General features: G+C 57.2%; 49 protein-coding genes and 1 pseudogene. 11 read left to right on the forward strand and 39 right to left on the reverse strand.

The window, feature by feature from the left end; all coding sequences use genetic code 11:
- The first annotated feature begins 260 nt into the window (after window positions 1-260).
- Window positions 261-1,706 carry an integrase core domain-containing protein gene (locus ACIOWL_RS15400; protein WP_400386944.1) on the forward strand — a complete coding sequence of 482 codons (1,446 nt, stop codon included), beginning with the start codon at window positions 261-263 and terminating at the stop codon, window positions 1,704-1,706.
- A gap of 334 nt (window positions 1,707-2,040) precedes the next feature.
- Here the strand turns inward: ACIOWL_RS15400 and ACIOWL_RS15405 are convergent, their stop codons facing one another.
- The 8 genes from ACIOWL_RS15405 to coaA form a co-directional block, all read right to left on the reverse strand.
- Window positions 2,041-3,825, reverse strand: coding sequence for a hypothetical protein (locus tag ACIOWL_RS15405; RefSeq protein ID WP_400386947.1), 1,785 nt, complete (start codon window positions 3,823-3,825; stop codon window positions 2,041-2,043).
- Window positions 3,826-4,204: 379 nt separating this feature from the next.
- On the reverse strand, window positions 4,205-5,281 hold the full coding sequence (gene tsaD, locus ACIOWL_RS15410; RefSeq protein WP_400386950.1) for a tRNA (adenosine(37)-N6)-threonylcarbamoyltransferase complex transferase subunit TsaD: 1,077 nt from the start codon (window positions 5,279-5,281) through the stop codon (window positions 4,205-4,207).
- Window positions 5,278-5,769, reverse strand: a complete 492-nt coding sequence (gene rimI / locus ACIOWL_RS15415; RefSeq protein ID WP_400386953.1) for a ribosomal protein S18-alanine N-acetyltransferase — start codon at window positions 5,767-5,769, stop codon at window positions 5,278-5,280. Before rimI ends, tsaD begins: the two co-directional genes overlap by 4 nt.
- Complete coding sequence (gene tsaB, locus ACIOWL_RS15420) at window positions 5,766-6,458, reverse strand: tRNA (adenosine(37)-N6)-threonylcarbamoyltransferase complex dimerization subunit type 1 TsaB (RefSeq protein WP_400386956.1); 693 nt, start codon at window positions 6,456-6,458, stop codon at window positions 5,766-5,768. Before tsaB ends, rimI begins: the two co-directional genes overlap by 4 nt.
- The gene (gene tsaE, locus ACIOWL_RS15425) at window positions 6,451-7,026 is read right to left on the reverse strand and encodes a tRNA (adenosine(37)-N6)-threonylcarbamoyltransferase complex ATPase subunit type 1 TsaE (RefSeq protein WP_400386959.1); all 576 of its coding nucleotides are present in this window, start codon (window positions 7,024-7,026) and stop codon (window positions 6,451-6,453) included. Before tsaE ends, tsaB begins: the two co-directional genes overlap by 8 nt.
- Entirely contained in the window at window positions 7,019-8,278 is a 1,260-nt protein-coding gene (gene alr / locus ACIOWL_RS15430) for an alanine racemase (RefSeq protein ID WP_400386961.1), read from the reverse strand. The genes tsaE and alr overlap by 8 nt, the downstream gene beginning before the upstream one ends.
- Window positions 8,279-8,372: 94 nt before the next feature.
- A complete protein-coding gene (gene mscL, locus ACIOWL_RS15435) occupies window positions 8,373-8,771 on the reverse strand; it encodes a large conductance mechanosensitive channel protein MscL (protein ID WP_400386963.1) in 399 nt (132 codons plus the stop codon).
- Between the two features lie 95 nt (window positions 8,772-8,866).
- Complete coding sequence (gene coaA / locus ACIOWL_RS15440) at window positions 8,867-9,826, reverse strand: type I pantothenate kinase (protein WP_400386966.1); 960 nt, start codon at window positions 9,824-9,826, stop codon at window positions 8,867-8,869.
- A 168-nt stretch (window positions 9,827-9,994) separates the two neighbouring features.
- Between coaA and glmS the strand changes: the two genes are divergently transcribed.
- Window positions 9,995-11,866 carry a glutamine--fructose-6-phosphate transaminase (isomerizing) gene (glmS, locus tag ACIOWL_RS15445; RefSeq protein ID WP_400386969.1) on the forward strand — a complete coding sequence of 624 codons (1,872 nt, stop codon included), beginning with the start codon at window positions 9,995-9,997 and terminating at the stop codon, window positions 11,864-11,866.
- A gap of 86 nt (window positions 11,867-11,952) precedes the next feature.
- Here glmS and ACIOWL_RS15450 read toward each other — a convergent pair whose 3' ends face one another.
- Window positions 11,953-13,839, reverse strand: coding sequence for a DUF262 domain-containing protein (locus ACIOWL_RS15450; RefSeq protein WP_400386971.1), 1,887 nt, complete (start codon window positions 13,837-13,839; stop codon window positions 11,953-11,955).
- A 304-nt stretch (window positions 13,840-14,143) separates the two neighbouring features.
- Here ACIOWL_RS15450 and ACIOWL_RS15455 point away from each other — a divergent pair, with 304 nt between their 5' ends.
- From ACIOWL_RS15455 to ACIOWL_RS15465, 3 genes are all read left to right on the forward strand, one after another.
- Entirely contained in the window at window positions 14,144-14,497 is a 354-nt protein-coding gene (locus ACIOWL_RS15455; RefSeq protein ID WP_400386972.1) for a holo-ACP synthase, read from the forward strand.
- Between the two features lie 65 nt (window positions 14,498-14,562).
- Window positions 14,563-16,089: an NAD(P)H-hydrate dehydratase gene (locus tag ACIOWL_RS15460; RefSeq protein WP_400386975.1), complete on the forward strand. Its 1,527-nt coding sequence runs from the start codon at window positions 14,563-14,565 to the stop codon at window positions 16,087-16,089.
- Window positions 16,090-16,199: 110 nt separating this feature from the next.
- A complete protein-coding gene (locus ACIOWL_RS15465) occupies window positions 16,200-17,231 on the forward strand; it encodes an RNase H family protein (protein ID WP_400386978.1) in 1,032 nt (343 codons plus the stop codon).
- 88 nt (window positions 17,232-17,319) lie between these two features.
- Here the strand turns inward: ACIOWL_RS15465 and ACIOWL_RS15470 are convergent, their stop codons facing one another.
- Window positions 17,320-18,261: an ABC transporter substrate-binding protein gene (locus ACIOWL_RS15470; RefSeq protein ID WP_400386981.1), complete on the reverse strand. Its 942-nt coding sequence runs from the start codon at window positions 18,259-18,261 to the stop codon at window positions 17,320-17,322.
- Between the two features lie 101 nt (window positions 18,262-18,362).
- Between ACIOWL_RS15470 and ACIOWL_RS15475 the strand changes: the two genes are divergently transcribed.
- Genes ACIOWL_RS15475 through ACIOWL_RS15485 form a run of 3 tightly spaced genes read left to right on the forward strand, consistent with a single transcriptional unit; the run spans window position 18,363 to window position 21,086 of the window.
- Window positions 18,363-19,373 carry a FecCD family ABC transporter permease gene (locus tag ACIOWL_RS15475; protein ID WP_400386984.1) on the forward strand — a complete coding sequence of 337 codons (1,011 nt, stop codon included), beginning with the start codon at window positions 18,363-18,365 and terminating at the stop codon, window positions 19,371-19,373.
- Complete coding sequence (locus ACIOWL_RS15480) at window positions 19,370-20,362, forward strand: FecCD family ABC transporter permease (protein ID WP_400386987.1); 993 nt, start codon at window positions 19,370-19,372, stop codon at window positions 20,360-20,362. The genes ACIOWL_RS15475 and ACIOWL_RS15480 overlap by 4 nt, the downstream gene beginning before the upstream one ends.
- Window positions 20,355-21,086, forward strand: a complete 732-nt coding sequence (locus ACIOWL_RS15485) for a siderophore-interacting protein (protein WP_400386990.1) — start codon at window positions 20,355-20,357, stop codon at window positions 21,084-21,086. The genes ACIOWL_RS15480 and ACIOWL_RS15485 overlap by 8 nt, the downstream gene beginning before the upstream one ends.
- Window positions 21,087-21,167: 81 nt before the next feature.
- Here the strand turns inward: ACIOWL_RS15485 and ACIOWL_RS15490 are convergent, their stop codons facing one another.
- From ACIOWL_RS15490 to truA, 5 genes are all read right to left on the reverse strand, one after another.
- Window positions 21,168-22,556, reverse strand: coding sequence for a UDP-glucose dehydrogenase family protein (locus ACIOWL_RS15490; RefSeq protein WP_400386992.1), 1,389 nt, complete (start codon window positions 22,554-22,556; stop codon window positions 21,168-21,170).
- 164 nt (window positions 22,557-22,720) lie between these two features.
- Window positions 22,721-24,070, reverse strand: coding sequence for a phosphoglucosamine mutase (gene glmM / locus ACIOWL_RS15495; RefSeq protein WP_400386994.1), 1,350 nt, complete (start codon window positions 24,068-24,070; stop codon window positions 22,721-22,723).
- A 174-nt stretch (window positions 24,071-24,244) separates the two neighbouring features.
- Window positions 24,245-24,745: a 30S ribosomal protein S9 gene (rpsI, locus tag ACIOWL_RS15500; protein ID WP_400386997.1), complete on the reverse strand. Its 501-nt coding sequence runs from the start codon at window positions 24,743-24,745 to the stop codon at window positions 24,245-24,247.
- Window positions 24,746-24,783: 38 nt separating this feature from the next.
- Complete coding sequence (gene rplM / locus ACIOWL_RS15505) at window positions 24,784-25,227, reverse strand: 50S ribosomal protein L13 (RefSeq protein WP_400387000.1); 444 nt, start codon at window positions 25,225-25,227, stop codon at window positions 24,784-24,786.
- Between the two features lie 298 nt (window positions 25,228-25,525).
- Complete coding sequence (gene truA, locus ACIOWL_RS15510; protein ID WP_400387002.1) at window positions 25,526-26,488, reverse strand: tRNA pseudouridine(38-40) synthase TruA; 963 nt, start codon at window positions 26,486-26,488, stop codon at window positions 25,526-25,528.
- Between the two features lie 186 nt (window positions 26,489-26,674).
- Between truA and ACIOWL_RS15515 the strand changes: the two genes are divergently transcribed.
- Window positions 26,675-27,094, forward strand: coding sequence for a hypothetical protein (locus tag ACIOWL_RS15515; RefSeq protein ID WP_400387005.1), 420 nt, complete (start codon window positions 26,675-26,677; stop codon window positions 27,092-27,094).
- Window positions 27,095-27,280: 186 nt separating this feature from the next.
- Here ACIOWL_RS15515 and rplQ read toward each other — a convergent pair.
- The 23 genes and pseudogenes from rplQ to ACIOWL_RS15630 form a co-directional block, all read right to left on the reverse strand.
- A pseudogene (gene rplQ / locus ACIOWL_RS15520) lies at window positions 27,281-27,736 on the reverse strand (50S ribosomal protein L17); the annotation flags it as partial.
- 83 nt (window positions 27,737-27,819) lie between these two features.
- The gene (locus ACIOWL_RS15525; RefSeq protein ID WP_400387007.1) at window positions 27,820-28,818 is read right to left on the reverse strand and encodes a DNA-directed RNA polymerase subunit alpha; all 999 of its coding nucleotides are present in this window, start codon (window positions 28,816-28,818) and stop codon (window positions 27,820-27,822) included.
- A 167-nt stretch (window positions 28,819-28,985) separates the two neighbouring features.
- Entirely contained in the window at window positions 28,986-29,387 is a 402-nt protein-coding gene (gene rpsK, locus ACIOWL_RS15530) for a 30S ribosomal protein S11 (protein WP_022874114.1), read from the reverse strand.
- Between the two features lie 43 nt (window positions 29,388-29,430).
- Complete coding sequence (rpsM, locus tag ACIOWL_RS15535; RefSeq protein WP_047119657.1) at window positions 29,431-29,805, reverse strand: 30S ribosomal protein S13; 375 nt, start codon at window positions 29,803-29,805, stop codon at window positions 29,431-29,433.
- 150 nt (window positions 29,806-29,955) lie between these two features.
- Window positions 29,956-30,069 carry a 50S ribosomal protein L36 gene (gene rpmJ, locus ACIOWL_RS15540; RefSeq protein ID WP_071894985.1) on the reverse strand — a complete coding sequence of 38 codons (114 nt, stop codon included), beginning with the start codon at window positions 30,067-30,069 and terminating at the stop codon, window positions 29,956-29,958.
- A 125-nt stretch (window positions 30,070-30,194) separates the two neighbouring features.
- Window positions 30,195-30,416 carry a translation initiation factor IF-1 gene (gene infA, locus ACIOWL_RS15545; protein ID WP_047119658.1) on the reverse strand — a complete coding sequence of 74 codons (222 nt, stop codon included), beginning with the start codon at window positions 30,414-30,416 and terminating at the stop codon, window positions 30,195-30,197.
- Between the two features lie 223 nt (window positions 30,417-30,639).
- The gene (gene map, locus ACIOWL_RS15550) at window positions 30,640-31,473 is read right to left on the reverse strand and encodes a type I methionyl aminopeptidase (RefSeq protein WP_400387011.1); all 834 of its coding nucleotides are present in this window, start codon (window positions 31,471-31,473) and stop codon (window positions 30,640-30,642) included.
- A 149-nt stretch (window positions 31,474-31,622) separates the two neighbouring features.
- Window positions 31,623-32,195: an adenylate kinase gene (locus ACIOWL_RS15555; protein WP_400387014.1), complete on the reverse strand. Its 573-nt coding sequence runs from the start codon at window positions 32,193-32,195 to the stop codon at window positions 31,623-31,625.
- The gene (secY, locus tag ACIOWL_RS15560) at window positions 32,192-33,496 is read right to left on the reverse strand and encodes a preprotein translocase subunit SecY (RefSeq protein WP_400387017.1); all 1,305 of its coding nucleotides are present in this window, start codon (window positions 33,494-33,496) and stop codon (window positions 32,192-32,194) included. Before secY ends, ACIOWL_RS15555 begins: the two co-directional genes overlap by 4 nt.
- Before the next feature lie 252 nt (window positions 33,497-33,748).
- Window positions 33,749-34,204 (reverse strand): 50S ribosomal protein L15, encoded by a 456-nt coding sequence (gene rplO, locus ACIOWL_RS15565; RefSeq protein WP_400387020.1) that lies wholly within the window; start codon window positions 34,202-34,204, stop codon window positions 33,749-33,751.
- Between the two features lie 2 nt (window positions 34,205-34,206).
- The gene (gene rpmD, locus ACIOWL_RS15570; protein WP_047119663.1) at window positions 34,207-34,413 is read right to left on the reverse strand and encodes a 50S ribosomal protein L30; all 207 of its coding nucleotides are present in this window, start codon (window positions 34,411-34,413) and stop codon (window positions 34,207-34,209) included.
- Between the two features lie 4 nt (window positions 34,414-34,417).
- The gene (gene rpsE, locus ACIOWL_RS15575; protein WP_400387023.1) at window positions 34,418-35,095 is read right to left on the reverse strand and encodes a 30S ribosomal protein S5; all 678 of its coding nucleotides are present in this window, start codon (window positions 35,093-35,095) and stop codon (window positions 34,418-34,420) included.
- A 29-nt stretch (window positions 35,096-35,124) separates the two neighbouring features.
- Window positions 35,125-35,496 carry a 50S ribosomal protein L18 gene (gene rplR, locus ACIOWL_RS15580; RefSeq protein WP_400387025.1) on the reverse strand — a complete coding sequence of 124 codons (372 nt, stop codon included), beginning with the start codon at window positions 35,494-35,496 and terminating at the stop codon, window positions 35,125-35,127.
- Between the two features lie 2 nt (window positions 35,497-35,498).
- Window positions 35,499-36,035 (reverse strand): 50S ribosomal protein L6, encoded by a 537-nt coding sequence (gene rplF / locus ACIOWL_RS15585; RefSeq protein WP_400387027.1) that lies wholly within the window; start codon window positions 36,033-36,035, stop codon window positions 35,499-35,501.
- 21 nt (window positions 36,036-36,056) lie between these two features.
- Window positions 36,057-36,455: a 30S ribosomal protein S8 gene (rpsH, locus tag ACIOWL_RS15590; protein ID WP_047119667.1), complete on the reverse strand. Its 399-nt coding sequence runs from the start codon at window positions 36,453-36,455 to the stop codon at window positions 36,057-36,059.
- A 57-nt stretch (window positions 36,456-36,512) separates the two neighbouring features.
- Window positions 36,513-37,082 (reverse strand): 50S ribosomal protein L5, encoded by a 570-nt coding sequence (gene rplE / locus ACIOWL_RS15595; protein ID WP_400387030.1) that lies wholly within the window; start codon window positions 37,080-37,082, stop codon window positions 36,513-36,515.
- Window positions 37,082-37,426 (reverse strand): 50S ribosomal protein L24, encoded by a 345-nt coding sequence (gene rplX / locus ACIOWL_RS15600; protein ID WP_400387033.1) that lies wholly within the window; start codon window positions 37,424-37,426, stop codon window positions 37,082-37,084. The genes rplE and rplX overlap by 1 nt, the downstream gene beginning before the upstream one ends.
- 2 nt (window positions 37,427-37,428) lie before the next feature.
- A complete protein-coding gene (gene rplN / locus ACIOWL_RS15605) occupies window positions 37,429-37,800 on the reverse strand; it encodes a 50S ribosomal protein L14 (RefSeq protein ID WP_400387036.1) in 372 nt (123 codons plus the stop codon).
- Window positions 37,801-38,349: 549 nt separating this feature from the next.
- On the reverse strand, window positions 38,350-39,282 hold the full coding sequence (locus ACIOWL_RS15610) for a 3-keto-5-aminohexanoate cleavage protein (RefSeq protein ID WP_400387038.1): 933 nt from the start codon (window positions 39,280-39,282) through the stop codon (window positions 38,350-38,352).
- Between the two features lie 15 nt (window positions 39,283-39,297).
- Complete coding sequence (locus ACIOWL_RS15615) at window positions 39,298-40,077, reverse strand: SDR family oxidoreductase (RefSeq protein ID WP_400387041.1); 780 nt, start codon at window positions 40,075-40,077, stop codon at window positions 39,298-39,300.
- Between the two features lie 26 nt (window positions 40,078-40,103).
- Window positions 40,104-41,399, reverse strand: coding sequence for an MFS transporter (locus tag ACIOWL_RS15620; protein WP_400387043.1), 1,296 nt, complete (start codon window positions 41,397-41,399; stop codon window positions 40,104-40,106).
- A gap of 116 nt (window positions 41,400-41,515) precedes the next feature.
- Window positions 41,516-42,556 carry a LacI family DNA-binding transcriptional regulator gene (locus ACIOWL_RS15625; RefSeq protein ID WP_400387045.1) on the reverse strand — a complete coding sequence of 347 codons (1,041 nt, stop codon included), beginning with the start codon at window positions 42,554-42,556 and terminating at the stop codon, window positions 41,516-41,518.
- A 283-nt stretch (window positions 42,557-42,839) separates the two neighbouring features.
- Window positions 42,840-43,109, reverse strand: coding sequence for an endonuclease/exonuclease/phosphatase family protein (locus ACIOWL_RS15630; RefSeq protein WP_400387048.1), 270 nt, complete (start codon window positions 43,107-43,109; stop codon window positions 42,840-42,842).
- 112 nt (window positions 43,110-43,221) lie between these two features.
- Here ACIOWL_RS15630 and ACIOWL_RS15635 point away from each other — a divergent pair, with 112 nt between their 5' ends.
- Together ACIOWL_RS15635 and ACIOWL_RS15640 are read left to right on the forward strand one after the other, a co-directional pair.
- Window positions 43,222-43,422, forward strand: coding sequence for a hypothetical protein (locus ACIOWL_RS15635; RefSeq protein WP_400387051.1), 201 nt, complete (start codon window positions 43,222-43,224; stop codon window positions 43,420-43,422).
- 329 nt (window positions 43,423-43,751) lie between these two features.
- The gene (locus ACIOWL_RS15640; RefSeq protein ID WP_400387054.1) at window positions 43,752-45,131 is read left to right on the forward strand and encodes a PD-(D/E)XK nuclease family protein; all 1,380 of its coding nucleotides are present in this window, start codon (window positions 43,752-43,754) and stop codon (window positions 45,129-45,131) included.
- A 114-nt stretch (window positions 45,132-45,245) separates the two neighbouring features.
- Here the strand turns inward: ACIOWL_RS15640 and ACIOWL_RS15645 are convergent, their stop codons facing one another.
- Window positions 45,246-46,202: an endonuclease/exonuclease/phosphatase family protein gene (locus ACIOWL_RS15645; RefSeq protein WP_400387057.1), complete on the reverse strand. Its 957-nt coding sequence runs from the start codon at window positions 46,200-46,202 to the stop codon at window positions 45,246-45,248.
- Between the last annotated feature and the right edge of the window lie 1,255 nt (window positions 46,203-47,457).

Here is a 47,457-nt window from a genome sequence, read left to right on the forward strand (position 1 = left end):
CAGGCCAACAACTTCACTCTGCCTTCCGTGCTTGTTCAGCAGCCGTGCTGCCCGGTCCCCAGTCGTGAAGATTCATTCAACCTGCTGCGGTGCGTAAGCTGGGCCCAGGCCTGTATAGTGGAGTTTTTCGGTAGTGGGTGTGCGACGAAACGGTGTGAAATCTCTGGACTTCGTGGACACACGATCTCATGACATTGTGGACACGATGTCTCACCGCTTCGTGGACATTTACAACGTGGCTTTCTGGCACGCTCATTTCCATGCCTAACGCACTTTCTCCACGCCTGCGCGCGATGATCATCAGCTTCGATCCGACGCAGCCAGATGCCCTGTCGGTCAGTGAATTCTGCAAGACCCAGAAAATCTCGCGAAGCATCTTCTACCGCATCCGCGAACGAGCCACCCAAGAATCAGCCGGCGCACTCCACCCGCGTTCCAGAGCCCCGAAACTACCCTCCAGACGTTACGGCCCCGAAGTGATCAACGACCTGGTCAGGATCCGCAAAGAACTCAAGAAAGACGGCTGGGACTACGGACCGAAGACCATCCATTACGAAGCGACCATCCTAGATGATTTTCCCGGCGAACAGATCCCATCCGTGGCGACCATTGCGCGGCTGCTGGCCAGTGTCGGGCATGTTGAACGCAGTCCGCGCAAGCGCCCCAAATCCTCCTACGTTCCCTTCGCGCGCTCTGCTGCTATGGCGCTGTGGCAACTCGACGCGTTCGAGTACAGAACTCTCTCCGACCAGGTGGTGACCGTCTACCAGCTCATCGATGATGCGACTCGATTCGATGTTGGCTCCAGCGCGTTTGCACGCCACGAGAACAGCGGCGATGCGCAACAGGTGCTCGCACGTGCCATCACTGAATACGGGCCACCCAAAGAAGTCCTCAGCGATAACTCCAAGGCATTCAATCAACTGCGTGGCGGAACCATCGGCATCGTAGAGAACTATCTCGCCTCCCAAGGAAGCATGCCGATTACCGGACTTCCAGGCAGGCCGACGACTCAGGGCAAGAATGAACGCTCGCACCAAACCCTTCAACAGTTCCTCAAAGCCAACAAACCCCAGAATCTTGCCGACGTGCAGAAATTGCTTCGCCGCTACCGTGAGCACTACAATCAGCGCCGCCCTCATCAGTCCTTGAACCACGCAACCCCACAGAAGGCCTGGGAGCTGCTGGAGCACACGCCGGCCACCGAGCCGATCCCGATGGTGGTGCTGGAAGCCAAAGCTGCTGAATACCTGATGAAGCGGCGCATCGGCAGCTCGGCGGTGCAACGCGCTGACCTTGTCGTGTCGAAAACCGGCGACATCCTGGAGAAGCTCACGGAGCAGCACGAAACTGGCAGGAACCGGGAAAGCCATCAGTTACTGATACGGGTCAATAAAGACAACTGCCAAGCTTATTATCGGGGCAAGCAGATCTCACTGCCGCAGACCTATGCCGACCGACAGTTCCTGAGGACCATCACCGACGAGGAATTCATTTTGTCGGATCCTGATACCGCGGAAGTGGTGTTGAGTTTCCCGTTGCCCATGGTGGCATTGCGTGTTCTTCAGCGATTTGTGTCCTCGTACTTGATCAGAGGAATTCACTTGGCGAACCCAACCACCCAGTGGAGCCGGAAAGCCGCAGAATACCAAGCCCAGTACGAAGCGCGGGAAGAAGACATGCCCGAGGTCTTTGATTATCGTTAATCAGCTGTGCCGGCGGCTCTCGGATAGGAGCTGTCCACGTCCCGAGATTTCACACCTTCAACCCCTATTCGGGACTACCAAAAACCTCTGCAATACAAAACAGCTTCGATGCAAGATCCTGACACACACCGTATAAAAACTGAGTTGTAATGGACTAGACAGTCGAGGATGCATGTAACAGCGTGGTCCTTGACTTCAAAGGTGTACTGTTTGGGCATGTATTTTAGGCCCTCTCAAACGAGGCGGCACTGTTGCCGTGGAGATTTAATCATCGCGAATCGTTGGGATCAGCAGGGCTGGATACTCTGAGGTGGGAGCATCAGGCTGTGCGGAACTAGTCGGTTGAGTTGGGGCCAATCGTATCGAGGTAGTTTTCGGGCATTGGAATATCAGGAAGGTTCCAAGGAACAGGTTTAGGAAATTCATCGTCGTCCGAGATTACAGGGAATACTTGAAAGAGTTGTTCAGTTTGAGGATCCAGGTGTGCTTTGACCCCGCCAGCTGAGCTTGTTGCGAAGGCCTCTCTTACTCTCTGAGCTTCTCTTACGATCACATTAGGGTGATACAAAGCCACGGTGCCAAAGTTGAACTTGCTGTCCTGAATTTCCAGCGGGAATGCAGGGTGTGTGGTAAAAATTACCCCGCCCGAAGTCATCAATGTGGTGAGCTCGTCAGTCCGTGTTCCGGTAAGGGTAATTGGAAGCGAGGTTTGTGGAGGGAAGAATGTCGCTCGTCCTTCGGCTAACAATCGTGCGATTCTGATCATGATACGTTCACGATGTGAGAGGTCTGATGGCATACGGAAGGCTGTCCCAAGTTTGTTTTCGAGTACTTCCAGATCATCGACCAGCAACTGTATGTCGCGAGAGGGCAATAAAGCATCATTCTCATTATCCGATTCTTTAGCTGTCGTGAGCGCTTTCATGATTTTTCTTCCGTCGTAACTCACTTGAAGGGACATATCCGAACTAATATCCTTTAGAAACTTGATTGCCTTTGAGGCCATTGAGATATGTGCATGTGCAAATTTGATTCTCAGGTCAAATTGCCCAGGCGATGCATTCTCGCTCGGAATCTGTGCGTCAAGTGTGACAACTTCATAGAAATTTGCCCTGAATGAGATGCCTTTCTCGCCCTTGCCAAGTGCATGAATCGAACCTTCGTGTTTAGCCGTACTGAAACCTTGTTCATCGAGTAGTTCGAATGTGACAGGGACCCTCTGCGCTGGCAGAAGCGGTTCCGGTGCAATCAGCTCAACCCGCTCAACGGCTCCTCGTTGTCCAAACCAATCCGGACCGTGCATCTGAAAGTCTTCAATAAATTCTCCCGGAATAGAAATATCTTTTACCACACCGTAGTCCAAAACGCGTTGCATATCTTTCGTGAGACCGAAAGAATTTTTCTTGACCGAGAATGTAAAACTGAGCGGCTCTAGCTCTGCAGCCCGAGGGTGTTTTGCGCGCAGGATTTCTGTGATCCCTTGACTTGTGGCATGAAAATCAACATCCCAGTAGGCACTACGACCGCTGGAAAGGGAATGCAAGCCCGCTGCGCGTTGCGCAAGATCGCTTGGTGATTCCAACGCCGCTTTTTCTTGTGCAGCTAATTTGAGTGCTTCGACGAGCGGGACTCGAGTAGCCATGGATTGTAAGTCTTGATGTCGTGCTAGCTCAGCATCAAGCTGAGCAATCCCCATGATCGAAATTTCTACGTCCTTGCCTATACTCAAATCCTTGGCGAACTTCAATTCGCCCCTGGTCGGGTTGGCTGGGTAAACGAGAATCCATTGAGGCGGTGCATGATTGGTCCAGGCTGCGGTAAACGACTTTCTTATTTGTTTTCCACGAGTTGATCTAAAACCACCAGAGAATCCTTCAGGAAAATATTTAAGTTGAAAGATCTTCTCGAGTTCACCGTTGGTGTAGACAGCAATGTCGATGCCACCATCGCCACCTCGTCCATCAAGCACGACAACATTCGAATTCGGTGGGTGATGGTAAAGCCGAGTAATGAGACTCTCCACCAGGCGATTGAAACCGTTTTCGTCGATGGTCTTCCAAGAAACTGTGCCTTCAAACATAGAACTAAATTCACAACTCCAATTAATGTCATTCATCACCTGACCAGTGAAGACATAGAAAAATCGGCATCAACGATTAATAATGGAAGTGATCAAACAACACAAAAACCGAAGAAGCCGATGAGTTACAAGTATAGTACTAGTCTACCCATGACCAAGTTCATGGAACTACAGAGCAGGATCCAAGAGATCCTCGACTCACGCCCCACCCCCCACAAAGGCCCCGGCTCAATCGTGGAGTGTTCCATGAGTTGCCGGCTGTGATGCGTAGTGTTTCGTTGCTGGAATTCTTCCGTGAGAACGCGTCTGCGACCAAGTATTGAATAGGCTTCAGTCATACATTCAATTATTGCCGTCAAAAATTCAAGACGTGGAATTTCCAGATACTTGCCCTACTGTGGCAAAGCTATCGACATCTCTACGAGGCGCCCAAAACGATTTGAGTCACCGGCTGCGACGAATCTGTAGCGAAGTCCAAGCCCGACGGCGCAACCCCATCAGCTACCAGCTGGGCACCCAAGGCAGCAACCATTCCACCGTTGTCGGTACACAGGCTGAACGGCGGCACAATCAACGCGATACCTGCAGAAGCACACCGAGCGGCCAGCAACTCGCGCAAGCGGGTATTTGCCGCAACGCCGCCACCGAGCAGCACCGTGGTCAGGTTGTTCTCCACCATGGCTCGAACGGCCTTGGAGGTGATTACGTCCACCACGGCTTCCTGGAAGGACGCGGCGATGTCGGCGACTGGGACCGGCTCCCCCGCAGCCTCAAAGTGCTCGACGCAACGTGCCACAGCTGTTTTAAGTCCCGAGAAGGAGAAGTTGTTACGGTGTTTGCCCGGGTTCTCGGCGCTGCCGACAAACTTCGGCAGCGAAAGACCTCGCGGGAATCGGAATGCCTTGCGGTCTCCATCCTTGGCTGCCTTGTCGATGGCAGGGCCACCTGGGTAGCCAAGGCCCAGCAGGCGAGCAACCTTGTCATAGGCTTCACCTGCGGCATCATCAATGGTGGAACCCAGCAACTGAACGTCATTGGTCAACGAGGTGACCTTCAGGATCTCGGTGTGCCCACCGGATACCAGCAGCGCACCAAAGCTTGGCGGCAGTACCGCGCTTTCCAGCACCCCAACGCCAACATGGGCTACCAAGTGGTTGATTCCGTACAGTGGTTTGCCTGTGGCTAGCGCCAGGGCTTTGGCAGCCGAGACGCCCACCATCAGCGCACCGGCAAGACCCGGACCACTGGTGACGGCAATAGCGTCAATATCATCCAGTGTCAGTTCTGCAGTGTCCAGCGCCTGCTGCAGCGTAGGGACAAACGCTTCCAGATGTGCACGGGCGGCAATCTCCGGGATCACCCCACCAAAACGCACGTGTTCGTCCATGGAGCTGGAAACTGCGTTGGCTAGCAGCTGGGTGCCGCGCACAATACCGACTCCGGTTTCATCGCAAGAGGATTCGATTCCCAGTACTACTGGTTCTTTGATGCTCATGCGGTGGGTTCCTCGTTTTCTTGCGTACGTTCTTTCTGCAGTGCATCCAACTGCAGCCTCATGATCAATGCGTCAACGCCGCCCTTGTAGTAGCGTTCGCGCCGGTGAATGGTGACAAATCCTAGGGATTCATACAGTGAAATTGCCGTGGGATTATCAAACCGGACTTCCAGCATGACATCCAACGCCTTGGAATCCAGCGCAGTCTCAATCAACAGGTTCATCAGCTTTCGCCCCAACCCTTGGCCCTGGTAGGCCGGATCAATGGCAATGGTCTGAACATCACTGATGGGCAGCACGGTGCACAGTCCCGCGTAGCCAATGACTCGGCCCTGATCTTCATAAACCCAATAGTTGCGGGTTTCGTGTTGTGCCAGCTCGGATTCGAAAGCTGCCAAGGGCCAGGCATCCTCCGGGAACAGCTGGGTCTCCAGCTGATGCACCTCGGGAATATCTGCCGTGGTCATCAACCGTAGCTTGACGCTCATGCGGTGGCTGCTTTGCTCTGAGCCTGCTTCATGAATGCCGGCACCTGAGCATCGGATTCGCGAAGGTACTGTGGTGCGGTGTCAGACAAATCCCTACCGGCAGCCAGGTCATCCATGCCCCGGGAGGCAAGGTCGCGTGCATCGGCAATCCAGTCGAAGGAGACTGTCATGGGCTCGGCACCAATTTCACGCAAGGTATCGGCATAGATTCCGGCACCTACGCCGTAGACCGGCAGAGCCGGCAGCGTTGAGGCGGCACCGACGTGCGGCCCGTCAATGAGCGCACCGTCTGCATCGTATTTTGCCCAGTACACTTCCTTGCGGCGTGCGTCGGAGGCAACTACAAACTCGTCTGGTGAGTCTCCCGAGCGCAGTACCCGTTCGGCGAGCGCGTGCAACGACATGACGCCGTATACCGGGACCTGCCAGACGAAGCCGAAGGTGCGGGCGGCGACAAGTCCTACTCGTAGGCCGGTGAAGGGGCCGGGCCCTACCCCAACGAAGATCCCTGCGAGGTTCTTTCCCTGCTCATTGTTCTCTTCGAGCAGGTCGCGTACGTAGCTTGAGAGGGTTTCGGTCTGATCGTTGCCCTTGGGTGAGGTGCGTTCGGCAACGATTGCGCCGGTGGTGGTGTTGATCAGAGCGACCGAGGCGTGAGCTGAGGTGTCGATGGAAAGGTAATTAGGCATGTAGTTCTCCGGTGTGCACGGCTTCTAGGAGTGTGCTCTTCAGCTGTTCAAAGGCTGGTTCGTCCCAGCGTGGGCCGATGGCTTTGAGGGTGAACAGGCGTGGTTCGTCCAGGTCGGCTTCTTCTTCCCACGGGTTAACGTTCGGCGTGGTTGTGGCGGCCAGTGCTTCGCGGTCAAGCTGCAGTTCCAGGCGGGAGTCGGTGAGGTGCTCCACCTTGCCCAATCCCCATTCCACTACGGTGACCGATTCGGCCAGCGTGGATTCCAGATCCAGGGTGTCCACGTCGTTGTGGTCTTTGAGCCGGTAGGCGTCCACGTGGATGAGTCCGGGGCCACCTACTAGTGAGGGGTGCTGGCGGGCGAGCACAAAGGTTGGGGAAATGATTCCCTCACGGACTTTCAGTCCCAGCCCCAGTGACTGGGTCAGGGTGGTTTTCCCTGCTCCGAGTGCCCCGGTGAGGATGATCAGGTCTCCGGCCTGCAGCTGGGTGCCCAGGGCGGTACCGAGTGCTTCGGTGGCGTCCAGGTTTGATAGTTGGCAGGTGAATTCTTTGCTGGTTTCACTCACCTGCTTCACCCCAGCTGCCCTGGACGTAGTAGCGCGGGACGCGTGGTGAGATGCGGGTGACAACTTCGTAGTTGATGGTGTTGGCGGCGTAGGCCCAGGTGTTGACGCTTTGGCCGCCCTCGCCAAAGATGATCGCTTCGGCACCCAGGAAGTCTGCCGGGTCGATATCCGCGCCCAGGTCGATGACGCACTGGTCCATGGCGATTCGACCCCGGACCGGGTAGCTTTTGCCGTTCACGGTGACCGGCGCTCCGGTGGCGATTCGCGGCAAACCATCTGCGTAGCCTAGCGGGATCAGCCCTAGGTAGGTTTCGGCGTTGGTGTGGTAGTTCAGGCCGTAGGAGACACCCTGGTCGGCTTGCACTTTTTTGACGTTCGCAACGCGGGTTACCAGTTTCATGGCGGGGCGCAGGCCGAAGGTATCCGGCGACTCGTTCTCAAAGGGGCTCAGGCCATAGAGTCCAAGGCCCAGGCGCACCAGTTCATGGTGGGAGTCGGGACGGGAGAGAATCCCCGGGGTGTTGGCGATATGCCGGACTTCAAGGTCGAAACCGGCGGCTTCCACCAGGGCGATGGCTTCGTCAAAGGTCGCCAGTTGCGCATCGGTTTCCGGCCGCTCAGGTTCATCGGCTACGGCCAGGTGGGAGAATACTCCAACCACACGCAAGAGTCCGGCTTCCTGGTATTCGCTGGCGCGCTGAAGCAGGCTCGGCAGGTCTGCCATGGTGGAGCCGTTGCGCCCCAGGCCGGTGTCCACCTTGAGGTGAATTCGCGCAGGTGTCTGCAAGCGCTGGGCGGCTTCCGCGATGGCGTCCAGGTCCCAGCCGGAGACTCCAAGGTCGATTCCCGCCTCGATGGCTTCGTCAAAGGGTGTGTCCTGCGTATGCAGCCAAGCAAGCATGGGAACGTCCAGCCCTGCGGTTCGCAGGGCGAGTGCTTCGGTGACGTGAGCGCAGCCGACCCAGCTGGCACCGGCTTCCAGCGCCGCGGTGGCGACCTGTAGCGCGCCGTGTCCGTAACCGTCCGCCTTAACCACTGCCATCACCGCGGCCGGGGCTACGAGGTCAACAACCTGCTTGACGTTGTTGCGGATTGCTGAGAGGTCGATAACTGCGCGGCGTTCCCAGGGGACGGATCCCTGAGAGGTCAACGCAGCAGTTTCGTTGCTTTGCTCTAGTGCTTCAGAATTCACCTGTCCATCTTCCCACTTTTCGCGCTTTGTTGCCGTGACCTCCATTGCGCGCTCAGACACACCGCTTTGTTGCCTTAAATTCGTGGGGCGGGCCGCCTGACCCGAAGGTCTGGCGGCCCGCCCCTAAAGCGAGTGATGATGAAACTGTGAGTCTTTAGCGCAGAGCCTTGATTTCGTCGCGGATCTGTTCCAGGATGGCCAGCTGCGGATCTGGTTCGGCTTCTTCTTCCTCTTCGGTGATGCCACGGCGGCGGTTGAGCATCTCGGTGGCCTTGTTCATCGGCATGACCAGTGCAAAGTAGACTGCAGCGGCAATCAGCAGGAAGTTGACCAGTGCGGTGATAAACACACCGAATTTGATCTCTACTCCGTCAATGGTGAAGAGCAGGAAGCCGTCAAAGTTCGGGGAGCCAACCAGAGCGGCGATCAACGGCATCAATACGTTGTCGACCAGTGCGGTCACTACGGCACCAAAGGCGGCACCGATCACCACGGCAACGGCCAGATCGACAACGTTGCCCTTCATAATAAAATCGCGGAAACCCTTAAGCATGGCTTGATCATACACAGACGAAGTACAGATCAATAGGTTTTTTGACACCAGAATTCGAACTGTTCGATGAAATCACATGCACCGTTAATGATTATTTAGATCTTGCGCAAGAGCATCCGGCGTACCGAATGGTCCGCGGCCTTGCGCAAAACCAGCTGAGCACGGCCACGGGTGGGCAACACATTTTCCTTGAGATTTGGCTCGTTGATCCGCTGCCAAATCCCGTGAGCAGTCTCTCGTGCCTCGTCATCGGTCAACTTCGCATACCGGTGGAAGTAGCTGGCTGGATCCGAGAACGCCCCGGAGCGCAGTTTCATGAAGCGGCGGATGTACCACTCTTCAATGTATTGGGTTTTTGCATCGACATACACACTGAAGTCGAAGAAGTCGCTGAGCGCCAATCCTACGGTTCCATCCGAGCGGGTGCGTGCCGGTTGGAGCACGTTCAGGCCCTCCACAATCAGCACCTGCGGCGAGCGCACGTACTGGCGCTGTCCAGGAACAATGTCGTAGGTCAGGTGCGAGTACACCGGGGCGCTGACCTCTGGAACTCCGGACTTCACCGCGGAGACAAAACGCAACAGCGCTCGGCGGTCATAAGACTCCGGGAAACCTTTGCGCTGCATGATGCCACGGCGTTCAAGTTCCTTGTTCGAGTACAAAAAGCCGTCCGTGGTGATCAGTTGGACGTCAGGGGTTTCGGGCCAGCGTCGCAGCATCTCACGCAGCACACGTGCGGTGGTGGACTTGCCTACCGCAACCGAACCTGCCACACCAATCACAAAAGGTGTCTGGCTGGTCTGCTCCCCCAGAAACGTGGTGGTTGCCCGGTGGGTCGCTCCTGCACCCTGAACATATAAGGACAGCAAACGACTCAATGGAAGATAAACGTCACGCACTTCATGCAGGTCCAGGGAGTCACCCAGACCGCGAAGCCGCTCAATGTCGTCCTGGTTCAGCGGCTGTTCCATCTGGTTGGAAAGCCGCGCCCAGGTTTCACGTTCGAGGTCTACGAAGGGAGTAACTGTTGATTCAAGTGTGTCGTGTGGTTCCACGTGGACAAATTCTGCCAAGAAGTAGTGCCACAACCCAAATATCGGGGAGTTAACATACCGGCAGTTTTGCCCTTAACAGCACCTGAAGTGATCTAACACATAGCAAATTTTGAGTGCTGCGACACGATGAGTACCACCGTTTGACCCTGACCCGGTAGTCTTTTTTCCATGTGCGGAATTGTAGGATATGCAGGAACCTCAAGTGCGAACGCCGACCACGGCGCCCTTGACGTCCTTATTGAAGGCTTGCGCCGATTGGAATACCGTGGCTACGACTCTGCCGGCGTGGCAGTTGTAGCAGACGGTGCTATTCACTCCAGGAAGAAGGCCGGCAAGCTGGTCAACCTGGAAAACGAGATTGCCGAAGCTCCTTTGCCGGAATCAGTGACCGGCATCGGCCACACCCGTTGGGCTACCCACGGCGGCCCGAGCGACGGAAACGCTCACCCACACCTGGCTGACGGTGGCAAGTTGGCCATGATCCACAACGGCATCATTGAGAACTTCGCCAGCATCAAGGCCGAACTTGTAGCCGACGGTGTCCAGTTCCTTTCGGAAACCGACACCGAAGTTGCAGCCGCCCTGCTGGGCAAGGTGTACTCCAACGGTGCAGACGGGGATTTGACCAAGGCCATGCAGTTGGCTGTCCAGCGCCTGGAGGGTGCTTTCACCCTGCTGGCGGTCCACCAGGACCACCCAGGTGTTGTTGTGGCCGCGCGCCGCAACTCGCCACTGGTATTGGGTCTGGGCGACGGGGAGAACTTCCTGGGCTCGGATGTTTCCGGCTTCATCGACTTCACCCGTCGTGCCGTGGAACTGGGCCAGGACCAGATCGTTACCATCACCCCAGACACCCACCTGATCACCGACTTCGACGGCAACCCTGCTGAAGGCAAAGAATTCACCGTTGACTGGGATGCGGCCAGCGCGGAAAAGGGCGGTTTCCCGTCCTTCATGGAGAAGGAAATCTTTGATCAGCCTGCAGCCGTAGCTGACACCCTGTTGGGCCGCTCGGATGCAAACGGCCGATTGACCCTGGATGAGCTGCGTATCGATCCGGAAGATCTGACCAAGATCAACAAGATTGTGGTTCTTGCCTGCGGCACCAGCGCCTACGCCGGCCAGGTCGCCAAGTACGCCATCGAGTCCTGGTGCCGTATCCCGGTTGAGGTAGAGCTCTCCCATGAGTTCCGCTACCGCGAACCTATCGTGGACAAGCAGACCCTGATCGTTTCGATTTCCCAGTCGGGCGAAACCATGGACACCCTGATGGCGGTTCGTTACGCCAAGGAACAGGGCGCCAAGACCATGTCCATCTGCAACACCAACGGGTCCACCATCCCGCGTGAATCCGATGCCGTGCTGTACACCCACGCCGGTCCGGAAATCGCAGTGGCTTCCACCAAGGCGTTCTTGGCACAGATCACCGCCACCTACCTGCTGGGCCTGTACCTGGCTCAGTTGCGTGGCAACCTGTTCTCCGGCCAGATCAAGGACATCCTTGCAGACCTGGGCAAGATCCCTGCCAAGATCCAGGACATCCTGGATCGCAGCGGTGAGATCAAGGAACTGGCTCGCTCCATGTCCGAGGCATCCTCCGTGCTGTTTCTGGGTCGCCACGTCGGCTACCCGGTTGCCATGGAAGGCGCACTGAAGCTCAAGGAAATCGCCTACATCCACGCCGAAGGCTTCGCCGCTGGCGAGCTGAAGCACGGCCCGATTGCCCTGATCGATGACGGCCAGCCGGTTTTCGTGGTGGTTCCATCCCCACGCGGCCGCGACTCGCTGCACTCCAAGGTTGTATCCAACATCCAGGAAGTGCGCGCCCGTGGTGCCAAGACCCTGGTCATCGCTGAAGCTGGCGATGAAGCGGTGAAGGATTTCTCCGAGTTCGTGTTCTACGTTCCGGAAACCCCGACGCTGCTGATGCCGCTGCTGGCCACCGTGCCGCTGCAGATCTTCGCCTGCGAATTGGCTACCGCCAAGGGTTTTGACGTTGATCAGCCACGCAACCTGGCCAAGTCGGTGACCGTGGAGTAATCCACCGGTTCATAAACAGTTACTGCGGGTGCCCCCATGATGGGAGGGCACCCGCAGTTTTTATCAAAATTCGACGAGAATAGTTCTTAATCCTCCACGCTATTCCCTTCAATAGGGTGGGTCCAGATCTCACAAATAGTATCAATCAGCGATTCGGACCGCTCCCAAATGTCTATTTCGCTCCAGTCACCCGGGTGATGATTGAGGATCTCCTTGTTCAGAATTAGTAAACTATAGTTCTCGAGAAGACTTCGCTTCCCCCTGCTAGGCGATCCGCCTTCAATAAGGCCTTCCGCTTCATCGTCAGTCCAAGGTCGATTAGACAACGAGCCGTTGAGTGATTTCGTAACCAGAGTCAAGTTTCCCAGACTGTTGACAAGAATGTCACGATTTCGGGCACTTTCAGGGTTTAGGCTTGGAGCCGGGTCCCAGTGTGTTCTCCATCCCTGTGGCATTAGATGTTCAATTTCTAACTTTTCCGGCAAAGTAACGGATTCATACTTGGAGTTCTTCAGCCGCAGATGTTGTTCAATCGCACTAAGAATAACGCGCAATCGATCCTGTCTTATAAATCCATAGATCTTTTGGCCAGGCAAGTCTTGTTTCATTTCGGAAACTGCCGGCCACCTGCGAGTCTCGGCAGTCTGTCCGGCCAAAAATTCCTGGAATTCGGTTCCAGTCTGCTCCTTGTCGCAGGTACCAAGCATCTTGAGTATGGCAATTGCGAACTTATTCATATCCTTTGATGTCAGACGTAAAAGCATGCGCCTGATCGCCCAACTCTCCAAAGCCTCCAGAGCAATGCGCCTTTGATCAGGTGAAATTCCATGATTGACGGATAGAAGCCAAAGGAATACCGGAGTGGTCGCTGCCATCTCCAGACGTTCTATGACTCGGGAGTAGAAACGACCTTCTGGCGTGCGCGTTTCTAATTCCGAAAATTCACTAAAGGTATCAGCATCTTTGCGCAATTCAGTGAGAAGACGTTCTGCATCTATAGCAGACGTCATATAAGGTTCAGCATATTCAGTGAATACGCGGAAAACTTGGTCAGCCTTAATTTCGTCTTGGAGGCGCATGGTAAGCCAGTAATGGAGAAAGATATCAATCCTAGAGCGCATGAGTCGACCTTGACGGACTTCAGCGCGCCACCAATCGCCATCGAACTCAGCCCATAGGTCGTTTGCCCAACGAGTTACGTCTGCTTTTAACTGTTCACCTCGTCGAAAAATCCAGTTCTTGATCAGATCAGCCTTCAGCAAAGGTGTCCCACGTGCGTTAAGTGTTTCAAAAATCAACTGTGAGTCGTCGTGACCCGTCAGATCAATGGCCACCAGAATCAGCCGATCTTGAAGCGTTGAACTCAGCGCTTCGACCCGAAGACCTTCATCACCCGGAGGAACATCCCCGTCCTCATCAGTGGTTCCAGCAATCCATCGTTCGGCTTTTCGCATAAAGAACTGGTGAGCGTCTACTATTCGATGATCAACTTCCTCGCCCATTGATGGATCCATGGCAAACTCGAAGGCGTTACGGTCTGTATGTGAAGGCCAGAGTTTAAAACGCTCTCTTTTTCCCTTAAAGCGAGGTGATCCATTCAAGATCAGCTCTTCTAGGGACTCTGCCAAATTCGAGTGGTTCCGGCCCCGCACAACCTCATGAACTGCATCCAAGAGAATCTGAATGGTCGTCATTCGTTGTTGCCCGTCGATGACGTCGTGCCTTGTAACATCACCGGCCACTGGCTTCTTAGACTCGTAAACAACTGCGCCCATGAAGTGCTGAATATCAGGTTCTGCATGCTCGTCATTTAATTTCAAGTTAACGAATGTTTCCGCAACATGCTTGACGTCTTCCCACAGTGGTGCCCACTGGAGGTCCTCAGTCCAAACATACGGTCTCTGAAATGCCGGGATTTCATAGTGCTCTTTACCCTCAAATAAATCTCGGGGGCTACGGGTATGTGTTTCCATGTGTCCCTTTCCTAACGCCAAAACGACAAGGTGACGATATCAGCATCGCACCAACAATCTACCGAGAGTTGTTGCCCATGAACTGAGTCTAGTCTCAGAACCGGGCCCCTAAGGGCTATATGTACGACCAGTGGTCTAACAAGCCAAAAGGAAACGCCAACATTAGAAACTTCCGACCATTTCGAAGTTACTAAATTGAAACAGTCGCATTGGTGCCCCAAATCACCACAATCCTCCACTGCTCTAGTGATTCAGGTCTACGGAGATTCTCTCCTGCGCGGTTGAACTGGATAAACTGGAAGGCATGATTGCAGGAATTGGTGTAGACATTGTTGACGTACCGCGCTTCGGGCGGCAGCTGGAAAAAACACCGCGACTGCACGAACGGCTCTTCACCGAGGTGGAACGCGGGCTCCCCCTGCGTTCACTCGCTGCTCGCTTTGCAGCCAAGGAAGCCATTGCCAAGGCGCTAGGAGCGCCATCGGGGATGAACTGGCAAGACTGCAGCATCATCAAAGACGAGGCCGGAGATCCCCAAATCCATGTCACTGGCTCGGTGGCGGATGCCAGCGCGCAACGAGGAATCACTTCCTGGCATCTGACCCTCTCCCACGATGGGGACATGGCTATCGCGATGGTTGTCGCCGAACGTTTATAACCTGTTTACGACACGAACTCGGATAAAAGCCCTGTTGTAGGCGAGGGATGAGTATTGTTTGATTTATGATCCCGGTCTACAGTCTTGCCCAGGTACGTGCGGTCGAAGCGCAGGAGATTTCACGGCGTTCTGATGCCGTCCTGATGAAACAGGCGGCCAGCGCGCTGGCGAAGGAAGCCGTGGACCTGCTCGGCGAGGGTTCAGCCAGTACCGCAACCCTTGTGGTTGCTTTGATTGGCCCGGGCAACAACGGCGGAGACGGACTCTATGCCCTGGCAGAGCTCGCCCGGCAGGGATACTCAACCCTAGCCATTCAGTTTGCCCCAAAAATTCATGCCGAAGCTCTGTCCGAATATCTTGAAGCTGACGGAAAGCTTGAACAGTATTCCCCGAGCAGCCAGACGCTTTCCAATGCGGCGCTGATCATTGATGCCTTGTACGGGCTCGGCTACCGTTCCGGAGCGGAACTACCCCAGCTGCCCCGCGGCTCCCGGGTACTTGCCTGCGATGTGCCGTCGGGCCTCAACCCGGAAACCGGTGTTGCCGATGACCATGTTCTGCTGGCCGAACGCACAGTCACCTTCGGCGCACTGAAACCCGGATTGCTCACCGGTGACGGACCGCTGGTCACCGGAGAGATCAAGGTCGTGCCGCTGGACTTCGACTTCACCAGCCACACTCCGCAATCGCATCTGGTGGACAAGGACTCAGCGCTTGAGCTGCTCGACGTTGACCGCTCGTGGCGGGATGCTGGGCGCCATAAGTACCAGCGGGGCGTGCTTGGCCTGATTGCAGGTTCTTCCCTCTACCCTGGAGCTGCCCAACTCACTGCGCAGGCTGCGGTGAATTGCGGCGTTGGCCTCTTGCGCACCCACGTCCCTGCAGAAATCGCTCCGTTGCTGGCGGTCGCTGCACCTGAAACGGTTCCACTGGATGATGATCAGATTCGTGAAGCCCTCTCCTCTGCTAGGCGCTATATTCACGGGCGCGGAGCCAAGATCTCCGCGTGGGCTATCGGCCCCGGCTTGGATAGCCGCACTCCCCCGACCGGTGTCATTGCCGAAGTGTTTGCCAGCCGACAGCCGGCAGTCATCGACGCTTCTGGTTTGGATCTGGTTCCGGCCGGACCAAGCAAGCAGCCGCGGGTTCTCACTCCTCATGCCAAGGAACTGAGAATGCTGCTGCGCCGTGCCGGCGTGAGTGTCACCACCGAAGAAATCACCGTGGACCCGATTCGCTGGACCCGTTGGGCCGCACTGGCCTACAACGCGGTAGTTCTGCTCAAGGGCCCCACCAGCTACATTGTTGCCCCGGACGGAAGCAGCCTGCTTGTCTGCCATTCAGCCGCCCAGCTGGCCACCGCAGGCAGTGGCGACGTACTGACCGGCATCCTTGGCTATTTGCTCTCGGACAGCTCGTTGACCGGTGTCACCGGCTTGGAGACCGTCTCCAACCGTCGCATGATGGAATTGGTTGCCTGCGCCGCGGTGATCCACGGCCACCTAGGGCGGGTCACCGCACAGGACGGCACCGTCAGTGCTTCGCGACTGATCGAGCGTTTGCCTGCGGTCATGAAGGACTTTGGCTTCTAGCGGGAAGCTCTCAACCTCGGCCATCGCAAAGCATGACTGTCGCATTTCGTCCGGATGTGGGAGGTTCGCGATAAAATCATGGTGAAATCGCGCCCAGCCGAGGAGGGAAGATGACAACACCTCGTCCTCGCCCGCAGAATTCAATCATTGTGGATTCGGATGGGGTGCGCCGGTTAGCTTCCGAAACGCGTCAAGCCGTGCCGACCCGGCTCATTGCGGTGCTTGAACGTGTGGCTCATACGGTTGATTCGACCGGCGCCAAATACGCCTACGTGCCATTCACCGCGGGCATCGTGATGAACGGCTATCTGGCGCAGCGCAGCGAACAAGGATTGCGTTTCGATTTTGCCATTACCTTATGTGATTCAACGTCCAAGCCGTTGGCAACCCTCACCGGGTCATCCGCCCTCGGATCCCTGGATCAAGCGATCCTAAAGGTGATTGCCGAGTTTACCGGCACAGTCAAGATTACGCAGGCCGCCTCCATCGACTTGGTGCTCCCCCACGTGGATGGTTTGGGACTAGCTGATGTGGGAACAAATGCGATTTTCTGCTTGAATCCGTCGTGGCTGTTCGGTGTGGATCTTGAACTTCCCAACCAGGCAAATCTTGAGGCTCTGGCGCCGGTGCTCGCTACGTACCGCTCCCAGCGTGCTCGCGTCATTGCCTACACCGATGGCTCGGTTCCACGTTTTGGGTTGCACCGTGGCGCGGGTGCCATGGTCACAACTCAGGGACACTGGGCCGCACGGGTCTCGCCCAAGGGATCGTCAAGGGATTCCTTGATGGCCGAGGCTACCGGATCGCTGCTGGCCTTGCAGCATGCGCCGCTGGATCTTGACCTCACCATATTTACCGACTGCCGGGCACTGGTGTATGTCATCAATAACCTTGCCGAGGGTCGCTACCAATCAGGCAAGGAAGAATACACCGCCCTGCGGGTCCCGCTGGAAAAGCGCACGGGCAAAACACGGGCTCAGTGGGTCCGCGGACACAACGGAAACCCCTACAACGAAGCCGCAGACCGTATGGCGGTGCTGATGGCTCGGCACTTCAACGCGGGAATTGATCCGAACCTGTCCCACTCGCTGATGAGCTCCATCGTCAGCGAAGAGCTCCGTCGCGATCGGCAGGCACGCTAATGGCCCTGGATTCCTCCCCTATTGCTGGGAGAAACCAGGGCCGTATGCGTCAGCGTAGATCCGTGGTGCGTCGTGCCGGCACCACGCTTTAGCCGAGGGTTTCTTCTAGATCATCAAGGATCTTGTTTCCTCCAACAACACCGATGCCTACCATCCAGGTTTCGTCTTCCACCTCATGGACATCCTTGTTCGCTACAGCTGGAAGATCTCCCCACAGCTCGGTGACCTTGCCCATGGTGGTGGCATCCGGGTCGCCGCCAGGGTTGGTGTAGAAGATGACATCGCCGTCGATCTGCTCATACTGTTCTGGGCTGAGTTCCTTCATGGAGTACTCGTTCCAGCCTTCATCTCCCAGGTCGAAACCTGCCTCGCTCAACAGTGAGCCGGAGAATGATTCGGGGCCGTACAAGCGGAAGTTATCCGGGCGGAAACGCACCATTGACAACGTGGTTCCCGAAGCGTCAACACTTTCACCAACCTCGTGGGCACGGGTTTCAAGCTCGCTGATCAGTTCATCCATCTTTGCCGACTGGTTCACCGCGGCAGCGGTGATTTTCGCCTGTTCTTCCCAGTTGGTGCCCGAGTCTACGGAGAAGACCGTGGGGGCGATGGCCGAGAGTTCTTTGTAGATGGCTTCGTGGCGGACCTTTGCGCCGATGATCAAGTCCGGCTTCAGCGCGGCAATTTCGTCAATGGACGGCTCGGAAGTCAGTCCCACGGATTCGACCGTGCCCTCGGGCAGCCCCAGGTAGTCAGGCACACCAGCTGCGGCACCGGATTCGCTGGCGCCCACCGGGGTGATGCCCAAAGCCGTAAGGGCGTCCAGATGAGGCGAATCGATCACAACAATCCGCTGTGGTGTTCCCTTGATTTCGGTGGAGCCCATGGCGTGCTCAACGACGTAGCTTCCCGAGTCACTTGTGGGTGCGGCGCTTGGCTCCGTGGTTGCCGAGCTTGCGCAAGAGACCAGCGAGAGCGACAGCGACAGAATTGCCAAGCCGCCGGCGAGAGAGGTGATTTTAGTACCCATAGACATTCCCTTATTATGTGAAAGTGACGAACCCTAGCCTAATACAGCGTGTGTGACTTATGGAGACAACCGAATGTGAGTCGAAGCACTCCCAAATCCAGGTGCCGGAGAGCAGAGGACGCCGGTACACGCGGTGGTACCTAGTGTGTTTTGCGGCGTTGGCCGGTTGCATCCTGCTAAGCCTCTGCCTTGGCTCCAAGTTGTTGTCCCCCGCCGAATTATGGGATGTCGCTCTAGGCTCTGCGTCCAGCGGGGATCAGCGAATTGTGTGGGTGCTGCGGCTAGAGCGGACCGTGACCGGAATTGTGGTCGGTGCAGCTCTGGGTGCCAGCGGCGCCATCATGCAAAGTGTCATCCGCAACCCCATTGCCGACCCGGGAATCCTTGGAATCAACGCCGGGGCGGCCCTCGGAGTAGCCTGCGGCATCATGCTGACGGGTAGTGCTGGCATGCTTGCGAGCGTCGGATTCGGCCTTGTCGGGGCGGCCTGTGTGGCAGCGTTCCTGCTGCTGTGTGCCATGCTGCCGGTTTTCCGCGGCTCCGCGGTTCGCCTCACCCTGTGCGGCGTGGCGCTATCCGCCCTGTTGGCGGGTATCACCCAACTGCTGATGTTCTCAGATGAAAAACTCATGGATCAGTTCAGGTTCTGGCAGGTCGGCTCGCTGGCCGCACGCCCCATGGAATCCGTGCTGTGGGTTGCCCCGTTGATTAGCCTGGGATTGGTCCTGGCGTGGGCTGTGGGCGGAGCCCTGAACATGCTGGATCTGGGTGACGACAGCTCGCAAGCGCTCGGTGCCGGGGTACTTCGCACCAGGATTGTTGCCTTGCTGGCGGTGGCCCTGCTGTGCGGCCCGGCAACCGCCTTGGCCGGACCTATTGCCTTTGTCGGATTCGCCGTACCCCACCTGGTGCGAATGGTCATTGGCAATGACACCAAACAAGTGATCCGGTTCTCTGCCCTGGCGGCTCCCTCGATGTTGCTGCTGTGCGACATAGCGGGCCGCTTGGCTGGCTCCGGAGCGGAGATTCAGGCCGGGGTCGTCACCTCCTTGTTCGGCGCCCTGGCACTGGTGATTCTGGTGCTCCGCTCGTCCTCGAGGAAACTGTCATGATCCAGGCGAAGCAAAAAATTCTCGGCACCCGCCTGGTGCTCCTGGGCATACTCGGCCTGCTGCTGGTGGTAGGGTCGGTGTTTTTTGGTGAATACCGGGTCAGCTGGGTCGACTTCGTGGACACCCTCAGTGGTAAGCCTCCAGCGCCGATGACCGAATTCTTTGTGCTCCAGCGCCGCCTGCCCCGGGCGCTCGTAGCCTTTGCCACCGGGGTGTGCCTCGCCGCGGCCGGCAGCCTTATCCAGCAGCTACTGAAAAATCCCCTAGCGAGTCCGGACATCATTGGCATCACCAACACCGCGTCCCTCGGCGGCGCGCTGGTCATCCTCTTGTGGGGCGGCACCACCGCAACCGCTTGGACCGGAGCGCTGGCCGGAGCGGCCATTGCGCTCGGATTCCTTTTTATGGCACAAAAACTTTTCAACGTCACCGGGGCGAAACTGATTTTGCTCGGGGTGGGGCTGGCCGCCATCAGTACCGCATTGATCAATTATCTGCTCACCATAGTTTTTGTCCCCTCCGCGGTTGTCGCCCAAAGCTGGCTAGTCGGCACCCTCCAAGGACGTGGTTGGGCAGAACTGCCCTTGCTGTCATTCGGAGTGCTGGTACTCGTTGCGGTGCACGTGTTTTTTGCCAAAGACCTGAAGATCCTCGACATGGGTGATGACACCGCCGGAGGTTTGGGAATCAACGTGCCACGGCTTCGCACCACGTTGTTGGCCGCCGCCGCGCTGCTCACTGCCATCGCGGTGCTCAGCGCCGGTCCTATTGGCTTCGTTGCCTTGGTGGCTCCGCACATCGCCACCGCGCTGACCGGATCAAAAAACTTGATCGGTGCTGCGTTGTGCGGCGGAATACTGCTCAGCGCCAGCGACTTGATTGCCCAGTACGCATTACCCGTTGCCGTTCCGGTGGGTGTGATCACCATTATTGGCGGCGGCGGATTCTTTTTGTGGCTGCTTTTTGGAAAGGGAAGAATTCGTGGGTGAAACCGAAACACGCAGGACCCCGCTGCGGCCGCAGCATCGGCACCAAGTAGTGGAGCAGGATGCCGAGGTTGTCAGCAATGAGCCGGTCGGCGGCCTGTACCGGCGGCTGGGTCTTCGCTACACCCATGAACCATTCGAATCCCATGGTTTTGATGACGTCGTGGTTCTGAAGTTCCCGGCGCCAGGGAAGTCGCCGCACGGCCCCGAGCACGGATCATGGCATGTCCGGGAATACACCGTGGTTCGGGTTGATCCCCGGCACCGCGTGCTGCACGTTGATTTTCTTCTGCATGGCTCCGGCGTTGCTTCAAGCTGGGCGCAGGCCGCGCAGCCAGGCGACCTGGTCAAGATCATTCCGACGCGGATGTGCCGCCTGTTGCCCGAAGCCGAACGCAGTTTTTTGTTCGCTGATTCCAGCGCCTGGCCGGCGGCCCGCAGATTCCTGCAGATGGCTCCCGGCACCTCGAATGAGCTTATCCTCCATGCCCAGCCTGCAGAGGAACTGGCGGCGGCCGCGCTCGGGATCAAGACGCTGCCGCTGAGCGCAGCGCCCCAAGAATCGGTCAGCCTCTCAGGCCTGTCGACGCTGAGCGGGCAACCTGCGGCGTTCGTCTGGATCGCCGGAGAAAGCGGCTGGGCAAGCACCCTTCGCCGTCACCTGTTGGAGCACACGCCGCTGCAGCGGGAGCAGATTCAATTCACCGGTTACTGGAAATCAACCTAGACGGTTATCCCGCTCTACCGGCGGCGTGACGAGAGCTGATGGGCTCAGGCCACGCAACTGCCAGTGTTCCCCGGCAAAAACCTACTTTGCTGCCTGCACCGGAATCTGGGCGGTCCCCGGAGCGGTGTTCACAACCTCGAAGTACTCCCCCGGGCCGGTAATCACCCAGCCCGCGCCACGCCAGGCCGGGCGGTCCAAGACATTGCGGCCATCAATCAGGACCCGGGAGGAGACTACCTCGCCCAGCTCCTGCGGATCCAGGTCACGGAATTCCTGCCATTCGGTCAGCAGCAACACAATATCCGCGGCCTTGGCGGCTTGTTGCCAGGAGTCCACGTAGTTCAGGCGCGGGAAACGACCGGCCGCATTTTTGTTTCCCTGCGGGTCGTAAACCGACACGTCTGCTCCGGCGTTATACAGGCGCACCGCGATATCCAGTGCCGGTGAATCACGGACGTCGTCGCTGTTGGGTTTAAAACTTACACCCAGCACACAGATGTGTTTTCCTGCCAGTTCGTTCTCCAGCATGCTGGAGGCCAGGGACACCACCCGGTCGCGGCGGCGCAGGTTGATCTGGTCTACCTCGGCCAAGAATCCCATGGTATGGCTCAGCCCCAGCTCGGATACGCGGGCCTGCAAGGCTCGGATGTCCTTCGGCAGGCACCCGCCTCCGAAGCCCACCCCGGCGTTCAGGAAACGACGCCCAATGCGGTTGTCGTGGCCAATAGCATCCGCGAGGGTTATGATGTCGCCGCCCACGGTTTCGGTCACCTCCGCGAAAGCGTTGATAAAGGAAATCTTGGTGGCCAAAAACGCGTTGGCGGCAACCTTCACCAGTTCCGCGGTTTCCAGGTCGGTCACGATCTCCGGGGTGTCATTAGCCAGGATCGGGGCATACACCTCACGGATCTTGCGCAGCCCGAATCCCTGCGGGTCCAGATCGCTCAGGCCGTAGACCAGGCGGTCCGGACTCAAGGTGTCCTTGACGGCGAACCCTTCCCGGAGGAACTCGGGGTTCCAGGCCAGGGTGATATCGCTGTCCGGATGCGCATTCTCGGCAATTCGTTCGGTCAGGCGGCGTGCCGTGCCCACGGGAACCGTGGATTTGCCGACAATCAACGCTTGCCCGGTGATGTGCTCCAGCAGGCTGTCTACCGACCCGTCCACGTAGCTCATGTCTGCAGATTGGGAATCGGCACGCTGCGGGGTGCCAACGGTGATGAAGTGGATGTCCGCGTTGGCCGCGACCTCCGCGTAGGAATCGGTGAAACGCAGGCGCCCTGTGGCCACGTGTTTGCGCAACAGCTCGGGCAGGCCTGGTTCATGGAAGGGAAGGACCCCCGCAGCGAGCGCCTTGAGCTTGGACGCGTCCACGTCCAGGCCGATGACTTCATACCCCAGTTCGGCCATGCAGGCCGCGTGGGTGGCTCCCAGATATCCGGTACCGATAACGCTGATGCGTAGAGCCACGACTCTCCTTAGTTAGACCATGACTTCACCGTCAGGTGGACCCTGGCGTTGAATTCTCTTTTCAGCATGCCACATCCCCGCAGGGTGTCACCTCGGGGAACACGCTACGGGGATGTGAGAATTTACTGAGCATTTACTTGGCGCTTGGCCAAGTCAGTTTGTTATTAACCTAGCGAGAGGTGCTCGGATACCGAGGCCGCCAGGGCTTCCGCTTCGGCTTGAGCCTGTTCCTGGGTGGCCGCCTCAACCATGACGCGAACAACCGGTTCGGTGCCGGAGGGACGCAACAGCACCCGGCCGGTGGAGCCGAGGCGAGCCTCGGCTGCTTCGATATCCAGCTGCAGCGGCTCGCAGTCCGGCACGCCGGCCTTGTCCACACCACGCACGTTGATCAGAACCTGCGGCAACACGGTGAGGACCGAGGCAAGTTCCTTCAGGGACTTGCCCGTGGCTTTCACCCGCGCGGCAAGGTTCAGCCCGGTGAGCACACCGTCACCGGTGGTGGCGTGCTTGCTGAAGATCACGTGGCCGGACTGTTCCCCGCCCAGGGAGTAATTTCCCTCGTTCATGCCTTCAAGCACGTAGCGGTCACCCACACCGGTCTGCTTCACGGTGATTCCCGCGGCTTCCATGGCCAGCTTCAGACCGAGGTTGCTCATCACGGTGGCGACCAGGGTGTCGTCTTTCAGTTCGCCGCGTTCTTTCAGGGCGATCGCCATGATGGCCATGATCTGGTCCCCGTCAACCACGTTTCCTTCGTGGTCTACCGCTAGGCAGCGGTCGGCGTCGCCGTCATGGGCGATCCCCAGGTCTGCGTTGTTTTCCACCACGGCGGCCTGCAGCTTTTTCAGGTGGGTGGAGCCGTAGCCGTCATTGATGTTGATTCCGTCCGGCTCGGCGCCGATCACGATGATCTGGGCGCCGGCGGCCTTGAAGACCTCCGGCGAGCAGCCCGAGGCGGCGCCGTGGGCGCAGTCAAGCACAACCTTGATGCCATCCAAGCGGTTTGGCAGGGCCTGGAGCAGGTGGATGATGTAGCGGTCTTCAGCGTCGGCGAAACGCGAGACACGTCCTACATCGCCGGCGACCGGGCGTGGTTTCGGCATCTTCAGGCACGCCTCGATGGCGTCTTCCAGCGAGTCGTCAAGCTTTTTGCCGCCGCGCGCCAAGAACTTGATGCCGTTATCCGGTGCCGCGTTGTGGGAGGCGGAGATCATCACGCCGAAGTCTGCGTCCAGGTCGTCAACCAGGAAGGCCGCGGCCGGGGTGGGAAGCGTGCCGGCGTCTTGAACATCAACGCCGGAGGCGGCTAGCCCCGCTTCGATTGCGGCAGAGAGGAAGTCGCCGCTGATACGCGGATCCTTCGCTACCACAGCGACTGGTTTGTGCCCGTCCTCAGGCTGGCTCAAACCCAAAACCACCGAAGCCGCCTGTGCGAGTTCCATCGCCAGCTCGGGGGTTAACAATTCGTTTGCTTTTCCTCGGACCCCATCGGTCCCAAATAACCTTGCCATCGTTATCAATCATAAGCCCTGAGCTTCGATTTACCGGACTTGCGGGACGTTAAGCGCTGAGCGCCTTGCCGTAAAGGCTCTGAATTTCTGATCAGATCGACAAGGCTTAAACGGCCAACGGCCCCACCATCCCCGAAGGGAAGTGGAGCCGTTGGGTAAACCTTGAAGTAAGGTTTAGCGCTTCGAGAACTGCGAAGCCTTACGGGCCTTCTTCAGACCAGCCTTCTTACGCTCGATGACGCGTGCGTCACGGGTCAGGTAACCGGCCTTCTTCAGGGTGGCGCGGTTAGCGTCGCGGTCGATCTCGTTCAGGGCACGGGCGATGCCCAGGCGCAGTGCGCCAGCCTGACCGGAGATGCCGCCACCGTGGATGCGGGCGATAACGTCGTATGCGCCTTCCAGACCCAGAACCTTGAAAGGCTCGTTAACATCCTGCTGGTGCAGCTTGTTCGGGAAGAAGTCGTCCAGCTGGCGACCGTTGACGGTCCACTTGCCGGAGCCTGGGATCAGGCGAACGCGGGCGATAGCCTGCTTGCGACGGCCAACTGCTGCACCTGGAACGGTCAGCGGAGCACGCTCGGTCTCGGCCACAACGGTCGAGGCAACGGTCTCGGTGGTGTAAGACGAAGGAGCTTCGCCTTCGAATTCAGTGATCTCTTCAGCGTTCTGAGCCACGATAATCTCCTATTAAGTATTTCTTCTCGGGGCCAGGACTACTGAGCGACCTGGGTGATTTCCAGTGCCTTTGGAGCCTGAGCAGCGTGTGGGTGCTCAGCGCCGCGGTAGACCTTCAGCTTGGAAAGCTGAGCAGCCGACAGCTTGTTCTTTGGCAGCATGCCCTTGACGGCCTTCTCTACAGCCAAAACTGGGTTCTTCTCCAGCAGGTCGGCGTAGTTGATGCTCTTCAGGCCGCCCGGGAAGCCCGAGTGACGGTAAGCGCGCTTGTTCTGCAGCTTCTTACCGGTCAGAGCAACCTTTTCGGCGTTGATGATGATGACGTGGTCGCCCATGTCCATGTGTGGAGCATAGGTTGGCTTATGCTTGCCGCGCAGCAGGGTTGCGGTCTGAACGGCGAGGCGGCCGAGAACTACATCGGTGGCGTCGATGACGAACCACTGACGAGTCTGATCAGCCGGCTTTGGGGTGTACGTACGCACAGTAATTGCCTTACGTTGATTCGTTTCTGGTCAAACAGTCGCTTGGCCGAAGGCGGTGAGATCCCCCGGTGACGAGCACTGTCGTGTTGTTCTTGTGTTTGGACCAGTACGTCAGGTGAGGACTGATATAGACCGGCCGTCCAGAGATGTTCGCACACCCAGCAGACCAGCGACTATGCAACTAAGCCGTCACGCTTGGGTATGTAGTGTCGAACGTGGACATACACAACTCATAAAAGTTTAGCTGATTAAAGTAGTCCCGGCCAAAAATGTTCACCTCGGGTGAGCAAGAACACCCTTAATCGGCGCGGATTTCCGGGCTTTGAGCCGTGGACACACCGGGTGTGTCCACGTCGTGGACTTCTCGTTTGGCACGGGTCTGCGCCGCACGCGCCGCAAGCTGCTCCGCCTCTGGATAATAGACTTCTTCAAGCACCAGGGCCCGCGGGTGCGCCAGCTTGGTTTTCGAGTCGCGAACCATCTGTTCCAGTCGCGCGGCAAGGAAGCCTGGTTCCTCACGGCCGTCGCCCACCATCATGGCCGCTCCGATCAGGGCACGGACCATGTTGTGGCAAAAGGCGTCGGCCTTGAGGTGGGCCAGGATCATGCCATCCGGAGTGCGGGTGAAGCTGAATTCTTGCAGGGTGCGGATGGTGGTCGCATCCGGTCGTGGTTTGCAGTAGGTCAAGAAGTCGTGACGCCCAAGGACCGTCTGCGCCTCGCGGTTCATGGCTTCGACATCCAGCTCTTCGCGGTGCCAGGTGGTCAGGTGCCGGCTGAGCGGATCCCAGCGGTGGACCCCGTCGGCAATGCGGTAGGAGTAGCGGCGCGCCAGCGCGGAGAACCTGGCATCAAAGCCGTCGGGGGCAACATCTGCTTCATGGACCCAGACCGCGCCCTCCTGACGACCGAGAATGCCGTTGATGCGGCGTACCAGCGCGGGACCTGCCGCCAGTGGCGAACGGCGCGGCAGCGCTTCGAACTCTTCTGGTGTCAGATCCAGGTGCACCACCTGACGACGGGCGTGCACACCCGCATCGGTACGCCCGGCAACCACCACTCGCACCTGCCGGCGGATCAAGGTTTGCAGGGCGTCTTCAATCAGCTGCTGCACGCCGACCACATTGGGCTGGCGCGCCCAGCCGTTATACGCCGCGCCGTCATAACCAAGCACCATGCGCATCCGAATCCAGGCCGGGCTTTGCGCCTGCCCCAGTGCCCTGGCGCCGAGGGGGTCGAAGATTTCCGCGTTGGTGCTCATGAGTTTAATTATGGATGCCGGGAGCCCAGCAAACGAATTCATGGGCACCCGAATCGCAGTTTCCCAAATTGTAAATTTGCTGGGGATTTCGGCATGTCGAATAGTCAACCTATTGGCGATATGGCAAAGTGGGGGTTGCGGATTAGTTTCCGATCATCAACCACTTTTTGACAGAGAGTCTCCCCCATGAAAAAGATGCGTACCCTTTCGCTTGTCGCCGCCCCGTTGATCGGCTTGAGCCTGCTCACCGCATGCAGCTCGTCAAACACTGCCCTGTCGGACGACGCGGCGTGCAAGGAACTGCGTACCTCGCTGGAAGATGCCGGCGCCGACATGAGCGCTGATTTCGACCCAACCAAGGATCTGGCGAAGCTCAAGGAAGTTGCACCGAAGATCCAGGACATTGCAGACCGCACCGAATCCGATTTCAAGACCCAGCTGGCCAGCGTTGCCGCGGGGTTCAAGGCAATTGGCGAGTACGTGGGTGAGGACGGCCAGCTGGATATGACCAAGCTTGCCGCTTCCGCCGATTCGCAGGAGACCTTCACCGGCATGGCAACTGCTATTACCACGGTCGGCGATGTCTGCGGCGACACCCTGAACTAAGGAACTTACCTTCCTCGCGCGGGCGGGCTCATCCCTGGTGGATGGGCCCGCCTGAGTATTTTCCACTAGCTCCGATGGCCAGTATCGGTATCGAGCATGTTTCCCAGGCGCCCTTGGGCATCAAAAAATCCCCCCACGGATCTCCGTGGAGGGATTTTTCAGGTGCAAGGCACCGCGGAGGATTTAGGCCTCTTCGGTGGTCTCTGCTGGCTCAGCAGCCTTCTCGGCAGCCTTGGTGGCTTCCTTGACGACGGCCTGCTTAGGCGAGACTGGCTCCATCACGAGCTCGATAACAGCCATCGGAGCGTTGTCGCCCTTACGGTTGCCGATCTTGGTGATGCGGGTGTAGCCACCGTTGCGCTCAGCCATAGCTGGTGCGATGTTCTCGAACAGTTCGTGAACGATCGACTTGTTGGTGCGCGAACGCGAAGCGATAACGGCCTGGACGCGGCGACGCGATGCCAGGTCTCCGCGCTTTGCGAAGGTGATCAAGCGCTCTGCGTGGGGACGCAGACGCTTGGCACGGGTCAGGGTGGTGGTGATCTTCTTGTTCTCGAAGAGCTGTGCAGACAAGTTAGCGAAAATCAATCGCTCATGTGCTGCACTGCCGCCGAGACGCGGACCCTTGGTAGGGGTAGGCATGGTAGTTCTCCTAGATGAATAACCCGTTCCGCACGGTTAGCCCGTACGTACGGATGAAGTAGTGTGTCGCGAGACTTAGGTCTTTACAGACCTTCGTCGTAGTCGTCATCTTCAATGGCGCTACGAGCGGCCAGATCGAAGCCTGGAGGGGAATCCTTCAGTGCTAGACCCAGTTCAACAAGCTTGGCCTTGACTTCGTCAATGGACTTCGCACCGAAGTTACGGATGTCCATCAGGTCAGCCTCGGAGCGGGTCACGAGTTCACCCACGGAGTGGATGCCCTCACGCTTCAAGCAGTTGTACGAACGAACGGTGAGTTCCAGATCCTCAATCGGCAGTGCCATGTCGGCAGCCAGGGCTGCGTCGGTTGGCGACGGGCCGATCTCGATACCCTCGGCTGCAGTGTTCAGTTCGCGGAACAAACCGAACAGTTCAACCAGGGTGGTACCTGCGGATGCAACTGCATCACGCGGGGTGATCGATTCCTTGGTCTCCACGTCAACGATCAAACGATCGAAGTCAGTGCGCTGCTCAACACGGGTAGCCTCCACGCGGAAGGTCACCTTCAGCACTGGGGAGTAGATCGAATCCACAGGGATACGACCGATCTCACCGTCGGTGCTCTTGTTCTGAGCGGCAGACACATAACCGCGGCCACGCTCAATGGTCAGTTCCATATCGAACTTGCCGTTGGCGTTCAGGGTCGCGATGTGCAGATCAGGGTTGTGGAACTCCACACCGGCTGGCGGGGTGATGTCCGCTGCGGTGACGACGCCTGGGCCCTGCTTGCGCAGGTAGGCGACGACTGGCTCGTCGTGCTCGGAGGACACGGACAGGTTCTTGATGTTCAGAACCAGTTCGGTGACGTCTTCCTTGACACCGGCTACGGTGGTGAACTCGTGCAGCACGCCGTCGATCCGAATGCTGGTGACGGATGCACCAGGAATCGAGGACAGCAACGTGCGGCGGAGCGAGTTACCAAGGGTGTAGCCAAAGCCTGGCTCCAGCGGTTCGATCACGAACCGGGAGCGGTTTTCGGCAACTACTTCTTCGGTCAGGGTTGGGCGCTGCGTAATGAGCACTTACATTTCCTTTCAGCGAGCGTCCGCTATATGACGCCTCACGGGGGTGGAAACGACGGTAGCCTTGAGGTGGCCGTTCGTCTTTTGCAGGCTATAAGTCCAAGACAGTCACCGGAGCACTCAACTGAATGCTTCGGTGACTTCTCAGGCTTAGCCTAGCGAATCAATTAGACGCGGCGACGCTTCGATGGGCGGCAACCGTTGTGTGCGCTTGGGGAAACATCCTGGATGGATCCAACCTCAAGGCCAGCAGCCTGCAGCGAACGGATCGCGGTTTCGCGTCCCGAGCCTGGGCCCTTGACGAAAACGTCAACCTTGCGCATGCCGTGCTCCTGCGCACGCTTTGCAGCGGCTTCAGCAGCCATCTGTGCAGCGTACGGGGTCGACTTACGCGAACCCTTCATGCCTACCTCGCCGGCCGAAGCCCACGAGATGACAGCGCCAGTCGGATCGGTGATCGAAACGATGGTGTTGTTGAAGGTGCTCTTGATATGCGCCTGACCCTGCGCGATATTCTTTTTGTCCTTGCGACGCGGCTTACGTACCGCTCCACGAGTCTTTGGGGGCATTTTTTCTCCTACGAAAAAGGTTTTTGAACTAGACCGCTAAGATTTAGCGAGTCTTCTTCTTACCGGCTACGGTGCGCTTCGGGCCCTTACGGGTACGAGCGTTGGTCTTGGTGCGCTGACCGCGGACCGGCAGGCCCTTACGGTGACGAAGACCTTCGTAGGATCCGATTTCAACCTTGCGGCGGATGTCAGCCTGAACCTCGCGGCGCAGGTCACCTTCCACCTTGTAGGTGCCTTCGATGAAGTCACGAAGCTGAACGAGCTCAGCGTCGGTGAGATCCTTCACGCGGGTATCCGGGGAGATCCCGGTTGCTGCGATGGTCTCTTCTGCACGGGTCTTGCCCACGCCGTAGATGTAAGTCAGCGCGATGATTACGCGCTTTTCGCGTGGGATATCCACGCCTGCTAAACGAGCCAAGTGGCTACCTTTCAACCAACGGAGGTCTGGAGCAGTACCTTCCGCGAGTTACCTCGCGGCCCCGGCCTCCGAATCCCGGGGGTGTACAACAACCGAAGTTGCTGCGGTACTGCCTAATTGACTACGCGTGGGAAATCCCGAAAAACGGAATTAGCCCTGACGCTGCTTGTGGCGTGGGTTCTCGCAGATCACCATGACGCGACCATTGCGGCGAATCACCTTGCACTTGTCGCAGATCGGCTTCACGCTAGGGTTAACCTTCAAGGGTTTACTCCTCTTGCGGTTGCAGTTAAATGTGGAGCAGTAAAAAGCTTATCCAAGAACATTGCTCTAGCGGGCGCTTTGCGATGGATCGCACAACGTCCGCCAGTAAAGTCTAAGAGTGCTGTTTACTTGTAGCGGTAAACGATACGTCCTCGGTTGAGGTCGTATGGGCTCATTTCAACCTGCACTCGGTCCTCTGGGAGGATTCGAATGTAGTGCTGACGCATCTTACCCGAGATAGTGGCGAGCACCACGTGTCCATTCGGCAGCTCCACGCGGAACATCGCGTTCGGCAGCGCTTCGGTCACAGTGCCCTCTACCTGGATGACACCTTCCTTCTTGCCCATTTTCCCCGCTAACTTTGGTTGCTTCGGTTTCCCTCAGCAAGTAATTGGTTCTAGTCCGATACCGGTGAATCCTCAACCTGGGGTTTTGGGCGCACTTAAATAACGAACCAACAGACAACACTACGCCATCAGTAGCACCTTCGCCAATTCGGGCCGGACTTTAAAGTGTTAGATCCAGCACTTCACACAGGTGAAGTACTGGATCTGCATCCGGCCGCGCCGCTTAGGGGCGGATTGGCGAGGGGGTCACGCCAAAGGGAGCCAGCCCGGCTTCTCCCCCGTCGGCCGCGGAGAGCACCCAGATCCCGCCCATGGTGAAGGCGACGGTGTGCTCCCACTGGGAGGCGTTGGACTTGTCATTGGTGACCACGGTCCAGTCATCCTCCAGCACCGAGGTTTCAATTCCGCCGCGTACCAGCATCGGTTCGATAGCCAGGGCCATGCCGGGCTTGATGCGCGGACCGCGGTGTCCGGAGTTGTAGTTCAAAACATCAGGGGCCATGTGCATCTCGGAACCGATGCCATGCCCGCAGTAGTCTTCCAGGATGCCGAGCTCAGCGCCTGGCTGGCTGGTGACAAAGTCGTCAATGGCGGTGCCGATCTGGCCGATGAAGCGGGCCTTGGCGGCGGCGGCGATCCCGGCCCACATGGCCTGCTCCGTGATGTCGCTCAGGCGCTGGTCTTCCGGGTCGATGTTGGTTCCCACCAGCACGGTGCGCGCCGAGTCCGAGTGCCAGCCGTTCACGATGGCGCCGCCGTCGATCTTCAGCACGTCCCCGTCCTTGAGCTCGTACGCCGAGGGGAAGCCGTGCACTACTTCGTGGTTGACCGAGGCGCAGATGGTGGCCGGGAACCCGTGGTAGCCCAGGAAGTTGCTGGTGGCCCCGTGGCGCTCAAGCACCTTGGCGAACACCGTGTCGATGGCCGCAGTGGTGACACCGGGCTGGGCCGCGGCAACCGCTTCGTCCAGCGCTTCGGCCAGCACCAGGCCGGCCTCGCGCATCTTCAGGATTTCCGAGTTGGATTTGTACTCAATTCGTGGCTGTCCAAGTGCCAACGTAACTCCCCTAGGTTTTCACCGATTGCTCGCCGCCCGGTGGTGCCGGGAGCTGGCGAGAGTGTTTAAGTCTGAAAAACCGCACAGGGACCGTGCCGCTAGCCGTGATGGCTGGCTCACACGATCCCTGCGCGTAAAAACGCCGTGACTTAGGCGTTGACGTTCAGTGCGGTCATCACGCGGTCGGTGACCTCGTCGATGGCGCCGATGCCGTCAACCTTGCGCACAATGCCGCGCTCTTCGTAACGGTCGACCACGATCTTGGTTTCTGCGTTGTACAGGCCCAGGCGGTGGCGGATGACCTCTTCGGTGTCATCTGCGCGGCCTTCGATCTCTGCACGCTTGAGCAGGCGTGCCACCAGCTCATCGTCATCCGCGGTCAGCTGCAGGACTGCGTCCAGGGCGATGCCCTTGGCTTCCAGCATGGCGTCCAGCGCGTCGACCTGGGCGCTGGTGCGCGGGTAGCCGTCCAGCAGGAAGCCGTTGGCCACATCGTCCTGGTTCAGGCGGTCTTCAACCATGTTGTTGGTGACCGAGTCCGGGACGAAGTTTCCGTTGTCGATGTACTTGCTGGCTTCGATACCCAGCGGGGTGCCGCCCTTGACGTTTGCACGGAAGATGTCACCGGTCGAGATCGCAGGGATCGACAGACGCTCGGAGATCTTCACGGCCTGGGTGCCCTTGCCGGCACCTGGGGGTCCAATGATAAGAAGTCGACTCATCGCAGTAGCCCTTCGTAGTTTCGTTGCTGCATTTGCGCATTGATTTGTTTGACGGTCTCAAGACCAACACCAACCATGATCATGATGGAGGTACCGCCGAATGGGAAACTCTGATCTGCGTTGATCAGCACGAAGGCGATCAGTGGAATCAACGCAACAAATGCCAGGTACAGCGAGCCCGGGAACGTGATGCGGGAGATCACGTACTGCAGGTACTCGGAGGTTGGCCGTCCGGCGCGAATGCCCGGGATGAAGCCGCCGTACTTCTTCATGTTGTCAGCAACTTCAACCGGGTTGAAGGTGATGGCCACGTAGAAGTAGGTGAAGCCGATGATCAGCAGCGTGTAGACCAGCATGTACCACGGCGAGGACGTCGAGGAATGGGTCTGCAACCACAGGGCCCACTCCGGCAAGGTGCCGTCCGGGTTCTGGTTGAACTGCACGATCATCTGCGGCAGGGCCAGGATGGAGCTGGCGAAGATCACCGGCACCACGTTGGCCATGTTCAGCTTCAGCGGGATGTAGGTGGAGGTGCCACCCACGGTGCGGCGGCCAATCGTACGCTTGGCGTACTGGACCGGGATGCGGCGCTGGGACTGCTCCACGAAGACCACCAGGCCGATGATGACCATGCCGATGGCGATCACGCCGATGAAGGTCATCCAGCCCTGGGTGCGCAGGATGGAGGTCATCGAGGCTGGGAAGCCCGAGGCGATGGAGATGAAGATGAGGATCGACATGCCGTTGCCGATGCCGCGTTCGGTGATCAACTCGCCCATCCACATGATCAGGCCGGTGCCTGCGGTCAGGGTGATCACCATCAGCAGGATGATGATCAGGTTGTCTTCCGGCACCAATGGCAAGGTGCAGCTTGGGAACAGGTTGCCGGTACGCGCCAGGGTGACCAGAGTGGTGCCCTGCAGCAGCGCCAGGGCGATGGTGAGGTAACGCGTGTACTGGGTCAGCTTGCCCTGGCCGGCCTGGCCTTCCTTGTGCAAGGTCTCGAAGTGCGGGATGACCACACGAAGCAGCTGCACGATGATGGCGGCCGTAATATACGGCATGATACCCATCGCGAAAATTGAGACCTGCAACAGGGCGCCGCCACTGAACAGATTCACAAATGAATAAAGTCCACCGGTGGTTTCACCCATTGCCAGACACTGCTGAACGTTGCTGTAATCAATTCCCGGTGCCGGGATGAATACGCCGATACGGTAGATCGCAATGATCCCCAGCGTGAACAGCAACTTGTTGCGCAGATCAGGCGTCCGAAAAACTCGGGCTATGGCGCTGAACAAGCGTCCTCCTGAAGTATGTTCCAAAGTCCCCGGATCAGATACGACCCGTGACCTAATGATTCTAGCTGTCCGAGGTACGTCCGCGCCAAATACAAGACACGAAAATTGACCTCGTTTTACTCATTTGTATTAACAACAAGCAGATCACCGCAGGTATTTCCGATGATCCTTCAAAAACTTTGGGAAATGGAAAGCCCCCGCTCACCTTGAAAATTCAATGTGAACGGGGGCTAGCCTTGGCTTAACCCTGGTTTAGAGGGTGTTTGCCGAGCCGCCGGCAGCAGCGATCTTCTCAGCAGCGGAAGTCGAGAAGGCATCAACCTTCACGTCGACCTTAACCGAGATCTCGCCGGTGCCAAGCACCTTGACGGGCTGGTTCTTGCGAACAGCGCCCTTGGCAACCAGTGCCTCTACGGTGACTTCGCCGCCTTCTGGGAACAGCTCCGAGATCTTGTCCAGGTTTACAACCTGGAACTCGACGCGGAACGGGTTCTTGAAGCCGCGCAGCTTTGGCAGACGCATGTGCAGCGGAAGCTGACCACCTGCGAAGCCTGCCTTCACCTGGTAACGAGCCTTGGTACCCTTGGTACCGCGACCAGCGGTCTTACCCTTGGAGCCTTCACCACGACCAACGCGGGTCTTGGCGGTCTTGGCACCTTCAGCTGGACGCAGGTGGTGCACCTTAAGTGCGTTTTCCTTCTGAGCCATCTTTACTTCGCCTCCTCAACCTTCAGCAGGTGTGGGACCTTGTTGACCATACCAACGGTCACAGGGTCAGCGGAGCGGACAACGGTGTGTCCGATGCGCTTCAGGCCCAGCGAGCGAACAACGTCGCGCTGTACCTGGTTACCACCGATGATGGACTTGATCTGAGTGATTTCCAGCTGGGCGTCGCTTGGAACAATGTTCTTAGCCATTGAGTTAAGCACCTGCCTTCTGGGACTGGATGTGACGCAGCATTGCTGCCGGAGCAACCTCGTCCAGCGGAAGACCGCGGCGGGCTGCAACAGCTGCAGGCTCTTCCAGAGCCTTCAGTGCGGCAATGGTGCCCTGAACGATGTTGATCTGGTTGCTCGAACCCATCGACTTCGACAGGATGTCGTGGATGCCTGCGCACTCCAGCACGGCGCGCACCGGACCACCGGCGATAACGCCGGTACCCGGAGCAGCTGGACGGAGCATGACAACGCCAGCGGCTGCCTCGCCCTTGACCAGGTGCGGGATGGTGGTGCCAACGCGTGGAACGCGGAAGAAGGACTTCTTGGCCTCTTCAACGCCCTTGGCGATAGCTGCAGGAACTTCCTTAGCCTTGCCGTAGCCAACGCCGACCATGCCGTTGCCGTCACCGACAACTACCAGGGCGGTGAAGCTGAAGCGACGACCACCCTTGACGACCTTGGAGACGCGGTTGATAGCTACAACGCGCTCAAGGAACTTGTCCTTGTCTTCGTTGCGGTTATCCTTCTGGTCGCGGCCGCGGCCACGTCCTTCGCCACGACCGCGGCCTTCGCCACGACCGCGACCCTCGCCACGGCGGGCTCCGGCGTTCTCGGTAGCGGGAGCAGCAGCAGTCTCGACTGCCTCAGTAGCTTCAGACACCTGAGTTTCCTTCTTGTTGGTTGCTTCGCTCACAGTGCCAGCCCACCTTCACGTGCGCCGTCAGCAACTGCAGCCACGCGACCGTGGTACTTGTTGCCGCCGCGGTCGAATACAACAGCCTCAATGCCGGCAGCCTTGGCACGCTCTGCAACGAGCTCGCCAACGCGCTTGGACTTTGCGGTCTTGTCTGCATCGCTCGAACGAAGCTCTGCTTCCATGGTCGAAGCGCTGGCCAGGGTCAGACCCTTCGAGTCGTCCACGATCTGAACGAACATGTGACGAGCCGAGCGGTTGATGACCAGGCGTGGACGAGCCTCGGTACCGGTGATGCGCTTGCGCACACGCAGGTGACGACGACCGCGCTGAGCGGACTTGCTCTTGCCCTTGATTCCGATAGCCATGATTACTTACCAGCCTTTCCGACCTTGCGGCGGATCTGCTCGCCTGCGTAACGAATGCCCTTGCCCTTGTAAGGCTCGGTCTTACGCAGCTTGCGGATGTTAGCGGCAACCTCACCGACGTGCTGCTTATCAATACCAGCAACGATGATCTTGTTGTTGCCCTCAACGCTCAGGGTGATACCCTCTGGCGCGGTAACGCTGACCGGGTGCGAGTAACCCAGAGCAAGCTCCAGGTCGTTGCCCTTGGCCTGAACGCGGTAGCCGGTTCCGTGGATTTCGAGCTTCTTCTCGTAACCCTCGGTGACACCGATGATCAGGTTGTTGATCAGGGTACGGGTCAGACCGTGCAGCGAACGGGCCTCGCGGCCGTCGTTCGGACGGGTGACGGTAACGGTGTTCTCGTCCTTGGCAACGGTGATCGGAGCCGAAACGGTCAGCGAAAGCTCACCCTTAGGGCCCTTGACGCTGACCAGCTGGCCATCGACATTCAGTTCAACGTTGGCAGGAACGGTGATCGGAAGACGTCCAATACGTGACATAGTGTTTTCCTTCCCTTCCCGTTACCAGACGTAGGCGAGGACTTCCCCACCCACGCCCTTCTTTGCAGCCTGACGGTCGGTAAGCAGACCGGAGGAGGTGGACAGGATTGCGATGCCAAGACCACCGAGCACGTGAGGCAGGTTGGTGGACTTCGCGTATACACGCAGGCCTGGCTTGGAGATACGACGTACGCCAGCGATCGAACGCTCGCGCGATGGGCCGTACTTCAAAGTGATGGTCAGCTTCTTGCCGACTTCGGCAGCCTCTTCCTCGAAGGAGGCAATGTAGCCCTGTTCCTTCAAGATGTTGGCAATGCGCAGCTTGAGCTTGCTCGACGGCATCGACACAGTGTCGTGGTAAGCCGAGTTGGCGTTGCGCAGACGAGTCAGCATATCTGCGACTGGATCTGTCATAGACATGTGGGCTTCAGCCCTTCCTCGTTACGGTTTCCTATGCGGACCTGTAACGTAGTGAGATTAGTTGTTGGTCTTGAACGGGAAGCCCAGAGCCTTAAGCAAGGCGCGGCCTTCATCGTCAGTCTTGGCGGTGGTCACCACAGTGATGTCCATACCGCGCACGCGATCGATCTTGTCCTGATCGATTTCATGGAACATCGACTGTTCGGTCAGACCGAAAGTGTAGTTGCCATTGCCATCGAACTGGCGGTCGCTCAGGCCGCGGAAGTCGCGGATACGAGGCAGTGCCAGGGTGATCAGGCGATCAACGAATTCCCACATGCGATCGTTACGCAGGGTGGTGTGAGTACCGATCGGCATGCCTTCGCGCAGCTTGAACTGAGCGATCGACTTGCGAGCACGGGTAATCACTGGCTTCTGACCGGTAATAGCGGTCAGATCGCGCACGGCGCCTTCAATGAGCTTCGAGTCCTTGGCTGCTTCGCCAACACCCATGTTCACAACAACCTTGGACAGGTTAGGAACCTGCATTGGGTTGGCGTAGTTGAACTGCTCCTGCAGGGCAGGGCGGATGTCAGCTGCGTACTTAGCGCGCAGACGCGGCTGGATCTTGGTGGCTGCTTCAGTCATTACAGATCCTTTCCGGAAGCCTTGGCGTAACGAACGCGTACAGTCTTGGACACGCCGTTCTTTTCTACGGTTTCCTCACGGAAACCAACGCGGGTTGGCTTCTTGGTTTCTGGATCAACCACAGCAACGTTCGAGACGTGTACTGGAGCTTCAACAACCTCGATGCCACCGGTCTGGGTGCCGCGCTCGGTCTGGCCAGCCTTGGTGTGCTTGGTGACGCGGTTAACGCCCTCAACCAGCACGCGGTTGGTCTCGGTGATGACCTTCAGGACCTTGCCCTGCTTGCCACGTTCCTTACCGGAGATGACCTGAACCAGGTCACCCTTCTTGATCTTTGCGCCCATGCTTACAGCACCTCCGGAGCCAGGGAAACAATCTTCATGAACTTCTTGTCACGAAGCTCACGACCCACTGGGCCGAAGATACGAGTTCCACGAGGATCGGTGGCGTCACCCTTGAGGATCACGGCAGCGTTCTCGTCGAACTTGATGTAGGAACCGTCGGCGCGACGGATTTCCTTCTTGGTGCGAACGACAACAGCCTTTACGACGTCGCCCTTCTTTACGTTGCCGCCAGGGATTGCATCCTTGACGGTTGCGACAATGGTGTCGCCGATGCTTGCGTAGCGACGCTTCGAGCCACCCAGAACACGAATGGTAAGGATTTCCTTAGCACCGGTGTTATCGGCAACCTTGAGTCGCGACTCCTGCTGAATCACTTCTTACTCCTGTCGTCTCGCTGGTTCTCATAAATGAGCCTTGCGGAACGGATATGGTCTCCAAGATACGATCGCTTACCCCCACCGACGCGGGCGCACCGAATGCTGATCCCAAATGGCGGCAGGGCCGAGGCGTAAAATATCGAGGCTGTGTGTGTGGCGAAAATGATTTTCGACCGCACTGCATCAGGCCGAAGGTGGATAGTCCCCGAACAAGATGCGCACAGATTCTTAAGTTTAGCCTAGAGTGGCGCGAAACCGAAATGGTGTGGTAGGGCCAATTCACGCGTTGTTGATCACATCCTGCGGTGGTGGAAAACTCCGGAATTTCAAAGATCCACTCCCCCGCAGATCCCGCTGACTCGTTTAGTCTGTTGCAGCTAAGATGTTCACGTTTGCGTTTCCATGATCAGAGATGAAGATCAACGGAGCACTAATTTCGTGAACGGCGGTGTCCGTGGCCCGGCACCACGCAGCCGCTAATGCTCCTAAAGCGCCCAGGTAGTGGTTGCGGCGTAACGAATAGCCCACTGCCGCATTTGCAGTTCGCTAAAAACCGACGTTCTCTCGCCCTTTAAGCTGCAGCATTTCGCGCGCCTCGTCGGGAGTAGCGATCTCGTAGTTGAGCGCTTCCAAAATTGTCCTGACCCTGCTGACCTGTTCCGCGTTGGATTGCGCCAGCTTACCGGGTCCAATCCACAAGGAATCTTCCAATCCGACGCGAACATGCGAACCTATGGCCGAGCCGATGGTTGCCAGTGGCATCTGGTTTCGCCCTGCTCCCAGAATCGACCACAGATAAGAATCCCCAAAAAGCCTGTCAGCTGTACGGCGCATATGCATCAGATCCTCTGGATGCGCCCCAATTCCTCCCAATAACCCAAACACGGATTGCACAAACAAAGGGCCGCTGGCCAAACCGCGGGCTTGGAAATGGGCAAGGTTGTTCAGATGCGAAATGTCATAACATTCAAACTCAAATCGAGTTGAGTTCGCCGCCCCGAGCCGAAGGATGGCTTCAATATCTGCGAAAGTGTTTTTGAAAACTAGATCACGAGAGTTCTCTAGCGCTTCTCTTTCCCACTGATGGCCGAACTCTTCAAATCGATCCAGCATTGGATACAGGCCGAAATTCATTGATCCCATGTTTAGCGAGGCGAGTTCCGGCTTGAACTCAATGACTGGCCGCATGCGTTCTTCAACACTCATATGTGGGGAGCCGCCGGTCGTGATGTTGATGACTGCGTCGGTGCCACTTTTGAGTTCTTGAAGTATGGGCGCAAAATGCTCGGGATTCTGCGATGGACTTCCGTCTTCGGGGTCCCTAGCGTGCATATGCACGATTGCTGCTCCAGCTTCGGCTGCGCTAATGGCCGCCTCGGCAATTTCACCCGCGCTTACAGGCAGGTGCGGAGACATACTTGGTGTATGGATAGCGCCGGTGACGGCGCAGGTAATGATGACTTTGCGGTTGTTTGCCATTGGAAGACTGGATCCTTAGTAGAGTTTTTCGGTATTTCCGTCGACGGCCATGGCCTGGCCATTAACGTTGCTGGCCATGGAACTAGCCAGGAACACGGCCATGTTGGCAATGTCCTCAGGTTCAACCAAGCGGTTCAGGGAGGACTGCCCGTGATAAAGCGCGGATACTTCCGATACCGGTTGGCCCAGCATTTCGGCCTTCGCCTCGATGACACTCTCGATCCGGGGGCCATTGACTGCTCCGGGACAGATAGCGTTGACTCGGATCGATTCAGCACCGAGCTCAATGGCCAGGGTTTTCGTTAGGCCGATAACCGCCCACTTAGATGCCGAGTACGGGCTGCGGCCTGCCATTCCCAATCGACCTGCGGCCGATGAAAGGTTGACAATGCTAGCCTGGTGACCTTGTCGAAGTAGCGGGAGCAGATGCTTAATGCAGTAGAACTGGCCGTGAACGTTGACGTCGAACGTTTGTTTCCAGACCTCACTGTCAAGGGTGCTGACTGGACCTGTAGGTCCGGCGATCCCAGCATTGTTCACCAGGACATCCAACCCACCAAACGCCTCACGAACCTGCTCTGCCAGTTCAGTCACTTGTTTTTCGTCAGATACGTCATTGACCTCGGCGATAAAACCGGCCGTACGCGCTTGTTCGACAACCTTCGGGTTAATGTCGGTGACCATGACGCGGGCGCCGGCTTTCCGGAATGCCTCCGCGATATGCAGACCGATCCCAGCCGCACCTGCGGTGACCAAAACGCGCCTGCCCTCAAGTCCAAGAATGTTCTCATTCATCACAGTTCAGGTCCTTTTCATATTCGTTAGTGGGAGGCAATCTTGGATGCATCTGGGGTTTCAGCACCGCGCTGCAACCTGCGTGTAAGCACCGCTCCGATGGCGCACATGACCACAATGAACCAGAGTCCGGACAGTTTGCTGCCGGTGGCATCTTCCATGTAGCCCATGATGTATGGGCCCAAGAAACCGCCAAACAGTCCAACGGTGTTTACGAAAGCGATTCCACCGGCCAGTGCCGCACCGGACAGTCGTGTTGCCGGATAGGTGAAAAGAATTGGCTGCAGGGCGAAGAAGTTGAATGCAGCCAGGCAGAAACCGATCATTCCAAGTACCGGACCACCTACGGCGCCAAGGGTGAACCCTGCGACGATGCCGGTCATGGTGGCCGTGGCGATCAGCCGTGAGCGCAAAGCATTCGTCGCCAATCGAGGCAAGAGCAAGGCACCGGCAGCGGAGAAAATCCATGGAATCGAGGTCAACAGGCCAACCTGGATTGTGTTGAGTGTTCCGTAGGTTCCGATGATGGAAGGCAGGAAAAAGCTCAGTGCGTAGACTGCCAACTGGTGAGTGAAGTAGATAGCGACAACCAACAGGATTTGTTTGTCTTTCAGGACATGGCGCAGCTTCGAGTTACCCGCTGCCGCAGCACCGGCTTGCTCTTCAGCAAGGATTCGTGCCTCTAATGCTTCAGCTTCGGCGCGGGAAAGAAATGTTGCTTCCGTGGGACGGTTTGGCAGGGTTTTCCAAATCACAAACGCTAGGACACATGCCGGCAATCCTTCAATGATGAACATCCATTGCCAACCGTGTAGACCACCGAGTCCGTCGAGCGTCAGGAGGACTCCACCCAAAGGTGCACCAACGATGTTGGCAATCGACACACCCAACAAGAACATGCCGTTAGCCTTGGCGCGGTCCTTGACCATAAACCACTGAGTCAGAAAATAGATCACGCCGGGGAACAGACCAGCCTCGGCAATACCCAACAGCATGCGAAGGATGTAGAAGGACCATTCGCCCTGTACGAAGGCCATGCAAGCAGACAAGATGCCCCAGGTGATCATGATGCGCATGATCCAGAATCGAGCACCGACCTTGTGCATGATCAAGTTGGATGGGATTTCCGACAGCGCGTAGGTCAGAAAAAACAGACCTGCGCCAACACCATAAGCAGTTGCGGAGATCCCTAGGTCGATTTCCATACGATCTTTGGCCATACCAATGTTGGTACGGTCGATGAAAGCCATGATGTAGGCGGCAATCAGTAACGGCATAATACGCCGGAAAATGACCTTATTGACAACTTCTGGAGACCTCATCGTCGTCCTTTCGGTGGTACGCATGAACGAACCTTTCTGAAAAAGGGCAGGGATCAGCACAAAAGGTGCCGCCCTAAGTGGCGTGTGGAACAGGTGGGTAGTTGAGTCTCGGCGATTTAGCCTGCGGTGCACCCGCAGGTACGTCCGATGAATAGGCGGTGGGAACAGACCGCCACGGCGTAGGTTTGCCGAGGTGTGGTGATCTGGTCCAAAAGCAGTTTGAAGCTACGCTCAGCCATGTCTTTGACCGGCTGGACGATAGTGGTCAGCCCGATGAGTCCTGACCGGCTATGCGACACCCCGTCAGATCCGACGACTGCGACATCCTCAGGAACCTTAAGTCCCTGTTGGATCACGTGCTCCATGACTCCAATGGCGATTTCATCCGAACCGCAAACAACAGCGCGAGGTGGGGAGACAGCGGAGAATAGCTTTTCTGCGGCCACCCGTCCACCGTCGGAGTTAAGCCGTGTACTGACTTTTCGGTCTCCGGTAATCGTGATTCCAGAAGCCGCCGCAGTTCGAACAAAAGCCAGTTCCCGTGCAAACGAAGCGGTGGAGAATCGAGGACCAATGACTGTAGCGATCTCCTGATACCCATGTGCTAGAACGTGTCCCATGAGTTCGGACGCGGCTGCATCGTCATCTATGCCGACAAAATCTCCCGGCACGTACTCGGAGCGTCGCGAAAGACATACAAAGGGAATGCGGTTATGTCTTAGCGTGCGCAGGGCTCTTGAATCTTCGCGTAGCGCTGCGGCAATGATGATGCCATCAACATTACGAGCGGCCAAGGTCGTGGCGACCTGGGCTAGCGAATCCGGATCATCTTGGGTTGTTGCTACAAAAACTTCAAACCCTTGCTCGGATGTAGCACTAATAATGTGCTGCGCCCAGCCGGTATACATCTGATTGACGATATTGGGAAGAATCAGGCCAATCACCCGCGTAAGTGTGGGATCACGGTCCAAGGTATCGGGTCGGTAGCCAAGTTCGTTGGCGATACTCAGTACATGCCGCCGGGTTTCTGTAGACGCTCCGGGGCGGCCGTTCATAATGTAGCTGACGGTGGCGGTAGAGACACCCGCAGCTCGAGCTACCGCGGCAGCGGAAACACGTGGCGCCGGACGTTGTCCTTTGTGTGCCGATTCCAGCATTGCCGCTCCCTTCATTCTCTGTGCCAACAACTTTGGCCTGTGACTTCAATTACAGGGCAGGAATTGGCATTAAGCAACGTTAAGTAACTTGGTGCTCGGCTACGTACGAAATTCCAGTCATTCAGTCGATACAGCATTATTCCTAAGCCAGAAGTTCATTCAGGAACTTAACCTTGCTTATCCCGTTCCATGGACATGACACAGAGTCGAAGCAATGTGGTCTGCGACGTTCACCGATAACCGCGACTACTGCGCCAGCAGACGATCACATGCTTCAGCATGTCTACTGTCCAACAAGAGTCGCAGTAATCGCGGAATGGTCTGAGCCCTTGATATTCAGTGATTGAAATTGGGTGGGCTCCAGATTTCGAGCCAAGATGTGCTCAGTGCCCGCTTGTGGAGCATGGGACCTATTAGCGGGCCAGGTGGCCACCGGCCACACTCCATCTGCGTCCAAGAGTCCTGTGCTCAAAGAGCGGAAATCGGGGTGTGCTCGCACTGAATTGAAATCACCCGCAACGATGGTGGGACATCGGAATTGTTTCGCAACCAATCATTGAGCGCCTGAAGACCATGTTGCCATCGGTCTGCCCCGTTCAACGGTGGATAGATATGCATGCCAACAACCGTAATCATTACCCGTCTTCGACAATGACGGCTCCTGCGTGGCGTTGAAGATCTGCAGCACCCGGCAATACGTTCAACGGTCCACCCTGGAAAATCAGTTCAACGCCACCTGGGCCACGTGGCTTGATGATGATTCCGTGCTCACGCCGAAGCAGCTCCAACAAGGTATAGACAACTCCGAACGAATCGCCAACGATGCCATTGCCGACAGTTTCAATAACCGCGAAGGAAGCAAATGATGCAAAAGCTATCAAAAGTCCACGGCAACCGAAGCAGGGTTTCGACGACATCATCACCAGCTTCAACGAGTCCGGCCGACAAGGAAATCGCCGTTGTTAGTGGGATGTCTCCGTCTGAGCGAGTTCGGTCACTCACCACATCACGTTCGGGTTTGTACGGGAAGACGGAAAACACGGTGCATCCGCACAAACCTACTGCGCCCGTCACTACGCTGTTGAATTAGTGCACTTCGTAGAGTTCCATTCTCCTCGTTGTTCCATCACCCTCAACGAACATTTCTACGGCTTCGGTGCGCTCGACTCCTAATGCTAGAAAGGCCGCCAAGACTATGGACTCCACGAATATTGAACAACTCGCTTCGGCTCTGACTGAGCTGCTGAAGAACGAGGACTTCCATAATGCCGCACTGCCAAAGCCAAACTTCTGGGACATCATTCATTATGGGGAAGCCAGTTACGAGAACAGATACAACCGAATGTTCGCCTGGTTGCTGGACCCAACAGCCAATCACGGTCTAGGCGCCCGCGTGATCAACGGATTGATTGACCAGATCGCCATCGGCTCCATTCATCTCGGTACACGCAAGGTTCGGACCGAAACTGAAACGGCCGTGCCAGCCGCAGCAGATGAAGCTAACGGTTCGCACTTGAAGGCGCGGATCGATATCACTGTCAATGACCCGATCAATCAGGTCTATGTGGCTTTCGAATGCAAAATGAAAAGTTCGCAACACACAGAACAGCTAGGCCGCTATCGCAGCTGGGTACAGAACAAATACCAGGACTACTCCGCCAGATACTTCATATTCCTCACCGAAGAAGCTGAAACACCCCTGGACGAACATCCGAATTCCTCCCCTCAAGAGACGTGGGTGAACGTAACTTTCGAGGATCTTCAGTCGGTGATCACCTCGGCGGTTCAGGAAGCCGGTGGCGCCTGCTCAGACAGTGCACAATTCATCATTGAACAATTCATTGCCGACCAGAAACGCCGAACCGCAGTGAGCGTGTCAGAAGCGGTCGAGGATCTATTCAGCGAGAATTCTTCGACTGCTCAGGCAGGTGTGCTCCTCACCGCAATTGAAGCCCTGGAGATAGAGGATGCAAGGGTTCGCGCTTACTCACAGGCCAAACGTGTTCACTCGATGGCGGCGCCCGAGGATTCGCGTCGCGTGCATGAGGAACTTGCCAGTGCGTTTGAAGCGCTTGGTGGCAGCAGTACCGATCTGGACCGAGTGCTCAGTACATGTTGGGAACACCGCCCGCCAATGGTCGATATGAGCAAAAACGAAGAGACCATCAAGATCATCAAAGAAGTGGCCGAAGCAATCGCGGGCAAGCCGGTAGAACCCAAACAGGAAGTGGCTGCCGATGGTTATCCACGATTTTTCAAATCCGTTAAGATTTCCAGCGGTCGCCAGAACATCACACTAAACCTTCATGATGGAATGACGATCTATTTCGCCGGGAGCAACAAAAACGTCGTACCAAGCGTGTTGCACCACTGGGGCAAGGATTCTGCAGGCGATCATCCAGGCAGCGGATGCGTGTTGGCAGGCAAGGACGTGCGTGGCAAACTTGCAAGCGCTCATGGCGGTTCTGGCGCGAAGCTGGCCGATGACTTCGTTGCGTTTTTGACCCAGCAACAAGAATCTGGCGATCTGAGCTGCAAATGCGGTCGACACATGACTGGTCTTGTCGAAAGATAACGCCCATCAGACAATCTTGAGTGGCCCCTTGACGGGGCCACTCATTTTCATGTTGATGGCAAGCTAGACATGCCAGAACCTACTCGGCGGGATCTTCAGCGTTTCGGCCGCACCCTATCGGGTTGGCTGCAACGTTGCCCGGATTGCCAAATGGTCAGAACCGCTGACCCCATGGCTGCTAAAGGTAGTCGAAGACATTCCTCGGGCAAGGATATGGTCGATTCCGATGAGCGTAGGGAACGCCCGGTCTGCCGGCCAACTGGAGCTAGGCCATAGCCCATCTGCATCGGGAAAGTTACTTGATAACCTTCTGAGTTCGGGATGGGCACGCACGGCGTTGAAATCACCGGCCAGGATGACCTGAGATGAGTCTTGCCGCGCAGCCCAATCAGTGACAGCGTCAAACCCATGTTTCCATTTCGCGCCATCTCCCAACGGCGGAAAGATGTGGATGCCAGCAACGGTGACGGGGCCATACGTCGTTTCTAAATCAACGATCGGCAGGGAATACCAACCTGTCGCATCCGTGCCTAGTTCGCCGACACGTTCTTTGAGCGGTGTCTTGGAAAAGATCACCGTATCGCGTTCTCCCCCGGTCGGAACTTCAGCTGTTCTATACGGCAAGTGCTCCAAGGCGCCCAACGCCTGCAGCTTCTGGTGCAACGGCTCGCTGGTTTCCACCAACACCAGCACATCTGGTTCGCTCTGCTTGATCATGTCAGCTAGTTCACTGCCGTCGGCTCCCGCTTTGAGCGTATTGAATGAGAGGACAGTCAAGCCCTTCAAACTTTGGCTTGCAGTCACGTTATTTGTATTCGGCTGAAGATTCGGGATGAGCCCGATGCCCAGTAACAGCGCCACGGCGACAGAAAACAGCCACCGCCTTCGAAGCAAGAACAGAGCGAGTATCAACAGCGGAATCGCTAACAGCCACAATTGAAATGCCTGAACTTTAGCTACCAATCCCCCGCCGCTGAGCGCAAAGTACGGTACTAGCCCAACCCCTGCGGCGCACAGCAATAGCGGCCACGATATCCAGCCTGACAGTCGCGTTCGGGATCGTGTGCTCATGTTTTGAGTCTAGTAAACCTAGAAGCAGGCGTGGTATTCACCCAGTTTTCTTCGGCGTGTAACGACCGCTGCGCGGATAACAAGCAGGAAGCGTGCCGACTGCGAAGGAGAAAATGGAAATTTGCTGCCAAGGTTCATCATTGAGCAGAAACCTGGAGCGGCAGTAGCAGCCAAGCCATGGAGACCACCAATCAAGTGATTTCCAGAGGGCGAAAAGTACGCGAATATTTGCACCTTGTATTGTTCACGCGGTGAGTGCCACTGTGAAGTGCAGGTTGTTCGAACGCCGCCACCACGCAACGAGTGTAAAAATTGAAAAGTCCCCCAACGATGACAATCACCTTTCGAACGCTAAGCTGTGGCAGCGGCGCTGAGTTCAATTATTCATTGTTCAGTAGTGGCAACTGCGCTGATTGCTCCCTTCGGGCAATAGCCGAACAAACCCGAACGACCCCAAAAACAATGGCAAACCTCGGGCCTGCCGCACTTGGGTACTCATCCGCCCGATCACGTCAGGCTCGTTCGAAGCCACCCGGCAAGGACGGTTTCATGTATTTGAGTGGTGACACTATGCCCTGCACTCTCAAGGAGCTTTGGGTCCAACCCGCTTATGTTGATGGTTCCCTTGCTGACTGAGCATCATGTTCGGCCGGCCGAACCATGAAGAGATTCCAAACCCATGAGAAAGCCGACTGGGCTCGTGAACAACGGCCACCCTCGGCTCCCCCACTCACTCAAAGCTCAGCTGGGCTCACCTTGATGAAATCTCGTTCTGAACGCGTCAATCCTTCCCGGCTGGCCTGTGTTCTCGTCATCACCCAAGCAATTGCCCTGATCCTTATACTCATCAATGGCAACCTTTAGGTTGCCGGAGAAGTCTTCCGGTGCCTCAAGATCCCCAGATTTCAGAGCATACCGGCAGGCGACACGTGCCCCGTCATGCAATCATTTTTTCTAATTGGTCGTAGTACGCTGTGTTTCGTAGACCGATAATGCACGAAAGTTGGAGGGCAGATCACGTGCGGGAATCGTTCGGGGTACCACCGGAGCACGATAGCTTGGATGCGATAGCCACCGATCTGCAAGAACTACGAATGCAGGCTGGAGAAGTTTCCTACGCTGAACTTGTCCGAAGAATCGGAAAACGGCGTGAGGCACAAGGTCCTAGTAGCACTTTGTTAGGTTATTGCTGGAAGGTCTTTTAATCTCTACACAAGTCTGTTAATTTTGGGTCATGAACGATGAACAGATCGAG

It is taken from the genome of Glutamicibacter sp. NPDC087344 (genome assembly GCF_044744225.1).
Taxonomy (GTDB): domain Bacteria; phylum Actinomycetota; class Actinomycetes; order Actinomycetales; family Micrococcaceae; genus Glutamicibacter.

Bases quoted from the DNA above. Each gene is read 5' to 3' on its own strand.
- ACIOWL_RS15400 (WP_400386944.1), top strand. From the start codon at position 261: ATGCCTAACGCACTTTCTCCACGCCTGCGCGCGATGATCATCAGCTTC.
- tsaD (WP_400386950.1), bottom strand. From the start codon at position 5,281: ATGAGCATCAAAGAACCAGTAGTACTGGGAATCGAATCCTCTTGCGAT.
- rimI (WP_400386953.1), bottom strand. From the start codon at position 5,769: ATGAGCGTCAAGCTACGGTTGATGACCACGGCAGATATTCCCGAGGTG.
- tsaB (WP_400386956.1), bottom strand. From the start codon at position 6,458: ATGCCTAATTACCTTTCCATCGACACCTCAGCTCACGCCTCGGTCGCT.
- mscL (WP_400386963.1), bottom strand. From the start codon at position 8,771: ATGCTTAAGGGTTTCCGCGATTTTATTATGAAGGGCAACGTTGTCGAT.
- glmS (WP_400386969.1), top strand. From the start codon at position 9,995: ATGTGCGGAATTGTAGGATATGCAGGAACCTCAAGTGCGAACGCCGAC.
- ACIOWL_RS15450 (WP_400386971.1), bottom strand. From the start codon at position 13,839: ATGGAAACACATACCCGTAGCCCCCGAGATTTATTTGAGGGTAAAGAG.
- ACIOWL_RS15455 (WP_400386972.1), top strand. From the start codon at position 14,144: ATGATTGCAGGAATTGGTGTAGACATTGTTGACGTACCGCGCTTCGGG.
- ACIOWL_RS15460 (WP_400386975.1), top strand. From the start codon at position 14,563: ATGATCCCGGTCTACAGTCTTGCCCAGGTACGTGCGGTCGAAGCGCAG.
- ACIOWL_RS15465 (WP_400386978.1), top strand. From the start codon at position 16,200: ATGACAACACCTCGTCCTCGCCCGCAGAATTCAATCATTGTGGATTCG.
- ACIOWL_RS15470 (WP_400386981.1), bottom strand. From the start codon at position 18,261: ATGGGTACTAAAATCACCTCTCTCGCCGGCGGCTTGGCAATTCTGTCG.
- ACIOWL_RS15480 (WP_400386987.1), top strand. From the start codon at position 19,370: ATGATCCAGGCGAAGCAAAAAATTCTCGGCACCCGCCTGGTGCTCCTG.
- glmM (WP_400386994.1), bottom strand. From the start codon at position 24,070: ATGGCAAGGTTATTTGGGACCGATGGGGTCCGAGGAAAAGCAAACGAA.
- truA (WP_400387002.1), bottom strand. From the start codon at position 26,488: ATGAGCACCAACGCGGAAATCTTCGACCCCCTCGGCGCCAGGGCACTG.
- ACIOWL_RS15515 (WP_400387005.1), top strand. From the start codon at position 26,675: ATGAAAAAGATGCGTACCCTTTCGCTTGTCGCCGCCCCGTTGATCGGC.
- rpsK (WP_022874114.1), bottom strand. From the start codon at position 29,387: ATGCCCCCAAAGACTCGTGGAGCGGTACGTAAGCCGCGTCGCAAGGAC.
- infA (WP_047119658.1), bottom strand. From the start codon at position 30,416: ATGGGCAAGAAGGAAGGTGTCATCCAGGTAGAGGGCACTGTGACCGAA.
- ACIOWL_RS15555 (WP_400387014.1), bottom strand. From the start codon at position 32,195: ATGAGTCGACTTCTTATCATTGGACCCCCAGGTGCCGGCAAGGGCACC.
- rplO (WP_400387020.1), bottom strand. From the start codon at position 34,204: ATGGCTCAGAAGGAAAACGCACTTAAGGTGCACCACCTGCGTCCAGCT.
- rpmD (WP_047119663.1), bottom strand. From the start codon at position 34,413: ATGGCTAAGAACATTGTTCCAAGCGACGCCCAGCTGGAAATCACTCAG.
- rplR (WP_400387025.1), bottom strand. From the start codon at position 35,496: ATGGCTATCGGAATCAAGGGCAAGAGCAAGTCCGCTCAGCGCGGTCGT.
- rplF (WP_400387027.1), bottom strand. From the start codon at position 36,035: ATGTCACGTATTGGACGTCTTCCGATCACCGTTCCTGCCAACGTTGAA.
- rpsH (WP_047119667.1), bottom strand. From the start codon at position 36,455: ATGTCTATGACAGATCCAGTCGCAGATATGCTGACTCGTCTGCGCAAC.
- rplE (WP_400387030.1), bottom strand. From the start codon at position 37,082: ATGACTGAAGCAGCCACCAAGATCCAGCCGCGTCTGCGCGCTAAGTAC.
- rplX (WP_400387033.1), bottom strand. From the start codon at position 37,426: ATGGGCGCAAAGATCAAGAAGGGTGACCTGGTTCAGGTCATCTCCGGT.
- ACIOWL_RS15610 (WP_400387038.1), bottom strand. From the start codon at position 39,282: ATGGCAAACAACCGCAAAGTCATCATTACCTGCGCCGTCACCGGCGCT.
- ACIOWL_RS15615 (WP_400387041.1), bottom strand. From the start codon at position 40,077: ATGAATGAGAACATTCTTGGACTTGAGGGCAGGCGCGTTTTGGTCACC.
- ACIOWL_RS15620 (WP_400387043.1), bottom strand. From the start codon at position 41,399: ATGAGGTCTCCAGAAGTTGTCAATAAGGTCATTTTCCGGCGTATTATG.
- ACIOWL_RS15625 (WP_400387045.1), bottom strand. From the start codon at position 42,556: ATGCTGGAATCGGCACACAAAGGACAACGTCCGGCGCCACGTGTTTCC.
- ACIOWL_RS15640 (WP_400387054.1), top strand. From the start codon at position 43,752: ATGGACTCCACGAATATTGAACAACTCGCTTCGGCTCTGACTGAGCTG.
- ACIOWL_RS15645 (WP_400387057.1), bottom strand. From the start codon at position 46,202: ATGAGCACACGATCCCGAACGCGACTGTCAGGCTGGATATCGTGGCCG.